General features: G+C 49.9%; 51 protein-coding genes. 36 read left to right on the top strand and 15 right to left on the bottom strand.

Annotation, left to right across the window (positions count from 1 at the left end; genetic code table 11):
• From IQ256_RS10750 to IQ256_RS10720, 7 genes are all read left to right on the top strand, one after another.
• Window positions 1-688: AAA family ATPase (locus IQ256_RS10750; RefSeq protein ID WP_193855547.1), on the top strand; the 688-nt coding region annotated here is incomplete at its 5' end.
• An 83-nt stretch (window positions 689-771) separates the two neighbouring features.
• Window positions 772-1236, top strand: coding sequence for an SH3 domain-containing protein (locus tag IQ256_RS10745; protein ID WP_193855546.1), 465 nt, complete (start codon window positions 772-774; stop codon window positions 1234-1236).
• Between the two features lie 438 nt (window positions 1237-1674).
• Entirely contained in the window at window positions 1675-2715 is a 1041-nt protein-coding gene (locus tag IQ256_RS10740) for a YhcG family protein (protein ID WP_193855545.1), read from the top strand.
• A 164-nt stretch (window positions 2716-2879) separates the two neighbouring features.
• Window positions 2880-3044 (top strand): hypothetical protein, encoded by a 165-nt coding sequence (locus tag IQ256_RS10735; protein WP_193855544.1) that lies wholly within the window; start codon window positions 2880-2882, stop codon window positions 3042-3044.
• Between the two features lie 28 nt (window positions 3045-3072).
• Window positions 3073-4101: an alpha/beta hydrolase gene (locus tag IQ256_RS10730; protein WP_193855543.1), complete on the top strand. Its 1029-nt coding sequence runs from the start codon at window positions 3073-3075 to the stop codon at window positions 4099-4101.
• A gap of 143 nt (window positions 4102-4244) precedes the next feature.
• Window positions 4245-5375 (top strand): hypothetical protein, encoded by a 1131-nt coding sequence (locus IQ256_RS10725; protein WP_193855542.1) that lies wholly within the window; start codon window positions 4245-4247, stop codon window positions 5373-5375.
• A gap of 163 nt (window positions 5376-5538) precedes the next feature.
• Complete coding sequence (locus IQ256_RS10720) at window positions 5539-6960, top strand: M48 family metallopeptidase (RefSeq protein ID WP_193855541.1); 1422 nt, start codon at window positions 5539-5541, stop codon at window positions 6958-6960.
• 51 nt (window positions 6961-7011) lie between these two features.
• Here the strand turns inward: IQ256_RS10720 and sigC are convergent, their stop codons facing one another.
• Window positions 7012-8343: an RNA polymerase sigma factor SigC gene (gene sigC, locus IQ256_RS10715; RefSeq protein ID WP_228024761.1), complete on the bottom strand. Its 1332-nt coding sequence runs from the start codon at window positions 8341-8343 to the stop codon at window positions 7012-7014.
• A gap of 504 nt (window positions 8344-8847) precedes the next feature.
• Here sigC and IQ256_RS10710 point away from each other — a divergent pair.
• From IQ256_RS10710 to IQ256_RS10680, 7 genes are all read left to right on the top strand, one after another.
• Complete coding sequence (locus IQ256_RS10710) at window positions 8848-11031, top strand: DICT sensory domain-containing protein (RefSeq protein WP_193855540.1); 2184 nt, start codon at window positions 8848-8850, stop codon at window positions 11029-11031.
• A gap of 142 nt (window positions 11032-11173) precedes the next feature.
• Window positions 11174-11641, top strand: a complete 468-nt coding sequence (locus IQ256_RS10705) for a photosystem I reaction center subunit II PsaD (protein WP_193855539.1) — start codon at window positions 11174-11176, stop codon at window positions 11639-11641.
• Window positions 11642-11906: 265 nt separating this feature from the next.
• A complete protein-coding gene (locus tag IQ256_RS10700) occupies window positions 11907-13439 on the top strand; it encodes an anthranilate synthase component I family protein (protein WP_193855538.1) in 1533 nt (510 codons plus the stop codon).
• 52 nt (window positions 13440-13491) lie between these two features.
• The gene (locus tag IQ256_RS10695) at window positions 13492-13860 is read left to right on the top strand and encodes a hypothetical protein (protein ID WP_370623412.1); all 369 of its coding nucleotides are present in this window, start codon (window positions 13492-13494) and stop codon (window positions 13858-13860) included.
• 215 nt (window positions 13861-14075) lie between these two features.
• On the top strand, window positions 14076-15155 hold the full coding sequence (locus IQ256_RS10690; RefSeq protein ID WP_370623411.1) for a cytochrome-c peroxidase: 1080 nt from the start codon (window positions 14076-14078) through the stop codon (window positions 15153-15155).
• An 11-nt stretch (window positions 15156-15166) separates the two neighbouring features.
• Window positions 15167-16909 (top strand): DAHL domain-containing protein, encoded by a 1743-nt coding sequence (locus tag IQ256_RS10685; RefSeq protein ID WP_193855537.1) that lies wholly within the window; start codon window positions 15167-15169, stop codon window positions 16907-16909.
• 189 nt (window positions 16910-17098) lie between these two features.
• Entirely contained in the window at window positions 17099-17941 is an 843-nt protein-coding gene (locus tag IQ256_RS10680) for a DUF1206 domain-containing protein (RefSeq protein ID WP_193855536.1), read from the top strand.
• A gap of 88 nt (window positions 17942-18029) precedes the next feature.
• Here the strand turns inward: IQ256_RS10680 and IQ256_RS10675 are convergent, their stop codons facing one another.
• From IQ256_RS10675 to IQ256_RS10660, 4 genes are all read right to left on the bottom strand, one after another.
• Window positions 18030-18785: a TIGR04282 family arsenosugar biosynthesis glycosyltransferase gene (locus IQ256_RS10675; RefSeq protein ID WP_193855535.1), complete on the bottom strand. Its 756-nt coding sequence runs from the start codon at window positions 18783-18785 to the stop codon at window positions 18030-18032.
• 111 nt (window positions 18786-18896) lie between these two features.
• A complete protein-coding gene (locus IQ256_RS10670) occupies window positions 18897-20309 on the bottom strand; it encodes a DUF3370 domain-containing protein (RefSeq protein ID WP_193855534.1) in 1413 nt (470 codons plus the stop codon).
• A gap of 269 nt (window positions 20310-20578) precedes the next feature.
• Window positions 20579-22645, bottom strand: a complete 2067-nt coding sequence (locus IQ256_RS10665) for a GTPase (RefSeq protein WP_228024760.1) — start codon at window positions 22643-22645, stop codon at window positions 20579-20581.
• Between the two features lie 149 nt (window positions 22646-22794).
• The gene (locus tag IQ256_RS10660; RefSeq protein ID WP_228024759.1) at window positions 22795-22947 is read right to left on the bottom strand and encodes a hypothetical protein; all 153 of its coding nucleotides are present in this window, start codon (window positions 22945-22947) and stop codon (window positions 22795-22797) included.
• A gap of 621 nt (window positions 22948-23568) precedes the next feature.
• On the opposite strand from IQ256_RS10660, the gene IQ256_RS10655 reads away from it, so the two are divergent.
• Both IQ256_RS10655 and IQ256_RS10650 read left to right on the top strand, forming a co-directional pair.
• Complete coding sequence (locus IQ256_RS10655) at window positions 23569-23997, top strand: peptidylprolyl isomerase (protein WP_193855532.1); 429 nt, start codon at window positions 23569-23571, stop codon at window positions 23995-23997.
• 85 nt (window positions 23998-24082) lie between these two features.
• Entirely contained in the window at window positions 24083-24766 is a 684-nt protein-coding gene (locus IQ256_RS10650; RefSeq protein WP_193855531.1) for an SDR family oxidoreductase, read from the top strand.
• 37 nt (window positions 24767-24803) lie between these two features.
• On the opposite strand, the gene IQ256_RS10645 is transcribed toward IQ256_RS10650, so the two are convergent.
• Window positions 24804-25736 carry an isoaspartyl peptidase/L-asparaginase family protein gene (locus IQ256_RS10645; RefSeq protein ID WP_193855530.1) on the bottom strand — a complete coding sequence of 311 codons (933 nt, stop codon included), beginning with the start codon at window positions 25734-25736 and terminating at the stop codon, window positions 24804-24806.
• A 189-nt stretch (window positions 25737-25925) separates the two neighbouring features.
• Window positions 25926-27557, bottom strand: coding sequence for a transglutaminase domain-containing protein (locus IQ256_RS10640; protein ID WP_370623409.1), 1632 nt, complete (start codon window positions 27555-27557; stop codon window positions 25926-25928).
• A gap of 127 nt (window positions 27558-27684) precedes the next feature.
• On the opposite strand from IQ256_RS10640, the gene IQ256_RS10635 reads away from it, so the two are divergent.
• Window positions 27685-27918 carry a DUF2283 domain-containing protein gene (locus tag IQ256_RS10635; protein ID WP_193855528.1) on the top strand — a complete coding sequence of 78 codons (234 nt, stop codon included), beginning with the start codon at window positions 27685-27687 and terminating at the stop codon, window positions 27916-27918.
• Between the two features lie 204 nt (window positions 27919-28122).
• Here IQ256_RS10635 and IQ256_RS10630 read toward each other — a convergent pair whose 3' ends face one another.
• Complete coding sequence (locus tag IQ256_RS10630; protein ID WP_193855527.1) at window positions 28123-28347, bottom strand: DUF4327 family protein; 225 nt, start codon at window positions 28345-28347, stop codon at window positions 28123-28125.
• 869 nt (window positions 28348-29216) lie between these two features.
• Here IQ256_RS10630 and IQ256_RS10625 point away from each other — a divergent pair.
• The 4 genes from IQ256_RS10625 (at window position 29217) to IQ256_RS10610 (ending at window position 32619) form a co-directional block, all read left to right on the top strand.
• Window positions 29217-31361: a TIGR00300 family protein gene (locus IQ256_RS10625; protein ID WP_193855526.1), complete on the top strand. Its 2145-nt coding sequence runs from the start codon at window positions 29217-29219 to the stop codon at window positions 31359-31361.
• Window positions 31362-31567: 206 nt separating this feature from the next.
• Window positions 31568-31870, top strand: coding sequence for a hypothetical protein (locus IQ256_RS30370; protein ID WP_193855525.1), 303 nt, complete (start codon window positions 31568-31570; stop codon window positions 31868-31870).
• 67 nt (window positions 31871-31937) lie between these two features.
• Window positions 31938-32411, top strand: coding sequence for a type II toxin-antitoxin system VapC family toxin (locus tag IQ256_RS10615; protein ID WP_193855524.1), 474 nt, complete (start codon window positions 31938-31940; stop codon window positions 32409-32411).
• Window positions 32412-32415: 4 nt separating this feature from the next.
• Window positions 32416-32619 carry a hypothetical protein gene (locus IQ256_RS10610; protein ID WP_193855523.1) on the top strand — a complete coding sequence of 68 codons (204 nt, stop codon included), beginning with the start codon at window positions 32416-32418 and terminating at the stop codon, window positions 32617-32619.
• Window positions 32620-32759: 140 nt separating this feature from the next.
• Here IQ256_RS10610 and IQ256_RS10605 read toward each other — a convergent pair whose 3' ends face one another.
• Both IQ256_RS10605 and ppk2 read right to left on the bottom strand, forming a co-directional pair.
• Window positions 32760-32900 carry a hypothetical protein gene (locus tag IQ256_RS10605; protein ID WP_193855522.1) on the bottom strand — a complete coding sequence of 47 codons (141 nt, stop codon included), beginning with the start codon at window positions 32898-32900 and terminating at the stop codon, window positions 32760-32762.
• Between the two features lie 160 nt (window positions 32901-33060).
• Window positions 33061-34035 carry a polyphosphate kinase 2 gene (gene ppk2, locus IQ256_RS10600; protein ID WP_193855521.1) on the bottom strand — a complete coding sequence of 325 codons (975 nt, stop codon included), beginning with the start codon at window positions 34033-34035 and terminating at the stop codon, window positions 33061-33063.
• Window positions 34036-34219: 184 nt separating this feature from the next.
• Here ppk2 and IQ256_RS10595 point away from each other — a divergent pair, with 184 nt between their 5' ends.
• From IQ256_RS10595 to IQ256_RS10575, 5 genes are all read left to right on the top strand, one after another.
• Window positions 34220-35077 (top strand): NAD(P)-dependent oxidoreductase, encoded by an 858-nt coding sequence (locus IQ256_RS10595; protein WP_193855520.1) that lies wholly within the window; start codon window positions 34220-34222, stop codon window positions 35075-35077.
• 69 nt (window positions 35078-35146) lie between these two features.
• Complete coding sequence (locus IQ256_RS10590; RefSeq protein WP_193855519.1) at window positions 35147-35653, top strand: DUF302 domain-containing protein; 507 nt, start codon at window positions 35147-35149, stop codon at window positions 35651-35653.
• Window positions 35654-36035: 382 nt separating this feature from the next.
• The gene (locus tag IQ256_RS10585) at window positions 36036-37007 is read left to right on the top strand and encodes a glycosyltransferase family A protein (RefSeq protein ID WP_228024758.1); all 972 of its coding nucleotides are present in this window, start codon (window positions 36036-36038) and stop codon (window positions 37005-37007) included.
• Between the two features lie 14 nt (window positions 37008-37021).
• The gene (locus IQ256_RS10580) at window positions 37022-38401 is read left to right on the top strand and encodes a glycosyltransferase (RefSeq protein WP_193855518.1); all 1380 of its coding nucleotides are present in this window, start codon (window positions 37022-37024) and stop codon (window positions 38399-38401) included.
• Between the two features lie 4 nt (window positions 38402-38405).
• On the top strand, window positions 38406-39767 hold the full coding sequence (locus IQ256_RS10575; RefSeq protein ID WP_193855517.1) for a glycosyltransferase: 1362 nt from the start codon (window positions 38406-38408) through the stop codon (window positions 39765-39767).
• Window positions 39768-39927: 160 nt separating this feature from the next.
• Here IQ256_RS10575 and IQ256_RS30365 read toward each other — a convergent pair whose 3' ends face one another.
• Window positions 39928-39981, bottom strand: a complete 54-nt coding sequence (locus IQ256_RS30365) for a hypothetical protein (RefSeq protein ID WP_370623414.1) — start codon at window positions 39979-39981, stop codon at window positions 39928-39930.
• Between IQ256_RS30365 and IQ256_RS10570 the strand changes: the two genes are divergently transcribed.
• From IQ256_RS10570 to hepA, 3 genes are read left to right on the top strand one after another with little or no spacing between them, the layout of a single operon-like run.
• Window positions 39970-40995 carry a glycosyltransferase family 2 protein gene (locus tag IQ256_RS10570; protein ID WP_370623413.1) on the top strand — a complete coding sequence of 342 codons (1026 nt, stop codon included), beginning with the start codon at window positions 39970-39972 and terminating at the stop codon, window positions 40993-40995. The genes IQ256_RS30365 and IQ256_RS10570 overlap by 12 nt on opposite strands.
• 18 nt (window positions 40996-41013) lie before the next feature.
• Complete coding sequence (locus tag IQ256_RS10565) at window positions 41014-41910, top strand: glycosyltransferase family 2 protein (protein ID WP_193855515.1); 897 nt, start codon at window positions 41014-41016, stop codon at window positions 41908-41910.
• Between the two features lie 51 nt (window positions 41911-41961).
• The gene (gene hepA / locus IQ256_RS10560; protein WP_193855514.1) at window positions 41962-43818 is read left to right on the top strand and encodes a heterocyst formation ABC transporter subunit HepA; all 1857 of its coding nucleotides are present in this window, start codon (window positions 41962-41964) and stop codon (window positions 43816-43818) included.
• Between the two features lie 60 nt (window positions 43819-43878).
• On the opposite strand, the gene IQ256_RS10555 is transcribed toward hepA, so the two are convergent.
• Window positions 43879-44442 carry a YchJ family protein gene (locus tag IQ256_RS10555; RefSeq protein WP_193855513.1) on the bottom strand — a complete coding sequence of 188 codons (564 nt, stop codon included), beginning with the start codon at window positions 44440-44442 and terminating at the stop codon, window positions 43879-43881.
• A gap of 173 nt (window positions 44443-44615) precedes the next feature.
• On the opposite strand from IQ256_RS10555, the gene IQ256_RS10550 reads away from it, so the two are divergent.
• Window positions 44616-45956: an ATP-dependent RecD-like DNA helicase gene (locus IQ256_RS10550; RefSeq protein WP_193855512.1), complete on the top strand. Its 1341-nt coding sequence runs from the start codon at window positions 44616-44618 to the stop codon at window positions 45954-45956.
• A 63-nt stretch (window positions 45957-46019) separates the two neighbouring features.
• On the opposite strand, the gene IQ256_RS29565 is transcribed toward IQ256_RS10550, so the two are convergent.
• Together IQ256_RS29565 and IQ256_RS10540 are read right to left on the bottom strand one after the other, a co-directional pair.
• Window positions 46020-46415, bottom strand: a complete 396-nt coding sequence (locus IQ256_RS29565; protein WP_228024762.1) for a CHRD domain-containing protein — start codon at window positions 46413-46415, stop codon at window positions 46020-46022.
• A gap of 739 nt (window positions 46416-47154) precedes the next feature.
• Complete coding sequence (locus tag IQ256_RS10540) at window positions 47155-48174, bottom strand: low specificity L-threonine aldolase (protein WP_193855510.1); 1020 nt, start codon at window positions 48172-48174, stop codon at window positions 47155-47157.
• A 348-nt stretch (window positions 48175-48522) separates the two neighbouring features.
• Between IQ256_RS10540 and IQ256_RS10535 the strand changes: the two genes are divergently transcribed.
• The 6 genes from IQ256_RS10535 to IQ256_RS10510 all read left to right on the top strand — a co-directional run bounded on the left by IQ256_RS10535 (window position 48523) and on the right by IQ256_RS10510 (window position 54435).
• Entirely contained in the window at window positions 48523-48894 is a 372-nt protein-coding gene (locus tag IQ256_RS10535; protein WP_193855509.1) for a hypothetical protein, read from the top strand.
• A gap of 113 nt (window positions 48895-49007) precedes the next feature.
• The gene (locus IQ256_RS10530) at window positions 49008-50399 is read left to right on the top strand and encodes an adenylate/guanylate cyclase domain-containing protein (RefSeq protein WP_193855508.1); all 1392 of its coding nucleotides are present in this window, start codon (window positions 49008-49010) and stop codon (window positions 50397-50399) included.
• A 266-nt stretch (window positions 50400-50665) separates the two neighbouring features.
• Window positions 50666-51640: an N-acetyl-gamma-glutamyl-phosphate reductase gene (gene argC / locus IQ256_RS10525; protein WP_193855507.1), complete on the top strand. Its 975-nt coding sequence runs from the start codon at window positions 50666-50668 to the stop codon at window positions 51638-51640.
• Window positions 51641-51773: 133 nt separating this feature from the next.
• Window positions 51774-52163, top strand: a complete 390-nt coding sequence (locus IQ256_RS10520) for a tautomerase family protein (RefSeq protein WP_193855506.1) — start codon at window positions 51774-51776, stop codon at window positions 52161-52163.
• A gap of 81 nt (window positions 52164-52244) precedes the next feature.
• Window positions 52245-54089: an SGNH/GDSL hydrolase family protein gene (locus tag IQ256_RS10515; protein WP_193855505.1), complete on the top strand. Its 1845-nt coding sequence runs from the start codon at window positions 52245-52247 to the stop codon at window positions 54087-54089.
• 100 nt (window positions 54090-54189) lie between these two features.
• Entirely contained in the window at window positions 54190-54435 is a 246-nt protein-coding gene (locus IQ256_RS10510) for a hypothetical protein (protein ID WP_193855504.1), read from the top strand.
• A gap of 6 nt (window positions 54436-54441) precedes the next feature.
• Here the strand turns inward: IQ256_RS10510 and IQ256_RS10505 are convergent.
• The coding region (locus tag IQ256_RS10505) for an NUDIX domain-containing protein (RefSeq protein WP_193855503.1) at window positions 54442-54690 on the bottom strand (249 nt) is incomplete at its 5' end.

The following is a 54690-nucleotide window of genomic DNA, read 5'->3' as shown; positions in this document are numbered from 1 at the left end:
CGCCCACCATTGGCACCTGCCGCTTTTGCGACTCGATGTCGGCAGACTCTTCGGTGGACTAGTCGGCGAATCAGAATCGCGCACCCGACAAATGATTCAGCTAGCCGAAGCCCTGGCCCCCTGCATTTTATGGATTGACGAAATTGATAAAGCCTTTGCCGGATTCGATGGACGCGGTGACTCTGGCACCACCAGCCGCGTCTTTGGCACGTTCATCACCTGGCTAGCCGAAAAATCTTCCCCCGTTTTTGTGGTTGCGACCGCCAACAATATTCAATCGCTTCCCCCCGAAATGCTTCGCCGTGGCCGCTTCGATGAAATTTTCTTCGTCGGCCTGCCCAGTCAAGAAGAACGCGAAGCCATCTTTGCGGTGCATCTGGCTCGCCTGCGTCCGCACAACCTTGCTAGCTACGATATCAATCGCCTAGCCTATGAAACGCCCGATTTCTCTGGTGCAGAAATTGAGCAGTCTATTATTGAAGCCATGCACATTGGCTTCAGCCAGAATCGAGACTTCACCAGCGACGACGTGCTAGAAGCCGTCAGCCAGATCATTCCGCTCGCTCGTACTGCCAAACATCAGATAGAAGCCCTCCAGCAATGGGCCGCTGATGGCCGCGCTCGCCTAGCCTCTAGGCAATCCCCCCTAACGGAGCGGATTGAGCAGCAGCGAAATAAAGCAGACTGATCGCCCCCCTTCACGCTGCGCCCCCCTTCACGCTATAACCATAGAAATCTTTCGGCTTGGCACCGCGCCAAAGCTTGCTAACCATGGTAATGAGAAACTTTCTGCTGGGTCTAAGCAAATTTATTCTGGGCCTGATCCTAGCCATGCTGATCATGACCTTAGCAGGCGCTTCCATGCTGAGGTATTTCATGGCTCGCAACGCCGAACCCCCTGAAAGACCTACCTACACCAACGACCTGCCAGAACCGCCGCCCGAAGCAAGTGCCCCTGAAGCCGAACAGCCATCAGCAGATGCTGCCGCAGCACCCGCATCAGAACCCACCGCACCAGAACCCGAACCACTTGCAGAAGGCACCTACACTGCGATCGTCACCCCATCAGTCGGCCTGATTCTGCGATCGGGTCCAGGGACAGACTATGACAATATCGGTGGCGTTGGCTATCAAGAGAGTGTCACTGTCCTCGGGGAAGACAGCGGCTGGCTAAATATTCAGCTCAGCAACGGCGAAGAAGGCTGGGTCAAAGACGGCAACCTTAGGCAGCAGTAATGCTTGTCAATGGGCTATTGCTGTCTAAGTGAGCGCTCAAGTATATGTATCGAGTTTCTAAAAATTCGTTTAGGAAAAGATATGAGGTTTCCTGACAAAAGATCAACAATCTCCTTTGCCAGAAGTTGTCTAGCGAGTTTTCTCCTTAGACAACTGAGTTTCTTGAGTGTAGGAGTTGTATAGACAATTTCTCCGAGTGTAACGCTGTTTCTTTCACGAAATCAGAAGGAAATCAAGCGGAAGATTGCTTACGTTGTAACTCTGCCTCAGTTTTCCTACGAAGCAGGCACTATAAGACTTAGATGCGCTCAGAGTCTGTTGAGGGAGATTGAGGATCAGAAGACAACAAATTTTAGAGAGTATGGTCCGGTTAGAAAAGCATCAAATGTCTGGCAGCTAATTCGAGTAGAAGAATATTGAATTTAGGTGAGCGAGAAAATGAATCTGGACAATCTAGTTCAAACGCTTACTCAAACACATCAATCTCTTCAGCGGCAGGCTAGCCGAGCTGTCAACTATTCGCTTGTTGTCCGAAATTGGCTATTCGGCTACTACATCGTTGAGTTTGAACAGCAGGGAGAAGATCGAGCAGAGTATGGTAGTCGCTTGATGAAAGATTTAGCTCAACGGCTGAAGTTGCTAGGTGTTCCAAGCTGCTCGGTGTCCAATCTTAGAAACTTTCGTCAGTTCTATCAGACCTATCCTCAGATTCACCAGACAGTGTCTGGTGAATTAATCCCGGATATTCCTCTGAAGCAATTAAGCGAACAATTTCAGCTTAGCTGGTCACACTATCAAACATTAATGGGCATTCGGAATACAAAAGAACGTGCCTTCTACGAAGTTGAATCCGTCTCTAATCAATGGTCTGTTCGCGAACTCAAACGCCAAATCAATTCTGCACTTTTTGAACGCTTATCCTTGAGTCGAGATACTGATGAAATCAAGAGGCTATCGAGCAAAGGACAAATTATAGAGGCACCGCGCGATGTCCTTAAAGATCCGTACGTTCTAGAATTCTTAGAGCTGAAACAGCATCCCAACTACTCAGAAAACGAGCTCGAAACCGCTATTATCGACAAGCTAGAGGACTTTTTACTAGAGCTTGGCAAAGGATTCTTTTTTGGTGGCAGACAAAAGCGCTTCAGTTTTGCAGAAGACCACTTTTATGTCGATTTGGTTTTTTACAATCGCTTACTACGCTGCTACGTACTCATAGACCTGAAAATAGGCAAGCTGACACATCAAGACCTTGGTCAGATGCAGATGTATGTGAACTACTTCGACCGCTACGTCAAAACGGAAGACGAGAATCCGGCTATCGGCATTGTACTGTGCAAACACAAAGAAGATGCGCTAGTTGAGCTGACGCTACCGCAGGATGCCAATATCTTCGCCTCTCAGTATCAGCTCTACTTGCCTAGCAAAGAAGAATTACGCCAGCAAATTCAGGCCGCTGCTCAGGAAGTGGGGCAATAGGCTAGCGGGCAAGACGGATCTAATTTTTCTGAGAGCTGTGTTAAGAAAGATCTCTCAATTCAACGGTTGATTACAGAACCTCTCTAGAGAACTAGGTAAAGTTACGCCGAATGATAGGTTGAGATCGCTATAACAAAGCCGTTCTCTATCAGGTTGACCAACCTATGCAACGATCAGGTAAAGACTGGGTAGGCTCATTGGTGATCGCAGCTCTCGGCGCTGGCGTGATCACTAGTTTCGCCGTTAGTCTGGGGCAAAGTCCGATTGATGGGATTGGGATTACTGCGATCGCGGCTATGCTGGCTGTGACTATTGACAGCTTGCTTTAGCGCCTAGCTTTGCTGTATAAACGTCCCCATGCTATTTGTCACCAATCGAGTCCTAGAGCAAGGACTCACCCCGCTGCCCGCTCCAGGGGTAGATATTCGTCTAGAGCGATCTGTTAACTTCGTCCTTGAAAATAACCAAGCAGAGCAATCATTCTATTGCTGTCGTCGAACGGGCCTATTCGACTACACCGAAATCGGCAGCAGTAACTTTTTTGACGAACTGAGAATAATTGACGCCGACCAGATTTTATTCTTTATCCACGGCTTCTCTACCCAGCCCGAAGAAGCCTTCGCTCAAGCCGAACAGCTTCAAAACCTGCTCGATGCGCTTTATCAAACTGACCGATCCAGTTTCATTCAAAGCCCAAAGATCAAGGTCATTCCGCTAATCTGGCCCTGTGACAACGACTTTGGCAAAGTCCGCGACTACTTCGACGATCAAAAGTCTGCCGACGCCAGCGCCTTTTCCTACATGCGCCTGCTGCAAAAGTTCTTGAGCTGGCGAGAAGAGAACAGCACGCTAGACAATCCCTGCTTGAAGCGGGTCAACATGCTCTCTTTTTCTATGGGCAACCGGGTTCTGCGCGGGGCGCTTCATCTAGCCGCCAAATACTATCCTCAAAACAGCTTAGGACTGCTCTTTAGAAATGTCTTTATGTGCGCGGCTGATGTCGTCAACGAAACCCTAGAACCTGGTAAGGCAGGTGGCGTCATACCCCTTGTGAGCCGCAATGTGGTGACCTACTACGCCGCTGACGATTTGGCTCTGCGCGCTAGCAAAGTCGCTAACATTAGCAATGCCTCTCGCCGACTTGGACACACTGGCCCAGAAGATCTAGCTAAAGTAGCTAACAATGTATACGCTATCGACTGCGACGATTTTAACAACCAGTATGACCGGGTGGGCCATATCTATTTTCTAGACAATCCAGAAACGGGTGATGCTGGACTGCTCTTGCGGCACGCCTGGGAATGTATGCGTACAGGCCGCGTCCCTGTTGATCCGGCTAGGGCCAGGCCGATCAACCGCATAGAGATTTTGGGCAGTTCAAGGTAGTCTTGGCCTACGATGCTAATCTCCAGCCTACGATGCTAATCTTAGCCTACGACGCTAATCTCAGCCTGTGGCACTAATCTTAGCCTGTGGCACTAAGCGGTCTGAACATCTTCTATAGACAGCCCACATTATAGATAGCTCATATGTCTTTCTTGCATTCTGTTGCTTTTGCAGGTTTAACTGGCTTAGCTGCGATCGCAACAAATACTATCCCAGCAGAATCCCGCTCTGCGATGCCTGTTGCAGCTATTCCGCTCATTCGCGAGGCCCCTACCGATCTACAAGGCGCATTAGCGAATGACTTTGTGGTGTCTCAACAAACGCCTTACAGTACCGGTCGTAATGAAATTCTAAGCATCTCGCCTTCTACAGGCACTCGGCAGCTACATGAAGTCAGCTTGCCAGATACAGGCAGGTTCCAACTGTATGAAACTCGCTTTAGCAATGTTTCTGTGCCAGAGCCCGATCAGGTCATAGATGAAGATCGTTCGTTGAGCAATCAGCAGATTGCAGCCAGCCTCAGCCAATTTAGTATCCGCTACAACAACAATCAGCCTGCGATCGCGCAGCTAGCGGACGGGGCTTCAGCTACATTTGAGTCAGGACAAATCGTCGTGCGATCGCCCAGTGGCCAAGTTGTAGAAACGCTCAGCGGCGAGTCTACCAATCACTCTATTGACTATCAGATCGTCACTGACCAGACCATTACCGACCAGACCATTACCGACTGGGCAAACAAATCCTTTCAGCTTGCACAGACTGACACCGATAGCTGTCAGCAAACTATTCGCACTCGCTTCTACAATATGTCGGTAGCCGTAGGCAGTGGTGCCAAAACCCTTGAGCAAGCCCAGTCAGACTACGGCAAACTGTTCAACTGGATACTGACTTTTAGCGCCAAAGCACTAGAAAATTCAACCGTCCCTAACTCTCGCAATATCACCTTTCAGTCTGTTGCCTGTCAGCCGCCTGTTCTTTGCAACGAACCGCAAACCTACGAAGGCGCTAACGAAATTAGAACCGATCTATTCCGCCTACCCAAAGGCCGCAACCCGTTAGTGACTTTGCAATACGAATTTTATGAGATTCCCGATCGAATAGAGCTGTACTACGACGGCGAAATGATCTTTGCGGTCGGCCCCGCATCAGGTTACGACATCACTCAAATTGCCTCTTTGCCAGATAACACGAACTATGTCGGCGTCAAAGTAATTGGCAATACTGATTCTGGCACGCTATGGAACTACACGATTCTCTGCGACAGTGAGCTTTGACCTGCCCTTAAGAGCATTTTGAAGCTAGCGTCAGGTGTAGAGCAAAGTGATGAGCACTGGCTATAGCTCATTGGTATCAAGGTGTAACAGCTTGATACTGATCGCGTGGTTCTGACTTAAATTGTCTGTAGATTAAATTAATTTGTATACAGGGAAATTGAATATGCTCAAGCGCCGCTTGCTCTCTTTTGGACTGGCTGTCATTACCCTACTTGCTATTATTACGCCTGGCAGCCACGCCGAAGAATATACTGCTAGCTGTGTCGATACGATCAGCCAAGCCGATCAGCTCTATCTAGAAGGCAATACCACCGCTGCTGAACAGCTCTATCGCCAGTGCAAGTCAGCCGGATCGAGTACTGTTGCCACCTATTTTCCAGAGCCAGTCACCGATATCACTCAGCTCGGGGCCAACGAACAAAGTAACTGGCAGCAGGCTCAAACTAGCCTCAGCAGAAATCGGCCAGAGCGGGCGCTGGTGTTTCTTAACAATCTGCTAGCGCGATCGCCAGAATTTGTTCCTGCCTATAGCCCGCTAGCCGAAACTCTCCAAGACACTGAAGCTTCAGATGAAGCACTAGCTGTTCTAGAGCAAGCCTCCACGCTGTTCCCCCGCGACGCCGACATTGCCAGCGCTCGAACTGACGCCCTGCGTAGCGCTGGCCAGCCATTAGAGGCTTCGATTGCAGCGCGGCTGTTTGCGATGGTGAATCCCGATCACCCAGAGGTCAACAGTTTTGAAAAGAGTGCAGAGCGGGATCTAAAGCGATTTAAGTCTTCTGTGCGATCGCAATATCTAGCGCAAACCGGCCTTGGCATCATCGGCAACATCTTTCTAGGGGGCGGCAGCGCCCTCGAAAACGCGCTCAATCCACAGACGCTACAGGCCGTTCAGATGATCGTAGAAGGCGAATCAAACATAGGGAGTCGCTTTGCTGCTCAATACGTATCTGATGCTCAAGCTAGCAACAAACTGTTTGAAGATCCTGTCGTCATCGACTACGTTACCCGCATTGGCGAAGACGTTGCCGAACTCATGGGCCGTGACGAATTTGAATACGAGTTCTGGGTGATAGAAGATCCTTCAATCAATGCCTTTGCGCTACCGGGCGGCAAGGTGTTCGTCCATACGGGCGCAATCCTAGCGGCTAATTCTGAGTCTGAGCTGGCTGGTCTGATGGGCCATGAGGTTGCTCACGCCGTCCTTTCACATGGCTACCAGAGCATGTCACAGGCCAGTCTATTAGCCGCTGCCAACAACGTCATTCCGGCAGGTGGCAATCTGCTGGGCTTAGTTTCTCTCAATAACAGTCGTCAAAACGAGCGCCAGTCAGATATTTTGGGCACTCGCGCCGTTGCTGGGGCAGGCTACGCCGCCGACGGACTCCACAACTTCTTTCAGACGCTCAGTGAGCAAGGTGGCCAAAGACCGCCTGAATATCTGTCCACTCACCCGGCAACGACAACGCGGCTGTCTTACTTAGACGCGCTGATTGACGAGAATGGCTACAATCGCTTTGCCTACGAGGGGATTGCCCGTCACCGCGAAATTCAGCAGCGGATTCGTGAAACGCTAGGCAGCTAGGGATGGCGATAGAGAACGGGGTCCTAATTCAGCACTTCTAGTTCAGTACTTCTAGTTCAGCACTTCTAGATAGTCGCGGACGCGGTTGCGGCGCTTAGGCTGGCGCAACTTTTGCAGAGCCTTGGACTCAATCTGTCGAACGCGCTCACGAGACAGCTCTAGCGTGCGACCAATTTCAGCAAGGGAATAGGGGACGCCGTCACCTAGCCCAAAGCGTAGGGTGATGACTTCTTGCTCGCGGGTCGTCAGGTCGGTGAGTAGCTGATTGAGGTCGCGTTTGAGAGATTCTCGCATGAGCTTATCTTCAGGAGACATATCTTCCGTCTCTAGCAGATCGCCTAGCTCTGTATCCCGATCTTTGCCGACTTTGGTGTCTAGCGAAACCGAGCGAGGCACTTTTAGCAGGACTTCTCTCACTTGAGCGACGGTCATGTCTAGCTCTTTGGCAATGTCTTCGACTTTGGCGGTGCGGCCCTGGGTCTGAGAGATCTTGCGCTGGGCTTTTTTGATTTTGTTGAGCTTTTCAGTGATGTGGACGGGCAGGCGGATGGTGCGGCTTTGGGTGGCGATCGCACGGGTGATTCCCTGGCGAATCCACCAATAAGCATAGGTGCTAAATCGATAGCCCTTAGTCGGATCAAACTTTTCGACCGCGCGTTCTAGCCCCAGCGTCCCTTCCTGGATCAAATCCAGCAGCTCTAGACCTCGGTTCTGATATTTCTTCGCGACAGAGACGACTAGGCGCAAATTAGCCTTGATCATGTGCTCTTTGGCTCGCGTTCCCTCGTTCTGAATCTCGACGATTTCTTCTACGCTGAGCTCTGCTAGCTCTGCCCAGAGTCGCTTACCTTGCGCTAGCGTTGGCTTTAGATCTTTGATATCGACCTCAGCCGTCTTTGCCCATCGCTCTAGGGAAGGCCGATGACCTAGCTGGGCGCTCAGTTGCGCTTTGGTGTTTAGCAAATGCACATAGGTAGCAAGTAGACCGCCGGTCTCTTCAGCCGTTTTGTCTCGCAGTGCTAGCAGCTCCATATGCTGCTGTACTTGCTGAGCCTCGGCCACCTCTTCGTCGCGCTCTAGTAAGCTGACCCGACCAATTTCTTGCAGATATAGCCGCACCAGGTCTGTTGAACGAGTCGCTCTAGGATTAGTATGATTTTCTGAATCTAATCCCTCGATATGAACATCGTTAGATCCATCCTCCTCACCTGCTTCGTCCTCGTCGTCTTCTGGCATTACTAGCTCCGTACCAGAGGGTTCATCATCAGAAGATCCGCCTGTTGCGTGAGGACTACCGTCTGATGTATAGCCGTTCCTATCTGGTGGCACACTAGCCGCAGAGCCAGTAGTTGGTTTTGCGACAGAGTCGAATGTAGCTTTCATGATGGTGCGAGATAGCGAGTACAGAGTTGAGAATCGGCGAAGCTCACCCCTTGTGTAAGAAGTATGCCCAACCGATTGGGGCTTGGAGCAGAACGAGGTTTTGCTCAAGATTCGCTTCACTACAGAACTCTTCAGTTAAAACCACAGATATTTTGCTGTTTTCTGATAAGAGAGCGTTAAAGTTAACGATTGCCTCGGCTCTACTGAAGAGATACCAGCTTGCTCTTGCTTAAGTAGAATCCGCTATTCCACGTTTGTCATTGGCACAGAGCAAAAGAGTACAGAGCAAAGGGGTACAAGGCCGCTAGCTCGGATCGTAGAAGCAGGCTAGCGATCGCCCCAAAACGGCTTTAGCATCTGTAGAGCGCAGACTTTATCGGCACGGTTCTTGCTTTTAATCTCTTTGCTTTTAATAAACTTATCGCCGCTTGATCTGTAGGCACCTGGTATTCTGGCTCTAGACTGAGTTGTCTGCCGCTTTCCCTGTGATGAGCGAATGAACGCATGGGTAATCCAACTTCCATTGTGGAAGAAATGTTTGAGCTGCTGCCAAATTTACGCACTCAAATGTATTTCAAAACATCGCTGACAGCGCTCTCTCATGCCATGGAGGATCAGGTCCTAGCAGGCTCAGAGCAGCAGCCGTTGATTATCGCCAGCTTTCAGCAAGAAAGGTTCTACCGCCAAGAAGCCCAGCGCTACGTGCGGATCGGAGAGACGAGCGATCAGGTCTATGTGCTCTCAGCTAGCGACACCCAGTTTAATAAAACGGCTAAAGAACAAAGCACTAACTACGAAAAGATAGATTTTGATGAAGAAGATGCGCTCACTGAAGAGTGGCATCTGGTCGTGATCGATAAGCACTATAGCGCTGCGCTGATCTGCCGGGAGCGTCAGCCCATGTTAGTCAGTCCTAAACGCCTAGAAACTGAAACGAACCCAGACCAAGCGGCCTCTCACCTCGATCAGACGCGGCGGTTTGAGGGCATCTGGACTTTGGATAGGCAAGTTAGCTTGCGGGCGGCAAAGCTGCTGCTAGATCGCATTCAAGAATATCGACCAGACTTGGCTGCCAAGGTGGAGCGGGCGCGCGATCGCTTTATTCCCGAAATCGTAAATGAGGCTCCCGATCTAGAAAAAGTCGAAAAAGATCCCTTCGCCCAGCGGCTGATCACCTATCTGCAAGCAGGCCAGTACAAACAGCTAAAAGCCTATCGAGCGATCGCCCTTCAAGAGCAAAGAGCGCGGCTGATTAATTCCATCACAGCCGCTATTCGCAAATCGCTTAATCCGTCTGAGATCTTTGCGATCGCCGCTGCAGAGCTCGGTCGGGTTCTAGACGTTAGCCGCTGTATCATCTACCGCTGTACCGCTGACGATCCAGATGCCACCATCCAGCATGAATATCGCCAGCCCCATATCACTTCGTTAAAAGGCGCTACCTGGCCGCTGAAGCACAACCCCCTTTACCAGTGGGTAAAAGCTCAGCACCAAACCCTAGCCGTCGACGATATCAGCAATCCGAGCAGTAACCCGAGCAGCAACCAAGGCAGCAGTACAAATAGCGATCAGAGCCCACTGGCACCAGATATCGATCTGAATACAGCTCAAACTAGGCTACGACGCTGGCAAATTTTTGGCTGCTTGCTGGTGCCGTTAATTCATAAAAATCGGCTGCTCGGTATGGTCGAACTCCATCTAGATGACAAACGCAAGCATCGCTGGAGTGACGACGAAATTGGATTGAGCGAGGCGATCGCCAATCAGCTTAGCGTTGCTTTGATTCAGGCCGAAGCCTACGCCCATCTCGAAGACTTCAATCAGCAGCTCGCCGATCTAGAGCGCACCCGCAGCAACCTAATTGCTATCACTGGCCACGAGCTCCGCACCCCGCTATCCACCATTCGCGTCTGTTTGGAGAGCCTGCTGACAGAGCCCGATATGTCCGCCGACCTACGACAGGTGATGCTAGATACGGCTTTGACCGACGCCGAGCGAATGCGTAAGCTAGTTCAAGATTTTCTGACCCTCTCGCGACTAGAAAGCCAGCGCGTAGAGTGGAACCTAGAATCGCTCTCTCTGCAAGAATGTGTTGATCTGGCCCTGAGCAGTTTGCGTTGGCAGAACTCTTCTAACTCAGCCCCTGCTATCCGAATTGAAACGGACATACCAGACGAGTTGCCCTTTGTGCGGGCCGATGGCGAATGGATTGTAGAAGTTCTCTCCAAACTGCTCGATAACGCCTGCAAATTCACGGAAGGGACCAGCACAGAAGGGACTAGTGACGCAGCCAGCACCGCTGGTACTAGCACAGGCTATGGAAAGGTCACCATCAGCGCCCAGATGAGAAACGCACACACCGTTGAAGTCATTGTGGCTGATACCGGTCGAGGCATCGAAGCCGAGCGACTAGAAACGGTGTTTGAACGGTTCTATCAAGAAGAAGGTGCCCTGCGTCGATCTGTCGGCGGAACAGGACTCGGTCTAGCGATTTGTCAGCAAATCATTGAAGGGTTAAAAGGTGAGATTTGGGCGACATCGGCTGGCAAAAATCAGGGCACTCAAATTCATTTCACCCTACCTGCTGTCAGTCAAACCAGCCGCTATTCACCGACCCGCCGGGCCAAAGAACGCCCGGCCAAAAGCAGCGCTAAGATAGCTTCTAAATCAGCGACCAAGCGGCGTTAGATCGGCAATCAGTGCTAGAACAAGCCGTGAGAAGAATACACTCTATGAGTACAGTTGAAGAACTGTTACGCTTCTTTTCGGGTCTGTTAAAGTGTTCACGGCACGATGTTACGATTTGGGGCATCGTTGAGAGAGATTATTCATGGCACTAACTGGCTCAATGCCCAAATTTGGCGGCAGCACTGGCGGTCTCCTGACAGCAGCTTTTGTAGAAGAGCGGTATGCAATCACCTGGACTTCTGAGAAGGAACAGGTCTTTGAGATGCCGACAGGCGGGGCAGCCACAATGAATGAAGGTGAGAACCTATTGGAGCTAGCTCGCAAAGAACAGTGTTTAGCGTTAGGTGCTCAGCTAAGAACTAAGTTCAAGCCCAAAATCACCGACTACAAAATCTATCGCATTCTTCCTAACGGCGAAACTACCTTCCTTCACCCAGCCGACGGTGTGTTTCCTGAGAAAGTTAACGAAGGTCGTGGCTACAGCGGTAAGAAAGATCGTCGTATCGGCGAGAATCCAGATCCTGCAACTATTAAGTTCAGCGGTCAAAATACCTTTGAAACCGATCGGAAGAAAACTGATGTCAAGACAACTGGGTTGCCTCGCCCATAGTCACTGACTTCGCGAGTACTCAGTCCGTCACCGTTTAGTCCACAGTGTTTAGTCCGCAGTTGTCTAACCTACGTTGCCTATCTAATAGCTTGTTCATTTGTGAAAGCTAAGGGCAGGCAATTAGGCTATCTACCTAGCGAAAGGGCCGCTATCTTTAGCTGTCCTTTCGCTTTTTTAATAGCGAGCGTTTAAATGTATCTGTTACGTCAGTTTGTATGTTAGCTAGTTGCTTCGCTTTGTAAGAATATCTGTAGTACCTCCTACCATGATCTTTCCAGATTTTGAAGCCTTCTCGGACTTGGCCTCACAGGGAAACTTTGTACCGGTATATCAAGAATGGGTAGCCGATCTCGATACGCCTGTTTCGGCTTGGTACAAAGTTTGTGCGGGTCAGCCATATAGTTTTTTACTCGAATCGGTTGAAGGTGGAGAGACATTAGGGCGCTACAGTTTTCTAGGCTGTGACCCGCTGTGGGTGTTAGAGTCGCAGGGAGATCAGACCACACAAACCTTCCGCGATGCTAGACAGAAGGTACTAGAGGGCAATCCGTTCGATATTTTGCAGGACTGCATCGAGCCTTTACGGCCCGTTCGCTTGCCTCAACTACCACCTGGGATTGGTGGACTGTTTGGGTTTTGGGGCTACGAACTGATCAAGTGGATCGAGCCGACGGTGACCACTCACGCGCGCAGTGAGGATAGTTTGCCGGATGGGCTGTGGATGCAGGTAGACAATCTGCTGATCTTTGATCAGGTGAAGCGTAAGGTGTGGGCGATCGCCTATGCCGATCTTAGAGACCCTGATGGGGATCTAAAGGCCGCTTACGAGGCAGCGTGCGATCACGTTAGCAAACTAGTGACTAAGCTGCGATCGCCGCTCAACGAAAAAGACACGCTGCTCACCTGGACCTCACCAGAAGCTAGCACCGCACCACCCCTGGAATACAGCAGCAATCGCACACCCGAAGAATTTTGCGCTAGTGTCGAGAAAGCCAAAGCCCATATCCGAGCGGGAGATATCTTTCAGGTTGTTATTTCTCAGCGCCTCCAAGCTAGCTACGATGGCGATCCCTTTGATCTCTATCGCTCTTTGCGGCTGGTGAATCCCTCTCCATACATGTGCTATTTCAACTTCAACGGCTGGCAGCTCATCGGATCTAGCCCTGAAGTCATGGTAAAAGCCACTGTCACTGGTCCGAACAGTGCGATGCGCGCAACCCTGCGGCCCATTGCAGGCACTCGCCCTAGAGGCAAAAACGCGGCTGAAGATGCCGACTACGCCGCCGATCTTCTAGCCGATCCAAAAGAAATTGCCGAGCACGTCATGCTAGTTGATCTAGGGCGCAACGATCTAGGCCGTGTCTGCACTAGCGGTACGGTCAAAGTCGATGAGCTGATGGTGATAGAAAACTACTCCCACGTTATGCACATCGTCAGCAACGTCGTCGGCGATCTAGCGCCTGATAAGACCGCTTGGGATCTGCTAAAGGCTAGCTTTCCGGCGGGCACTGTCAGCGGCGCACCCAAAATTCGCGCCATGCAGATCATCAAAGACTTAGAGCCCGACTACCGAGGCCCTTACTCTGGCGTCTATGGCTACTACGACTTCGAAGGCCAGCTCAACAGCGCCATCACGATTCGCACCATGGTAGTTCAGTCGGCGGCGGACGGCGCTCAAACGATCAGCGTGCAGGCGGGCGCTGGGCTAGTTGCAGATTCGATCCCTGAAAACGAGTATCAAGAGACGCTAAATAAAGCCAAGGGAATGTTGGAAGCGGTGCGATGCCTAAAAGGCTAAGCGTGCTGCCTACTAGCGTCTTATATCCGGCTATTCAAAGGACAGTAGAGTCGTGAACTTATTTAAGCATCTGCGCGGTGGGGCGCTGATGGGCCTTGGCTACATGCTATCGCCTTTATCGTGGTGGAATGACCTATTTTTCAACTTACCGATTGCCTTGATAATTGGTTACGGCGTGGGATGGATCAATCCTCAGTGGTTTATGCCTGGAACGGTGGTCGGTTACTGGCTCTCTAATGTGCTGGGAATGGTGATGATGCAGTTCGGAGCAGTCGATATATTTCTACCAGAAGCCAAGCAAAACATGACAAGAGATATGCTGCTTGGCTTTGGCGGAGCAACGCTTTACACCGTTATTGTTGCTGTTTTGATCTTTTATCACGTGGTGGATATTCCCGACTTTTTAACAGATTTGCAGTGATAGAAGTGATCTCATCTGCCTGCTTTATCTACCTGCTTTAAAGCTACGATCTCAACTCTCTAGATGTTCGATCTTTAGCGAAGAGTAGGTGTTATGGATAGGTGTCATGGATCAATAGACCTTGAGCAGCAATGTCGTGGAATAGATAGGGCATTTTAGTAGGGCGTTTTGGCAGTGCATTCCGCGCAAACTAGCGATCAGGGCTAAGCTTAAAGGTGAAGTGGCAGCGAAAGGATATCTCTATTTTGGCGGTCATCAGCGTGCTGCTATTCTGCGCTGCGTTAGCGAGTTCTGGGCTGTTTAGCAGTCGGCTCGATCAGACTACAGCAAACTACCGTACAAGTAGTGTGGAGCTGTATCAGTCTTCGTCAGTGCAGACCTATGGACGAGATGGGACTACGCCTGAGCCTATTGAACCGATTCCAAAAATAAAAAAGTTGAATACTCAAAAGGTAGCGCTAGGCGATCGCCTATTTCATGATGTGCGGCTGTCGAGCGATCGCTCATTATCGTGCGCGAGCTGTCATATCAACGCGCTAGGTGGCACGGACGGCCTGCCTATTGCGATCGCCAGAGGAAAACGCATGGGCCTTAATACGCCGACGGTTTGGAATAGTGCCTTCAACTTTCGACAGCACTGGGATGGCAGGGTCGAGTCTTTGGAAGCTCAGATAGATGAACCGCTGCTCAACCCCAACGAGATGAACAGCACCTGGCCTGAGGTGATATCCAGGCTCAGCCAGGATAAAGGCTATCAAGCAGCGTTTCGCTCGCTTTATGCCGATGGCATACGGCCCGATGCGGTTCGAGAAGCTATAGCCACCTATGAACGGGCTTTAGTCACGCCCGATTCTAAGTTCGATCGGTATTTAAAAGGTGATCACTCTGCCATCACCGTCCAGGAAAAGCAAGGCTACGATGCGTTTAAGCGATATGGCTGCGTTGCCTGTCACCAAGGAGTAAATGTAGGTGGCAATATGTTCCAGCGCTTAGGTGTTATGGAAGATTACTTTTTGGCTCGCGGCAATGTCCAGAAGGTTGACCTAGGCCGGATGAATATTACGGGACGAGCGCGCGATCGCTATGTGTTCAAGGTGCCTTCTCTGCGAAATATTGAGCTGACTGCACCCTATCTGCATGACGGTAGTGTAGAAACGCTTGAAGAAAGCGTTCGCATTATGGGCCAATATCAGCTTGGCCGAAAAATTCCTCAAGATGATACGGCGGCGATTGTAAGCTTTCTACGCACGCTGACCGGGCCACCACCCGATGCAGCATCTCAGCAGGCATCTTAGACAGAAGCAGCATGAAGAAGATCCGTCAGCTACTGTCACGATTAGAGGCTCCGCGTCTGCGCGCTGCGCTGCTGCTGAGCTCTCTTTTGCTGCTGCTTACAGGTCTGTTTTGGCAAACTCAAGTTCACAGCGTTGGCCAGCACTATCAAATCATTGAACAGCTACAAGCCATAGAGCGATCGCACCTTGCTATCAAGGCAGATATCTTAAAGTCTTACTCTTCTGTCTTTCATAACTACGACAAGCTGACAGCCGACACTTCAGCGTTCCTTAGTCAGCTAGAAGCGTTGGAAACCTCGCTGTCGCAGTTGCCACCTCACTTTACCATTCAAGAAAAGCTCGCTGAAATAGAAGAGCAGTCAGCCTTGAGGGATCTTCAGATAGAAGACTTTAAATCAGAAAATGCCATTCTCAAAAATTCTACTACCTACTTTCCAACAGCAATGGCCACAATCATTGATCAGCTAGAAACTGAAAACAGATTCGCCCCCTCCATCGCCCTTCTTCAGCAAGTCTCTCAGCTCGTCCTCATGTACTCATTAGACAATGCGCTAGCAGCGCCGTCGGACATAAGAAAACTGATGGCTCAAGCAGAATTACCCCCTATCACAGATAATGCTTTCCGTCATGCTGCAGCTATTTTGAGGCTTCAAGGAGAGACCCATCAGCTAGTAAGCTTACTCTCTGACGAAACCCTTGGCGCTGCTATTAACGAGCTCACACTCAATTACAAAGATTACTACCGAGAAGTGACGCAAACAAAGAACAACTATCTCATCTGCCTCTTTGTTGTTGCTGTGGCGCTAGTCATCTACTTAGGCTATTTAGTCCGGGTCGAACAAAACACACGCATGTTAAAAGCGGTCAATCTGCGGCTAAGCGATGCGGTAAACGAGCAGACTCAAGCCTTGACAGACGCGATCGCTCAGCTCAAGCGTTCTCAGGCACAGCTCGTTCAAGCAGAGAAGCTATCTGGACTAGGTCAGCTTTCGGCTGGCGTCGCTCACGAAATCAACAACCCGATCAGCTTCATATATGGCAATATCGATATCAATACAGACTACACTCAAGACTGCCTAGCACTTATCTCGCTCTACGAAAAACACTACCCCAAACCTGCCGAGGAAATCCAAAGATTCAGCCAAAATATCGCGCTCGATTTCTTGAAACAAGATTGGCAAAAGCTGTTGGATTCAATGAAAGCCGGAACCAGTAGAGTTCAGAAAATCGTTGAGTCTCTAAGTAATTTTTCTCGATTAGATGAATCTCGCTATAAGTCTGTCAATCTTCACGAAGGCCTAGATAGCAGCCTGCTTCTACTCAACTATCAGCTTGCTGGCTCGTCCGAGGGATCTTCGATCAGCGTAGGCAAGCGCTACGGCCAGCTCCCTTCGGTCTTCTGTGACGCTAGAGCTATCAATCAAGTCTTTATCAGTTTGCTCGGTAACGCCATAGATGCCCTACGAGAGAAATCGTCGGAAGACTCTTTCTCGCCCACCCTGACGATTGCGACTTATGTCGAAGCGGCTCATGCGGTTGTCAAGATCACTGATAACGGTGTGGGCATTTCCAAAGCCGATCAGGAAAAAATATTTGACCCGTTTTTCACGACTAAGCCGGTTGGAAAAGGAACAGGTTTAGGACTGACTGTTAGCTATCAAACTATTGTTGAAGCGCATCACGGCAGACTGAGTGTTGCCTCAACCCTTGGAGAAGGGACAACCTTTCAAATTGAACTTCCTATCAGTAGTTGATGGCAGCTACAGTAGCTACAGTAGAAGAGACTAAACCGATGGGTGTTAACCGATCGCTCTGCTCTTTCAGGCGATAAGGATTTTACCGCTAGAGAATGTGTGGAGCAAAGTGGCGAGCGCTGTAGCGAGCTGTTCGGCACAGACCATTCAAGCTTTATATTTACGAGATTTACTCGTCGATAAGTAATTATGAGCAATCAATCGTTTGGATCATCTAGCAGTAGCGATACCGCTAAGTGGATCGAAGTCATAGCCCGCTTTGGCTATGCAGCTAAAGGAGTCATCTACGCGCTAGTAGGCATACTTGCTATTCAAGCAGCCTTCAACTGGGGCGGCAAAGTTACTGGCTCTACCGGTGCGTTCGAGACTATCGCTAGTCAGCCCTTTGGCAAGGTCATGCTATTCCTAGTCGCCGTCGGCTTAATAGGATACGTCATTTGGCGCTTTGTGGCCGCTATCTTTGACCCTGAGCACGACGATGATGGGGCCAAAAACATCCTGCGTCGTCTGTCCTACGCCGTTAGCGGCATTATTTATGGAAGTCTATCCTTTGTAGCCTTTCGCATCGTATTTAGCGGTGGATCTTCATCTGGCGGCAGCAGTGGCGGTGGCTCTAACCAACAGACAGCAACCCTGCTTTCTCAGCCCTTTGGCCGCTGGCTAGTCGGACTCGTCGCAGCTGGCGCTGTAGCCTACGGATTCTACTGTATCTATCGCGGTGTCAAAATCAAGTTTAGAAAGAAGCTAAAGCTAGCTGAAATGAACGAGGCCGCACAGAGCTGGGTAGTGCGGATTGGACGATTTGGACTGATTTGCAAAGGCATTGTCTCAGTGATTGTAGGATATTTCTTTGCTCAGGCGGCGCGATCTTCTGACGCTAGTGAGGCTAGAACGACAGCTGGCGCTCTACAGGTCATTGAGCAACAGCCCTTCGGCGCTATCTTGATGGGCGTTATCGCATTTGGCATGTTGGCATACGGCGTTCATCTGCTGGTTCAAGCCCGCTACCGACGCATCTCGCCTGAACAGTAGACGGAGAGGCTTTCGCTGTTGCGACAGTCTGTTGCGAGTGAGATAACTCGACTTCATCGTTGCCGCCTCGCTATAAACAAGAGATGTATCAACTAAAATACACCCTGTCTGTAGATAGCGAGTTTGATGAATGCTTCGGATTAGCTTGGTAGGCATCGGTTTGAAGTCTGTGCCAGATTGCTAGATCCGATGGACGATCGATGTCGGCTAGCGTCTCTAGCTGCGCGGTTGAAAGGTCTAGAGCTTTAGCGCTTTCTAGGGTCTGTCGCAATACGGCAGAAGTGCTCCAGCTGATATCTGTGAATAGCGACTTTTGAGAAAGAGAATCGGGAGGGAGAGCGCTAGAAGTAGGCGAACTCGAAAAAGATTTGGAGGGCAAACAAGATTGTCGTAACCCAATTAGATAGTAACCGCCGTCTAGGGCCGGTCCGAGCACCACATCGTCATAGTCTAGGTGCTCAAACGCCTGGCGAATATGCCGAACGCTTAAGTCTGGGCAGTCTGCGCCGACTGCAACTACCCGATTTTGCGATGAGAGGGCAGGGTTTTCTTCTGCAAAAGTCGACTGAAACCCAGACCACAGTTTCTCACCCAGATTGCCCTCTATTTGGGGTTTGTAAGCATAGCCTGAGCCTAGCCAGGACTGCATATCTCGTAGGCTAGCCCCGGTAAAGTGAATCTGGAGCTGCCAGGCAGGATGGTCGAGTTTGGCCAGCAGATATTCAGCCATCTGACGCTGTAGCTGAGCCGCGCCCACAGCGCCTAAGGCAGGAATCAATCGAGTTTTGGTCTGCCCTGGCTGAGGGTAGCGTAGAAATAACAACAGACGATGAGAAGGGGGCATATTGTCTTGTGATGGCCAGGTTTCCAACGACCAGCCATAGTCGTTGTAGCTGATATTGTAACCACCTGCTCTGAAATAATCACAAAGGCAGATACTTCTACAAGACACCTCTTACTCTAGCGTGCTAACGGTCAATACCTGGGGCGGCGTTGCATCTGGCGGGTACAAAAATTGAACGTTGACATCTCTTTGCTCGCCCGGTGCTAAGGTCATGGTCACTAATGGCTGACCCTGCTGGCCTTGATTCTGTTCTAGATACGTGAAAGCGGCGCGAGATCTGCCATCGTCTTCTCGGTAGATAAATAACACCGTCCCCCGAAAGAAGACCCGATTCTTAGGGCTTTGATAGAACTGAAGGGCGTCTTTTAGACTGTCGTTTTGAATAGGCGTTTGGACAGATAGCGCTATGGTTTGAGGGCGCTGGGTGGCGTTGTGCAAAGGTAATGTCAGATTGTACTCAACGCCATAGTTGCCGTTGGCGCGGTAGGCAGTGTCTCGGTAGCGAGCTAGAATCGGCGCGCTCTGGATTTGGCCAGTGCCCAAGGTATTGCGCTCTAAGGTGCTGATGCCATAGGAAAACTGCTCGCCTGGACGAGGAATGGTTAGCTGGTCTCGGTTGCGATCGCTTAAAGTTGCTCGCCATTGAGAGCCCCGAGAAATCCCAGAAACGCGGCCATAGCGAAATGGATTAGCCCGGCTGCCGGGCCTACTAGGCGGCTGATCGCGGGGCTCAGATAGCTGGCCTCGAAAAAGCAGATGCTTCCACTCATCTAGGGTAGGCACCTGCTCATTGCCATCAACTTGAGGCGCATGCATCGCCAGACTGGCCACATAGACCGGGCCGCTGCTGTGTACCCGAATCAGCGTAGAGCGACCGTTGAGCCTAGGTCCTTCACCAGAGCTGACGTTTCTAGGCGGCGGGGTGATTAGACTGCCTGCCGGATGCGTACCATCTGTAGGAACGTTGAGGCGACGCAGAGGAATCGGCGCGTTGAGTAGCAGGTGGGTGGTGCGGGGCGCAATGGTCACCCGGTCGGGCAGGGCAGGATGGCGGCGATCGCGCAAAATATCATTGACGATCCGGCTACCTGGCCCTGAGAAACTGTCGCTATACAGGTTAGAAGTGCCAGAGGCAATCTCGTTCCAGGGCGATTCTTGACTAATGTAGGAAGCGCCTTCTCGAACAGAAAGTGTAATGGCCTGGCTGCCCGGATTGTGAACGATAATCCCTTCATACACCGTGCGATCGTCCTGGTCATCTTGCCCTCTGGCCACGTGGTGCGAAAAGATATCAAAGCGACCGCTTAGCGGATAATTAAGATGAGCCGATGGCGTGCCTTTGCCTCTAGGTGGAAAAGTAGACAGGAGAATACCGTCAGATTCAATAATTTCGGGACTGTTGCTATTGAAAACTGGCACCGTATCCAATTGACCAGGCAGCGATCGCACCTCTTGCGGCACTGTGATGATCTCATTTTCTGCTTGTGCGATCTGCTCTGGCGCAGTCACCTCTGGCCCAGTCATCTCTGGCGCGGTCTGAAGAGGTTGCGTAAGAGACTGCGTAGTGGGAGAGAGAAAATCTGCTGGGGAAAGAGTTTGAAAGGAACTGGCTGCTATAGAACTAGCTGCTATAGAACTAGCGATAGAGAGGAGAGAAAGAAGAGAGAGCAAATCTATGTTACCTATTCTGACTAGCTATACCTGACTGACACAAGCACTGACGGACGCTGACGCACAAGCTTTAGACTACAGAAGATATCATTCGTTTGGGCCTCAGTCTAGTTGGCTTGGGTCTAGGCTTGGTTTAGATAGAACTCTATACGCTCTTCTAGCTTCGCGATCGGAATGTTTTGCGTCCAGTATTCCGTCAGCGCATGGCCAAAAGCCCAAGCCCGGCGACTGGCAGCGTGCTGATCGCTACTTTTGATCAAAAGCGGCCACAGCGCCAGCAAATCGAAATTTCTAGCCCCTGCATTGCCGGCTGCGAGCAAAGAGAATAGCTCATAGGCCATCTGCAATTTGCCTAGCACAACCGGACCTTCTTCTACTGGAATTTTTTCAATCAGTAGTGCGCCGAGTGCAGGCGTGCCGGTTGTCATCGTGGCAATAAATTGCAGAACCGGGCTTTTTAACAGCCGAGCGAGCCCTTCGGTGGTAGACATCTGAAAGGTAATGCGGTCAATAATTTTGGCGGCTGCTTGAGAGCGGGCGTCCTGACTACGTAGGAAGCGGGCTAAGCGGAGCTGCTTGGCGGGCGCGATCGCCTCTATCAAAGCCAGAGATAGAGCCTCATCGCCCCAGGCTTCGCGACCTTTGGCTGAATCCATGGTCACTAGTGGCAATACCTGCTGACAGTACTCTGCTAGCTTTTCAGCCCGGTAGCTCACGGCTTCGCGGATTGATTTTTCTTTGGGCCACGATCCGCTCTGCCAGTGATACGGTGGGCTCCACTCACGCACGGGCCGTAGCCTGTCTACTTGGGTAACGATAGCGATCGCAGGCAAATCCGCTACTTCTGCTTGCACTTCAGCCAAAAAATCAGCATCCATCTGCAAAGCAGGATCGAGCGCTGGCGTCACCAACAGCAGCACATCCGCCTCATTTGCATAGTCGATTACCTGCTGGCGCAAATCATCTCTAGCGACCTGCTCATACCCAGGCGTATCCCACAGCGTTAGCGATTCCTCCACCGAGCTAGGAACGGCTGACTTAGGAACAGCCGAGCTAGGTATAGCTATGTTCTTCGCGCTCCAGCGATAGCTCTGAATTCTGTCGGTACTAGGCAACACATCAACGGCTGCTCGCTCAGACTGAAACAGCGTATTGATCGCGCTACTTTTTCCCGCCCCGGTTCGGCCTACTAGCAAAATATTGACTGGCTTTTGCTCAACAGCTTCAGCCGGCTCTGCTTTTTCTAGAATCTCCCGCAAAGTCTCTGTTTTGGCCTGCGGTAAAACGGCTGGCGCTTGGGCTAGAACCGTCTCTAGCTTGTCACTGGCCTCGCCGCCATAAAGCGCGATCGCCTGCTGGGCCAGATTCCGCAGCAGGGTTTCTCTGAGCATAGTACTGAGATTAAAGACGATTTGTTGATTCGCCTGACTCATGTTCTTGGCACTGACCTGACGGGCGATCGCCGCCGCTGGATTTAGCGCCCACTGCGCCCAGTTGAACGCCTTCACCAGCTTGCGAGCAGAGGGTTCTAGCCGACGATAGAGCTCTACCCCTTCTACCATCTGACCGATTGAAACTTGACCGAGTACGGGCGAGAGCTTCTGCATCATTCGGTCGGTATCGTCCACCGTGCCCCGAATCAGGCCATAGGCTTCGGGTACGTAGATAGAGAGCAAAGGCCGCTTCACTTCTGGATAGTATGTTCTTGCAATCACTGTTACTAGCGCCAAGCAGTGCTGCCAAAATAGCTGCCAGTCTTCCCAAACGGGCGGATCGTCTTTGGCCGTTTGCAAGATATCGGCCAGGGCTGCTTCGATTTTGGCAATGGGGCGATCGCCTGCTGGCGTCTCGCTCACCTGATCGGCGCTACGGGCTAGACTAGCGGCGGCTTCTGCATTGGCCTCTTCTAGCTCAGCATTCATTTCAGAGACAATGGCCTCCGCCTGGGCGATCGCAGGCCGGGTCCACCGCACCACTAGCCAGCGCCAGCCCAACAGCATAAAGATAAACACCGCCCAGATCCAGTTCAGATGCCAGGATCTAATTTGCTGTCCTGCTGCTATGAGCAAAAACGTCACAATCACAGCAATCGGTGCTACTAGAACAGCCACCTGCCAGGGTTTGAGTCGCATCAGCATCAGCTTTACCTCTTGAGCACATACGCCCGCGCCCAAGCCAGATTGAACCAATATCAAATTCAGCTATCAAACTCAGCGCTTGTCTTAGAGTCTAATACCTAGCGTAGGGTTACAGCCAAAATCGACAGGTCCGACATAGGGCCTGTCTACTAATGCCTGCTTGTGGTGTGGTGATAAGTCTGACCTACCAGAACCCAGAATCAATCAGAAATAGCTTCGCTCACATTAAAAAGAAACTGAGGAAGATTCGCTTCACCAAAGCCAACTAAGTCAACTTCGCTCAAGTCGACTTCTGCATTAGCCAGAGAAGATTGATCTATCTCCTGAAGACCGTAAAGTAGCGCTGCTAGCATCACTATAAAAGCAGTGCGAATCCAGGTTTTTTGTGATTTTTTTGAAGAAGAACGATAAGACACCAAGTCAAAAGATAGTTAATTTAGACAGAGAGAAGCACTGAGACACCCGTATCTGATTCTGCTAAAACGAGAACAAATAGTTAGAAGATCAGCTTTAGCGTTGAAATTTCAGCCGTTAAAGTTTTGGTAATAGACACGTACTAAAGTAGTGCCCAAAGTATAGTACCCAAAGTAAAGCTAGGGACAGGCAGTAATACCCACAAACAAGACAGTTAGAAAGTAGATATACAGCCAATTACAACCGAGACTAGTGCATTTATTTAGGGTGTTTTCTGCCGTAGTTTCTTTGCTGTAACTTTTCAAATTTGGAACGAAGAGTACAATGCTCTCTGTACACCAGATTGTATCAGAAAGTACGGCCATTAGTAAACTTTCTAAGCTTATTTCATCTGGCTTTCATGAAATAATTACTTAATACTTAAGTGATTAAAATGCATGAGTCTTGCTGACAAAAGAGTACTGAGAGAACATTTTAAGAGAACTAAATAACGCGATCAAAGCGATATAGTTGCTGATAGCATTCTCTTTGAGACTCGCACAGGAAAATAAGCAGCTTCTATGACTCAATCAAAATCAGGGGATACTGTCAGAGTTCACTACACTGGCACTCTCAACAATGGCCAGGTATTCGACTCTTCTAAAGACCGAGCACCGTTAGAGTTTACGCTGGGCACGGGCATGGTGATTGCTGGCTTTGACACGGCGGTGACTGGGCTGTCTCCAGGCGAGTCTATTACCACCACTATTCCAGTCGATAAAGCTTACGGACCCTATCAAGAAGAGATGGTGGCAGAGATTGAACGGGCAAATATTCCGGCAGATTTTGAGCTGGAAGTGGGCCAGCGGCTAGAAATGCAGGTGCCCGGCGGCGAGGCGATGGCCGTTACGATTACAGATATACAGGGTGATACGGTAACGCTCGATGGCAACCATCCCTTGGCTGGACAGGATCTGACCTTCGAGCTAGAGCTCGTTGAAATTATGTAGTTGAGATTGTGCGGTTGAGATTGTGTAAAGAATCAAGTAGTTGAGGCAAAGTGCAGTCAGAGAAAGTGCAGTTAGGGGAAATGCGATGACAACTTATTTGGTTACAGGAACAAATCGTGGGATCGGCTACGAATATTGCCGGCAGCTAGCGGCACGGGGAGATGAGGTGATTGCGGTGTGCCGACAGCCTTCGTCAGCGCTGACGGATTTGAAGGTTGAGGTGATTAGAGACATTGATGTTGCCGATCAGCAGGCGATCGCGACGCTGCAAAAAACATTGGGCAACAGACCCATTGACGTGCTGATTAATAATGCAGGCATCTATCGCCAGTCAAATTTAGACTCGCTGAATATTGACGGGATCAAAGAACAGTTTGAAGTGAACGCGATCGCGCCGCTAGCACTCACTCAGGCGCTGCTGCCCAACCTCACAGCCAGTGCCGATAGCAACGGCATGGCCAAAGTCGCCATCATGACCAGTCGCATGGGCTCTATCGAAGACAACACCTCCGGCGGCACCTATGGCTATCGCATGTCCAAAACGGCGGTCTCGATGGCGGGCAAATCGCTCTCCCACGATCTCAACTCTAGGGCGATCGCAGTGGCTATTTTGCATCCGGGCCTAGTCAGTACCGATATGACCAACTTCAACAGCAGCGGCATCTCTCCAGCAGAGTCTGTCAAAGGACTGCTGAAGATTATTGATGCGCTGACGCTAGAAAATACAGGCACCTTTTGGCATACCAATGGCGAAGTCCTACCTTGGTAAGGCCACTGGTTCTAGCTTGCGTTGGGCCAACGGCTGCTTATCCCAGTTTACAAATTGCCTCACTGCCTAGCTCAATCCAACCATGGATCAAACCAGAAGTAGACTGGGCCGCCGCGCACTTGCCATGACGATCGACGACAATCACGCCCCCTGCCCCGTTCACTTTTCTAACCAGATAGTCAACCCCGGCGATCGCTGCTCCGGGCGCGTCTAAGCCCTTGAACTGCACGTAGTCAGACACCGTCTTGGCAAACACTGTCCGCAAAAACTGTTCGCCATACCCGGTTGCTGATACCGCGCAGGTTTCGTTATCGGCAAACACGCCAGCGCCGACGACAGGCGTGTCACCTACCCGGCCCCAGCGCTTGTTTACCAGTCCGCCCGTCGAGGTTGCTGCTGCCAAGTTGCCGCTGCTGTCCATACAGGCGGCCCCTACCGTTCCTAATTTTTGCGAGGGTTTGACCTTCTCGTGATCGAGCATCATTCGTCCGGCAGCCTTAGCTTCTTTAAGCTGCTTGATACGAGCGTTGGTAATAAAATACTCGTCGTTACGTAGTTCCGCCTGGCAGAACTTAGCGAATTCCAAAGCCCCTTCTGCCGCTAGCATCACATGGTCGCCTTGCTCTAGCACCTGCCTAGCCAGTGAAATTGGATTCTTGATTCGTTTCACACAGGTCACCGCGCCCGCTTTCAAATCTTCTCCGTTCATCAGCGCTGCGTCCATTTCCACCTCTCCATTCTCATTGAGAACAGAGCCCCTTCCGGCGTTGTAAAGTGGATTGTCTTCCAGCAAATTCACGCAGTATTCAACAACATCTAACGCTGCAACGCCCGACTCTAACCGCTCGCGTCCAGCCGCCAAAATCTCTAGAACACTCTCTCTAAATTCGGATTCACTGGCCTCATACTTTAGATCTTCTAGCGCGCCCGCGCCACCGTGAATAATTAGAGAATAAGATTGTGTGGCCATAGTAAATAGTTGTGGATAGCTGGTTGGAAATCAATAGGTGAACAAACGGAACGATAGAGAAGTAAGTCTGCTCTATCTTCTATCCATGGAGCAGCACAGACAAGACAGGGACAAGACAGGCACTCTCTATGACAAGGAAGGTAGAGAAGCTGTCTAGAACAGGTCTTTCTAAAACCCTTGACCTCGCTGTCAGCCTGGCTTCAGCTCTTCTAGAATGGTGAAACGAACGTGGTTAATGGCCAGATCTCCAATAGAAAGCTCTTCTGGTTTGTTGGCTGCTTTCATCTTTTCAAAGGAGATGCCTTTACCAATCTCAGTGTGAAACCAGGAGAGCCCCATAAAAAATCGAGTTGGATAAGGCCCCCGATCAATCACGTCGTCTACATTGGATTCCATCGGTAGCCAGCCAACACCAGGGACATAGAACTCTAGCCACACATGGTTAAAGTCTGGCTCTAACGGTAGGTGCTTTTGCTCGGGTTTGGCCGGGCACTTGTATCGGCCAATCGTCCGACAGGCAATTCCATTTAACCGGGCTAGCGCTAACAGCACGCCAACATACTCACCACAAGAGCCAACGCCTCTAGCTAAGGCTACATCAGGCGTGTCGATCTTCGGTTGAATACCATAGGATAGCTGGTCATAAACGTAGTTGCGAATCTTCAGCATCTTTCGCAAAACATTGGTCTCACTGCCAGCAGCTTCCGCCGCCGCCGCTTGAATAATGTCAGACTCCATCGCTAGATCGTCGTCATCGACCAAATATTCTTGCTGAAGCTCTGCCGCCAAAGGTGCGGCTTCGTCAATGTCGTCAGGTGATAGGAAATACTTCAGGCCATACATTTCAACGGTCGCTTTCCAACCGATGAGTCCGGCCTGATCGGGTTCTAGCGTATCGAGGTTGAAGACAGCAACGCGCTGGCCGTCCTGAATTTCTTCTGTAAACGGATGGCCGATGGCTTCTACTTTTCGTACTTTTTGGCGCAGCGTATCTGAAGGCAGCGCGATCCGCCACTCGACGGCGTCTAGCCTGATCGACTCTAGGGGCAAAAACTCTTCGGCGTAAGAGATTTCGACCAGATACCCGGTTGATAGGCTGTAAGGCTGGCCTTCGGGCCGGTGGATATGAAGCGGATGGATGAAGGTGCGATCGCGGAACGTCAGCTGAAAGGGAGAGTCAGCGTTGGGATCGTCGCGGATATAGGGCTCTTCGTCAGCGTAGGCAATGTAGCAAATGGGATCTGATCCCGCTTCTAGATCTAAAAACGTGATGCCCGTCGGTGAGGCAAAAGGAGTGAGCGCGCTGAGCTGAATAGCACCTGTCTCTTTGTGCAGGCAGTAGACGGTTTGTTCGATGCGATCGCACACCCACAAGCCCGATTCAGTCGCCGAGATATTTTCAGCCCCAATTCCTGGCTGTCGCAGCTTGGTCACTGGTCGCCCAGTTGCTCTATCAAACACGTGAATGTATCCAGACTTTTGACAGGTGGCGTACACTCTATCTTGCCAAACTGCCACGCCGCCCACCTCATAAGGGAGCCGCGCAAATGCTTTAGGGATCAGCGTCTCCTTCGCACAGCTAAAGACTGTTTGATCCTTGGCATACCACAGAGTATCTTGCCAAATCGCTAGCCCAGTCACACCCAACCAGTCTGCGACCTGGTGGGGGTTTAGAACAACTGTATTGTCTGTAAGCGGATCGATTTCAACCAAATATCCCCGCACCGTATCGATGGCTAGCAAACGCTGCTGGCTCGCTGCTATACCTGACAAAAAATATACGCCGATGGGTCGAACCGTTGAATGCTGTATGGGCCGCACTAATGACACCTAGTTTGAAGATGAGACACGCTCTCGAATTTAGACCAACCGAATCGGCCTTGGCGCACCAAAAGGTACTACTTTAGAGTACATAAACCCCGCCGCTGAAGAAAAGTTGCCAAGCCCTATGAAAATAGTTTATGACTCAGACAAGGACATCCTACAACTTTCTTTTAACCAGGCAATGGTTGAAGAGACTACGCAGATCGCCCCTGGTCTAGTCGCAGACTACGACGAAGATGGAAAGATTATTGGCTTGGAGCTAAGGAAAGCCTCTATCCGTGTAGACAATCCCTATGAAATCACCTATTCAGTAGGTGAATCAAACGCCAGCAAGCCCCCTGCTAAAGTCAGCGAATAGAAAACGGTTTTAGCAGAGCCTCATTGAAGGAATTGTGCAATCCGCTACCTGCAATAAAATGCCTCAAACAAAAGAAAACTAATTCTCTCGTTTGAGGCAATAGGCTTTTATGGTTGACTTTCTCTTGATTTCTCAATCGGTAAGGACTTGCTTTGTCAGGAAACAAAAAGAGAAGTCAGCCTCAGAGGGTCGTATGGCTAGGCACTAATCGTTTTGCCAAGACTCATGACCAATCAGATCACATACGTGATCACGTAACAGATACTCATTATCCTCTAAAAGTTCTTCGACAGAGTGCCAGTCTCGGTCTCCAAAAAACCTAGCGAGGGAGTAGATCTGAGCAGCCCTACCAATTGATCCTCTGTCCACTAGGGCTCTAACTTCATCTTTGATTGAATGTATAGAATGCGGGCGACACGTTTGAAGCATGGTGGATGTCCTTTAAGAAATAGTTCGCGACGAATGAAAATACGCTACAGTTTGCTCTCAAGTCAGTCCGCGTTTGAGTGAATCACTCGTCGCAGTCGTTGGTCTAGTGCTTGTCAAATGGGTGAACGCTTGTCAGGAAGGTGATAACAAGCTCAGAACTTCAGTGCTACTAGACTTCAACGCTAAGATTCAGATGCTTCTCAGGCACCTAAGCTTTCTAACTTTATTGTGGATCGCTCAACCTTAGCGGACTGCTTGAGATCTATTTCGATACGGTTAATTCGATGTGGTTAAACTAGTTTAAGCTTTGATTAACAACGGCATTTATCTCGGGCTGATAATAGAAATCTCTCTAGATCAAACAATCTCCTAACGCGAGCATGAATCGTACTTCTCTTACGTTAATTTTGCATTAAGTTGATGGAGACATTCTCTTGTAACCAAGGTTCCTGTATTGTACAGCACACTTTTGTGCCAGAAAAAGGCAATAGTTAGGGTTTCATAACATCTCGCCCTACGCTAGCAACTGGCGATCACAGCGCTAGTAGCACTGATATGATCTAGCTATGTTAAGTTCACTTTCTCAACAATAGACGTTTTGCGTTAACGCTCAGCTAAGGATGCCATCGATAGAAAGTGAGGAGACTGCTCTGTATCTACAGTAGACAGTAGCTAGTAGACGCCGCTTACCGAACTCGGCTACTAGCCTTTTTTTTGGCTTTTTTTGGCTTTTTTGCCATTTTCTCAGTATCCCATCGGTAGCGCAGCCTGCAACGGTCGTTTCTTTACCAAGATTGCAGTAGCCGCTGCGGCTGAGTACTCAAGAGCAAGTTAGCAAAGATCAAATACTTCAAGGGAGATTTTTTTGTATGACTGAGACCACAGCTAATAAAGCAACATTAGTTGATACCACCCAAATCTTAATGTGTGCCCCTCATCACTATGATGTGGACTATGTAATCAATCCCTGGATGGAGGGAAATATTCACCGCTCGTCTAGAGAACGGGCAGAAACCCAGTGGCAAAAGCTACATGAGGTTTTGAAAGAACATGCTGCGGTTGAGCTGGTTGAGCCTCAGCCGGGCTGGCCCGATATGGTTTTTACGGCTAATGCGGGGTTGGTGTTGGGCGATCGCGTTGTGCTCAGTCGGTTTTTTCACGAAGAGCGCCAGGGTGAAGAACCCCACTTTCAAAAATGGTTTGAGGACAACGGCTATACGGTCTATGTGCTACCGGAAGGCTTGCCGTTTGAAGGCGCGGGCGATGCGCTATTTGACCGAGGCGGTGGCTGGCTTTGGGCGGGCTACGGCTTTCGCTCAGAGCTAGACTCGCATCCATACCTGGCCAAGTGGCTAGATGTAGAAGTGCTCTCTTTACACCTAGTTGATAGTCGGTTTTACCATCTAGATACGTGCTTTTGTCCGCTAGAAGGCGGCTATCTGCTCTACTATCCAGGCGCATTTGATGCCTATTCGAATCGCCTAATCGAGATGCGAGTGCCTGCTGATAAACGCATTGCTATTGATGAAGTCGATGCCGTTAACTTTGCCTGCAATACGGTCAATATCGATCGAACTGTGGTGATGAACAAGGCTACCGACGCCCTGAAGCAGCGGCTAGACACTCTAGGATTTACCGTCATTGAAACGCCGCTGACCGAATTTCTCAAGGCGGGCGGTGCAGCTAAATGTCTGACGCTAAAGATGAGCGAGCCACGCTCGGTAGAAACGCAAACCTCCACGGTTCAAAGCCGAGTCATTCACTTAGAAGGACATCTGCTGGACTCAGGGCTAGTTAACCGCGCTCTAGATACGATTGTGAGTGGCGGCGGCAGCTTTCAGGTGCTGAACTTTGACCTGGGCAAGCAGCGACAAGATAGCTCGGTGGCTGAGGTGAAAGTGGTTGCACCCGATGTCACCGTAATGGATGACATTATGGGGCAGCTAATTGATCTAGGCGCTGTGAGTCTGCCGCGCGAGACACAGCAGGCTGAACTAGAGCCCGTCGTGCAAGATGGAGTAGCGCCGGATGATTTTTATGTGACCACGATCTATCCAACCGAAGTGCTGATTGGCGATCATTGGTTTAGGGTGAAGGGTCAGCGGATGGACGGGGCGATCGCCATATCCCAAACCAGCAATGGCCCGGTTGCTCGCTGCAAACTGTTGCGTGACCTTCAAGTCGGTGAATCGGTAGTCGTCGGCAGCCGAGGTATCCATACCATCAGAGAGCAATCTTCACTTAAAAATAAGAAGACAGATGAGTTTAGCTTTATGGGTGCTGGCGTTTCTAGCGAGCGCCGGGTGGAGCTAGTCGTAGAACAAATTGCTTGGGATCTGCGGCGGATACGTGATCGCGGTGGCAAAGTGGTCGTCACAGCGGGTCCGGTAGTGATTCACACAGGGGGCAGTGAGCACCTAAAGCAGCTCATTCGCGGCGGCTATATTCATGCGCTGCTCGGGGGCAATGCGATCGCCGTTCACGATATTGAACAGGCGATGCTGGGCACGTCGCTAGGGATGGACATGAAGCGAGGGATTTCAGTTCACGGCGGGCATCGGCATCACCTCAAGGCGATCAATACCGTTCGCCGTCACGGCAGCATTGCCAAAACCGTCGAAGCAGGCGCACTTACTAGCGGCGTCATGTACGAATGCGTGAAGAACAACGTACCTTTTTCTCTAGCAGGGTCTATCCGCGACGATGGCCCTTTGCCGGATACCAAGATGGATCTGATCGAGGCCCAGGCAGACTATGCCAAATTAATCGAGGGAGCGGATCTGATTTTGATGCTTTCGACCATGCTGCATTCTATTGGCGTCGGCAATATGACCCCATCGGGTGTGAAGATGGTCTGCGTGGATATCAACCCGGCGGTGGTGACTAAATTGAGCGATCGTGGTTCGGTCGAATCCACAGGTGTCGTTACTGACGTTGGCTTGTTCCTCAGCCTGCTAGTTCAGCAGCTTGGCAAGCTAACCGGACAGTACACGCCAGTCGATCTGATAAGCTGACGCTTTCGAGAACTCAGCTCAATCAATTTACTTAGCTTTGTGTAGTCGTCTGCCCTCGGCCCGTACCATCGAGAGTCGAATCAAACTACGCAAAGCTGAGCATTTAATGAATTATCTACAACAAGACAATGAGAGAAGGCGGGTAGAAAGTCGCTAATTAAGTTAATAGTACTTACGAACAAGGTTGGTTTGACGGCTGTGCTGTCATGATTCGACGCTTAATAGAAACCCTTATTGTCGAAGCTTTTGAACACTACGGTATCGTAAGTAAAATAAAAGGACCATCAAGCGATTTCTTCTTATTATCTGACCTGATTTCTGCAACTCTCTCTGAAAACTCATGGAACCTAAGTCGGAACACGAAGTCAGTACTTCCAAGACTAAAGGACATAGGCAACAAGTCGGCTCACAGTAGACGGTTCAACGCACATAGGCAAGATATTGACAAGGTCGCAAGTGATATTCGTGTAGTTGTACAAGAGCTTGTCTACCTATCTGCACTTAAATAAGTGAAACTCAATCTGTGTGTCCCAGGCTGCATAGCTATAGAATAGAAGACCTATAGACGTATTGAATATGAGTGAAACCGTCTGTATCGAAACCAGCATTCTAGGCTATCTTACCGCCAGGTCAACTAAGAACCTGATACTGGCTGCAAACATGGAAGTTACTAAGGACTGGTGGGAACTGCGCCGAAATAATTTCGCTCTTTACACATCAGAAGCTGTCTTAGCCGAAGTGATGCGGGGGGATTCTGAAATTGCGTCGCAGCGTCTAGAAATACTGCGTAGTTTTCCCCTGCTAGCATTAAACCAGGCTGTACAAGGCTTGGCAGTACAGTTTTTAGCCCGAAGCAATCTACCGCCAAAAGCAAAGATAGACGCCATCCATATCGCTGCTGCAACTGTCCATAGCATGGACTATTTGCTAACGTGGAATTGCAAGCATATTGCAAACGCTCAGATCCAGAGAAAATTGGCGGAGATTAGTCTTGATTGTGGCTTTGTACTACCTGTTCTATGTACGCCAACCGAGCTGATGGGAGATTAAGGCCATGTGGGTAGATGAAATCGTTGAAGAAATCCATCGACTTCGCGAAGAGTATGCCAAGTCTTTCAACTATGATTTGGATGCTATCTTTGCGGATCTACGCAGAAAGCAGGAAGAAAGCGGTAGAGAGGTTGTAAGCTTATCGCGCAAGCCGGGTACAACAGCACGTTGGAGCGGACGACCAAACGAGATTGGTGATGATGCATAAGGATATCAGCCGGACAACGACTAAATTGTCCGGCTGATATTGTATGACTGCGCTCTCTTGGTTGGCTTAAGATATCTGCGCTCTATTCGGGTACTGTCAGCTGTCGCCTATCGGCATTGCTGTAGGCAGGCCGTCAATACTCACCTGATTTTTTCCGCGCTGGTAGGCTTCAATGCCTGCTGGCCCTTTTTTTGCGCCCAGTTGTTCAAGCTATCGCGATCGCCCTGATAGTCATACAGCGGCACCACCATACCGCAAGAGGTCTGAACCAAATCCACCATCATTCGCCCACCCTCGGAACCTTTCTCTGCTCCGCTTTCGGCTAAGTTGTCGGCTAAATGGGCTGCGGTTTTGTTCTCGCTCCCGGTAAGGCTCAGCTAGACCACCCGATTGGGCCCAAATACCCGCAAAGAGTCCATTCCTTTCGGCGCTAAAGCTCATTTAGGAAAACTGGTCAGGGACAAAGTTCTGGGTATCCATCGGCGGTCGCTCGTAGTCCATATTCTTCTGTCGTTTTGGTAGCTCTAGCGGTGGCGGTGTCAGATCTTCATAGGCGATCTGGTTGAGCAAGTGGCTGATGCAGTTGAGCCGGGCGCGTTTCTTGTCATCTGCTTCTACTACATTCCAAGGCGATCGCGTGGTATCGGTCGCCCCAAACATATCGTCTTTGGCCTTAGAGTATTCCACCCATCTCGCCCGCGCCTCTAAATCCATTGGCGAGAGCTTCCACCGCTTGATCGGATTGTTCAGCCGAGCTTGAAAGCGCTTTTCCTGCTCTGCATCGCTGACTGAAAACCAATATTTCACTAGCACGATGCCTGCTCGCTGCAGCATATGCTCAAACTCTGGGCAAGAGCGTAAAAACTCCACATATTCTTGATGGGTACAAAAACCCATCACTCGTTCGACCCCGGCTCGGTTATACCAGCTTCGATCAAACAGCACAATCTCTCCGGCAGACGGGAGCTGAGCTACATACCGCTGGAAGTACCACTGAGTCTTCTCTTTTTCTGTCGGCGTTCCTAGCGCCACGACCCGGCATATGCGAGGATTCATACATTCAGAGATGCGCTTAATCGCTCCGCCTTTGCCAGCAGCATCTCTCCCTTCAAATAAAACAACAACTTTCAGACCCTTTTCTTTTACCCAGTATTGGAGTTTTACTAGCTCTGTTTGTAGCCGTTCTAGCTCTTTCTTGTAGACTTTCTTGTTGAGCTTTTTAAGCTTTTTGCTATCTGTCGCTTTCTTTTTCTTAGACGCTTTGTCCTTTTTGCCTTTTGCTTTTCTGCTCACCTCTTCGTCCGCTACGACTAGCTGTGTCTTGGCAGTTTTTGCAATAGCTTTCTTTTCAGCCGTCGTTTTAGAGCTGTTAGTATCAGCAATTTCTGGAACTGAAGTAGACTTCTTCTTTGCCATAGTTTGCGTTTGGTTTGCGCTTAGTTTGGATAAGAGGGTACAAAAAAGGTTTCGCGGCCTATGCCTTCAGGTTAAGAGATAGTTTAGAAAACAGATGTCTTCTTTAACTGCTCTTAATGATTATGATTTGGATCACAATGGACTTTATGATGTTGCCGTTGGGCATCGCTAGGTTAAGCCACGCATGAAGATAGGACTATTAGGGACAGGACTGATGGGCGCGCCGATGGCCCTACGGCTTCAGCATTCAGGCTTTGAAGTTTCGGCCTGGAATCGCACCCAGCAGAAACTACTGCCGCTAGCAAAAGCAGGTATTCGGACAGTAGATAGCGCGGCTGAGGCGATCGCCTCTACAGAACTTACCATTACCATGCTTAGCGATGCTGCCGCCCTCGAAGCCGCGCTCTTTCGCGATCCCGCTGCGCTCTCGGGTCGTACCCTCCTACAGATGGGAACCATCGCCCCGAGCGAAAGCCGCGAACTCTGTGCCAAAGTTCAGGCCGCAGACGGTGACTATCTAGAATCGCCGGTGCTGGGCAGTATCCCTCAAGTCAAATCCGGTTCACTCATTCTTATGGTCGGTGCGAGGCCCGAACAGTTTGATCGCCAGCTACCAGTACTTAGATGCTTTGGCCCTAGCCCCGAGCTGATGGGACCAGTAGGCACCGCTGCCGCTGCGAAGCTGGCAATGAATCAGCTGATCGGTAGCTTGACAGCAGCTTTTTCAATGAGTCTAGGATTTGTTCAGAAAGAAGGGCTAGACGTTGAGAAATTCATGTCTATTGTGCGAGAAAGCGCGCTGTACGCCCCAACTTTTGATAAGAAGCTAGCGCGAATGTGCGATCGCAATTTTTCCAATCCCAATTTTCCTACCAAACACCTACTTAAGGACATGAACTTGTTTGTACAGGCAGCGCAAGCGCAGGGAATTGATGCAACAGTGGCAGCCGGGGTCAGCCAGGTAGCCAGAAACGCGATCACTCAGGGCTTAGCGGATGGAGATTATTCCGCAATCTACAGTGCAATTAGCCAGCGTAGCTAACTAGTACGATTAGCCAATATTGATGCACAAAGAAGCTGCATAGAGTAGAAGCTACATAGAAGTAGAACTATGAAACTATCAAGATCGTTTGTAAAACAACTGCTAGGGCTAAGTATCGCATTCCTATTGTTTGGGCTTGCATTTGTTCATAGCCCCAGCGAAGCGCTACCTATTCCTGCCGACAACGGCCTAGTAATTAAACAAAGTCGTTATAGCGTAGAAGAAACAGAAAGAAGATTTATCAACGCGCTTAATTCAAAAGAATTAAACACATTTGCCACAATCGATCACGCGCGCAATGCCGAAGGCGCAGGGCTAACCATGCGTCCGACGCGGGTTGTTCTCTTTGGCAATCCGAATCTAGGTACGGCTCTGATGCAGTGTAATCAGAGTTTGGCAATTGACCTACCGCAGAAGCTGTTGATTTGGCAAGACGAAACTGACCGGGTCAAGATTGCTTATAACGATCCTCGCTATCTAGGTGGCCGTCACGGACTAGAGGGCTGTAGTAGTGGCACTATCAGACAGATGGCTGGCGCTTTAGACAAGCTGTCCGCTAGTGCGATCGCTCCATAACTAGACAATCCAACTAGACAACCCAGTACCACGTCAAACCTCAAAATGGGGTTCCTTTGCCTAGCGGATCGCGTTCGGTACTGAGCGAAATATCGTGTTCATTTCCAGTGCTGCCTGGTGTCTGTCTCTATCCTAGCTATTGCTCGGTTTGACTTTACGCTACTTTTATATTTTACCTTCCTCTTTATCCACTTCTTGCTCTGGTTCTCGCTCTGGACGCATACCTTTTCCCATCCATTAAGACGTTTCAATCGGATTGCGTACAAATCTACAAAGAAATGATGAAGCTTGGCATCTCGGTCTGCAGCCTACGAGATTTCCCCTATACCATCGAGATCGACATCATGCTCGCTAATCTAGATGTGATGGGGTGCTCATAGGGATGCTAGAAGGGATGCCGCAGGCAGCACTAGAACGTTCAAAAGATCGATTTGTATCCGTGATCGTGCCCGTATTTAACGATGCGGCAGGGCTACGGCTATGCTTGCAGGCGCTAGCAGACCAAACCTATGAGCAAAAGGGCGATCGAGAAGATCAAAAGGCTAACTACGAAGTGATCGTGGTAGATAATGCCTCAGCGGAAAGTGAAAACATTCCAGCGCTGGTTGCCGAGTTTCCAGTCGCTGTGTACGCCCATGAGCCGTTGCCTGGTTCTTATGCAGCGCGTAATTGTGGACTGACTCTAGCTAAGGGCGAGATTCTAGCCTTTACTGATGCTGACTGCGTTCCGGCAGAAGATTGGATAGAAAAGGGCGTCGCCCGTTTGACTGAGATTTCTCACTGTGGATTAGTCGCTGGTCGGATTAATCTATTTTTCAGGGGGGATCAGGCAAATCCGATTGAGCTATACGAAAGCGTGACTGCTTTTCCACAGCAGCGACTGCTAGATCAGCAGAAAGGGGCAGCGACAGCTAATGTTTTCACCTTTAGATCGGTGATGGATGCCGTTGGCCCGTTTAATGCCAAGCTTCGCTCTCAGGGCGATTTGGAGTGGGGGCATCGGGTGTTTGCGGCAGGCTACCGGCAGGTTTATGCAGCGGATGTCTGTGTAGCTCATCCTGCTAGGTATACGCTCCGGCAGTTGCGTCGCCGAACCCTGCGCTTAGCAGGCGGTACCTTCAGCCGGGTGATTCAGTCTGAACAAAGCGTTTTGCAGCGCAATTGGGTGTTCACTAAGCTGCTTTTGGCAGATTTAATACCGCCTGTCAACTTTGCAATTAGCGCTTTTAAAGATAGTCGCCTGAGCGGCTTTAGGCAAAAAACGGTCGTGCCCCTGGTGCTGGTATGGGTGCGCTACGTCAGCGCAGTTGAGAAAGCACGTCTGAGATTTGGTGGAGTGCCGCATCGCGGTTAGAGGAAGTAAGCTGCATGAAAAAGAAGCCGACAAAGAAGCCCGAAAAAAAGCCCGAAAAGAAGCTGAAAGTTGCCTTTGTCGTTCACGAGTTTCCGGTGCTGTCGGAGACATTCATTGTGAATCAGGCGACAGGTTTGATTGACCGGGGCTGCGAAGTCGATATCTACACGGATCGGCTGGGCGATCCCAGCAAGGTGCATCCAGATGTGCAGGCATATGACTTGCTCAGCCGAACTCGGCTGCTGCCAGCCGTGCCTCAGAACTACGCGGTACGGGCGCTGAAGGCGATCGCACTCATTGCCAGATATAGCTATCAATATCCGAACAGAGTAGCGCGATCGCTCAACATCTTTCGCCGAGGCATTCGCGCTGCCTCCCTATGGTCACTGTTTACCGAGCTGCCGCCGCTGGATTTACCTAGCTATGACATTATTCACGCTCAGTTTGGCAATCTCGGCTTTCACTCACTGCTGCTAAGAGATCTCAGCCCGAACGCCCGGCTAGTCGTAATGTTTCGTGGTTTTGATATTAGTCAGCAGGTGCAGGCAAAAGGCCCTGGCGTTTACAGCTCGCTTTTCAAACAGGCGGACTTTTTCTTAACTAACTGCGATTTCTTTCGGCAAAGGCTGCTAGCCCTAGGCTGTCCGCCCGATCGGGTGAGGGTGCATTATTCTGGCCTAGACTGTAGTAAGTTTACGCCGAAGCTGCACTCTGGGCATTTCTCTGGGCCATCTTCAGAGAAAGTGCGGATTGCGGCCACTGGACGATTGGTTGAAAAAAAAGGATTCGAATACGCCATCAAAGCGATCGCAAAAGTAGCCGAGCACAGTCCTCATGTCACGTTTGATATCATCGGCGACGGCCCGCTACGGCCCGAGCTGTCGGCACTGATCGAAACGCTAAATATGCAAGAGACTATCCATCTCTTGGGCTGGCGAGACGAGCAGGAAATCATTGATACATTGACGCGATCGCATCTGTTCGTAGCCCCTAGCGTCACGGCAGCCAAGGGCAATCAAGACGCGCCGATTAACGTGCTCAAAGAAGCGATGGCGCTAGGATTACCTGTGGTCAGTACAACCCACGGTGGCATTCCTGAGCTGGTCGAAGATGGGGTATCTGGCTTTTTGGTGCCAGAGCGAGATGCCGATGCGATCGCCCAGGCGCTGACTACTTTAATAGCGCATCCAGAACGCTGGTCAGCGATGGGAGCAGCGGGCCGCGCCTATGTAGAAGCTCACTACAACCTAGATTCGTTGAATGACAAGCTACTAGCGCTTTATCAGCAGCTAACAGCTGATCCAAAAGAAGGCCCTTATCAAAGTCCTCCTGATGTAGTTCCCGCTACCCAGTCGTTACTTTCTAGTAGTCACAAACCAGTAGTCATAAGGTAAGCAGATGTCTGAAAAGTTGAGAATTGCTTTCGTGGTTGGTCAGTTTCCAATGCTGTCGGAAACCTTTGTCATGAATCAGGCAACAGGGCTATTGGCGCGCGGCCACGAGGTTGATATCTACACTGAGCAGCTGTGCGATACCAGTAGCGTGCATCCTGATGTCACTCGGTACAACCTTTTAGAGCGTACGTACGTTCTCCCTTCTGTCCCAGAAAATTACCTAGCGCGATTGATCAAAGGGATAGGGCTGGTGGCCAAGGATATGTATCGGTATCCCAGGCAAACTTTGCGATCGCTCAATCTTGTTCGCTACGGCATGCGAGTTGCCTCTTTGCGAATGCTCTTTGCCAACCTGCCTCGTACCAACCCGGTGCCTTATGACATTATTCACGCTCAGTTCGGGACTTTGGGCTTTCGGGGGAGGCTGCTGCGAGATCTAAACGCCGGATCGCGATTGATTGTGATGTTTCGAGGCTCTGATATCAGCCAGTGGGTCAAGTCTCAAGGCGAGCATGTGTACGATTCGCTCTTTCGCCAGGCAGACTACTTTTTAACCAACTGCGATTTCTTTCGGCAGAAGCTACTAGCGCTAGGATGTCCGCCTGACAGACTAAAAGTTCACTATTCTGGCCTAGACTGTAGCAAATTTCAGCTTGTGCTTCGCCGACTAGAAGGCGCTGATAAGATTCGGATCGCGGCGACGGGTCGACTGGTTGAGAAAAAAGGATTTGAGTACTGTATTCGCGCTGTAGCTCAAGTCGCACAGCAATATCCTGGGATTATCTTCGATATTATGGGCGATGGCCCGTTACGTCCGGCGCTAGCCGAACTGATCGACTCTCTCCAAATGACAGAGGTAATTCATCTTCGCGGCTGGCAGAATGAAGATGAAATTATTGATACGCTCGGGCGGGCTCATCTATTTGTAGCCCCTAGCGTGACTGCCTCTAACGGTAACCAAGATGCCCCGATCAATGTTCTCAAAGAGGCCATGGCACTAGGATTGCCGGTAGTCAGCACGTATCATGGCGGCATTCCTGAGCTAGTCGAAGATGGCGTTTCTGGTCTGCTGGTACCTGAACGGGATGCCGATGCGATCGCCCAGGCACTCACAACGCTAATAGAACATCCAGAACGCTGGCCAGAGATGGGCCAAGCGGGCCGAGCCTATGTAGAAGCTCACTACAGCCTAGATGCGTTGAACGATCGGCTAGTCACCCTCTATCAGCGGCTAAGGGCTGAGCCGATAAAGGGCCATCATCTGCTTGGTACCCCACCGATCGAACCCAGTTCTACCGAGGTTGGCACTGGCGCTGATGCCAGCACTGATACCGGCGTTGGTACTGATGTCAGCCTGGTCTCATAGGTGTTTTCTCATAGGCATTGATTCAGGGGCGCACAAGCGGGCGGTTTTGAATGCTTTAGCGGCATCTTCTAACCCGTATTTTCAATTCTCACAAACTTTCACTTTTATTTTCACAAACATGTCTCAACCTCCTTTATTATCGTCAAACGCAGCACCCGCTTCAATCCCCACAGCATCCGCCCAAGTCACTTCCACTCAAGTCATTTCCGCCCAAGTCACTGCCGCCCAAGTCACTTCCACTCAAGTCATTTCCGCCCAAGTCACTATAGTCGTCGTTCCGCGCGAGCGATTTAGCTGTACTGAAACCTCTCTACAAAGTATCTACGAGCACACTAAAATTCCCTTTGAGCTAGTCTACGTAGACGGCAACTCCCCACCGCACATCCAGAAATATCTTGAAGAACAAGCCAAAGAGCGCCAGTTTAATCTCATCCGCACCGAGTACTATCTTTTTCCTAACCAGTCTAGAAACATCGGTTTAGCCAGCGTTAAAACGCCCTATCTCGTCTTTTTAGACAATGATGTTGTTGTTTCTTCTGGTTGGCTTGAAGCGCTTCTAAATTGCGCTGAAGAGACTGGTGCAGCGGTTGTTGGTCCGCTGATGTGTCAAAAAGAGCCGATTCACGAAGAGATTCACTTTGCTGGGGGAGAGTCTCATATCTGGGTCGATCAGCTAGGTCGCCGTCGCATCAGAGAGAAAATGCTCAGCCAGGGCCAGCGCGTCAATGCTGTTTTACCCACGCTAAAACGCAGTGAGACCGAGCTAGCTGAGTTTCACTGCGTGCTGATTCGGCAGTCGGTTTTTGATCAGCTTGGCTCACTAGACGAAGGCATGCTAAATACCAAAGAACATCTAGACTTTTGCATGAGCGTTGCTCAACTAGGAGAAAAGGTGTACTTTGAGCCAGCTGCTATCGTTACCTACGTGGCAGGGCCTCCCCTAGAGCGCAGCGACCTGACCTACTATATGCTGCGCTGGAGCGATGAATGGACCCTAAAAAGTCTGCACCACTTCCGTGATAAGTGGAATGTCGTGGAAGATGGCTACTTTACTTCAAAGTACAAGAAACTAGGCTGGCGACGCCATCATACCATTATGGGACCTTTCGTTCGCGCTATCACCCTGGGTAGGGGGAGCCGCCTAATGATGAGAGGACTTGCTGGCGTAGATCGTCTGTTCAATCGCTATCTTACTCGGCGTCATGCGCGGCTGCAAAAGCAGATGTAGCTAAGGGGGCTAATAAAAATGCAAACGCTGCTGACTATTATCATCCCTACCTACAATCGTCCTCAGATGGTGGAACTAGCGGTGGAAAGCGCCCTGGCCCAGACTATAGAGACTTCGGGAAAGGGGATAGAGGTCTTGGTTGTAGACGATCACTCACCTGATCCTCTATCTCTGCCAAAACATCCTCGCTTACGCGCTATTCGGCTACCCAAAAATTGCGGCGGTGCGGCGGCTCGCAACGAAGGAGCTAGAGCTGCTTTGGGGAAATACATTACCTATCTAGATGATGATGACCAGCTTTTGCCAGGGATGGCAGAAGCTGCTATTAGGGCGCTGCGAGACTCTCCCCTGCCTCCGCCAGTAGCAGTACTCACTGGCATAGAAGTAGTCAACCAGTCGGGTGAGGTGCTAAAGACTCGATGGCCCCCCGTTCTACCGAAGGGATCGCATTTCTCGCTAGAGAAGATCAGTCCAGACAAATCGTTCTTGACCAAGCAGACTCTGGTGGTTGAAAGAGAAGTTCTATTAGGTATTGGTGGATTCGATGAGACATTTCAGTCGCGGGTACATTCAGAGCTATTCTTGCGACTCAATCAGGTTTGCTCGCTGATGGGGCTGCCGATCATCACCTATCGGCTGATGGCTCATGAAGGCTATAGAGTCTCTAGCAACCCGGACTTACGCCAGACCAGCTTTAAGCAGCTAATTGCTAAGCACCGTTCTCTATTTGAAGCCCATCCAGCACAGTTTGCTAAATTTCTATACGAGCATGCCCGAAAGTCTTCTAAGTCAGGGCAAAAACAGGCCGCTCTAAAGGCATTGGCCTGGGCCTTCAAAGTACATCCTTTTCATAGCTCTTTGCTGATCGGTAGACAGATCAAAGCTCAGCTGACAAAAAATATGACAGTTTGGTAGATAGAACAGCTTGCAAATGCCCTCTTTGTGTGAAATCTTTGTGTGAAATCTATGAGAATAAAGCTACCCACGATTGTCAGAAGAGTGCTTGAAGCTAATAGCTTTTGGAGAGAGAATCGACTGATTCTACGAGAGTTTAAGCACTTTCGCTCCGTTGCTTATGCCGCGATCGCATTCGCCTTTGCCGCTGCTTTTTTAGAAGGGATCACAGTGGGCTTGATCGCCTCGTTCTTGCAAGGATTGACCAACCCTGACGAACCGCCTATTCAAACGGGGCTAGCTTGGTTTGATACGCTGTTTCTAGCAACAGAATCCTCGCCCGAAGAGCGAATCTACCGACTTTCAGGGCTGCTGATGGTGGGTGTGTGGTTAAGATCATGCTGCGATTACCTAGGTCAGGTGTACTCTAAAAAGGCCTCCCTCAGCTTAGTGGATCAGCTACGACGCAGAATATTTGAGCAGCTCAAAAGCTTTGAGCTGAGCTTCTATACAACCGCCAACCCAGGCGCTTTGATTAGTACCCTTAGAGGAGAGGTCAAACAGGTACAGCAGGCATTTGATCTGCTGGCGAGATCTTTCCTATTCACCTCCAAGCTCTTAGCCTATCTGGTAGCGATGCTGCTGTTGTCATGGCAGCTTTTCACTACTTCTGTGCTCGTATTTGGGCTATTGGGCGTTGGGTTGACTTCGTTGACCTCTAGGGTCAGAGAAGCAAGTTTTGAAGTGCCTAAAGCGAATAAAACATTCACCTCCAATACTTTGTCTTTTGTCAGTGGTATTCGTACGGTTCATGCCTGCGGCACCCAAGATTTTGAAACTCGGCGTTACACCAAATCAACTCGCGAAATCTATAACGCTCAGATGGGTGTGATTAAGCTTGCGGAGCTCGTGCAGCCTCTTATTGAGGGCGCAGGCGCAACGTTGCTAGTGGGCATGGTGGTTGTTTCTTACGGACTGCTGATCTCGACTGGTCGATTGACCGCAGCTGAGCTGTTAACCTTTTTGTTTGTACTCGTTCGAACAACGCCGATTTTCTCTGCGTTGAACGGCACTTTGGTTAAATTTGTGTCTGTTCAAGGATCTCTAAGTGCGGTCAACGACTTGCTACGACGTGACGATAAGCCATATTTTCAAGATGGCCATAGGATCTTCACAGGGTTACAACGCTCAATTGACTTCGAATCGGTAGATTTCTCCTATCAGCTAGAAGAACCTGTGCTCCACGACATCACGCTATCAATCAAACGGGGTGAAACAACCGCTTTGGTCGGTACGTCAGGCGCGGGTAAAACAACGCTAGCAGATTTGATTCCTCGGTTCTACGACCCTACCCAAGGGCGAATCCTAGTAGATGGGATTGATATTCGATCGCTTAAGATTGCGTCTTTTAGACAGTGCATGGCCATCGTTAGCCAAGATACCTTTATCTTCAATACCACTGTGCGAGAAAATATTGCCTATGGCGTATCTGACAGCGGCGAGGCTGATGAACAAGATCTGTACGAAGTCGCTAGAATGGCTAATGCATTAGATTTTATTCTCAATCTGCCCCAGGGCTTTGATACGGTATTGGGCGATCGCGGTGTTCGGCTTTCGGGGGGACAGCGACAGCGAATTGCGATCGCCCGCGCACTGCTACAAAATCCTGAAATTCTGATTCTAGACGAGGCGACTAGCGCCCTAGATTCTTTAACCGAGAAGCTGATTCAAGATTCGCTAGAGCGTTTGTCTAAGGGGCGTACAGTTATTGCGATCGCCCATCGTCTTTCTACCATCGCCGATGCCGATAAAGTTGTTGTCTTAGAAAAGGGCCGCATCGCTGAGCAGGGGCGCTATCAAGATCTGCTAGAAACTCGTGGCAAGCTCTGGGAATATCACAAAATGCAGTTTGAAATGAGCCGCACATAATACGAGTTGTTGACGTTTTGACTGCCTGAATCCGGCTGCTTGAACAGATAGAACTCTAGCTTACTTCCCGTGGCACTGCTTAAACTTTAGACGGCTGCCGCACCAGCAAGGTTGTGTTCGTTTCGGCTGATAGGGCGGCAACAGGTCGCCCTGGGTATAGAACCATTGAGGGCCTTCACGCACAAACTGAGATTTCTCGTGAAGCTGACCAATATCGTTCAAAGGGCTGTTTTCTGAGTCTGTTGCTGAAGCTTTCTGATTGCCTAACGTGATAGACAGCTTGGCAGGTGCTTTGGAGCGATAGGCCGCGACGAATTCTACAGTACCGGTCTTGTCTTTTCGCTGACCTTTCTGGGTGTCAATTACGAGCAGATTGAGCCACTGAGTCGTTTGAATCGTTTGCTGTAGGCTGGTGTGAGCGTCTGAGCGATAGTCAATGTGGTGGGTGGCCAGCAGGTAGTCGATGTCACCTAGGGCGAAGGCCGTGTAGCGTGATCGCATCAAAGCCTCAGCCGTCGGCGCATATTTGATGCCTGCATTTGTTCCTTTACTTATCCCTTTCAGGTACGGCTCACAGCAGTTGGCAAAAGGTCGCCTGCTGCCGCACGGGCACTGTTTGCTCATGGCTCTAGCTCATTTCTTGACTCGTTGTTTTAACCTGTTGTCTTGACTTGCTGTTTTTAACTCACTGCTCCTGATTCGCTGCTCTTGATTTGCTGTTCTGAGAAAACTTATGCACCTTGGCCTAATCCTAAAATCATCGATGCTAAGCTTGCTGTAGAACATTTGTTTTCTCTATGTCGCAGTCCGCCGCTACCCAACTAAATCAAGCTGAGACTCCAGAAGCGATTCCAGAAGTGCTTCCTGGTATAGAGCTTAGTCAGCAGCAGTGGCAGGCGCTGCTGGCGTTAGAAGCGTTTGTTCACAGCAGCGAAAAGATCTATCTACTCACTGGCTATGCCGGCACGGGCAAAACGACTTTACTGCAGGCTCTGATTACCCGATTGCAGCAGCAGCGTGACAGCAGACCGATTGCACTAACCGCGCTTAGCAACAAGGCTACCAAAGTATTGCAGTCGATGGCCTACCGCTGGGGATGCGAAGTAGACTGCATGACCTGCTGTAAGTTGCTAGGGCTAAAGCCAGTGATTGATAAGGAGACGGGCGGTCAGAAGTTCGAGCCCGATCGCGATCGCAAAAACCTCACGACTGAATACGATCTGGTCGTCGTAGACGAGTGTTCGATGATCAACGTAGACATGTGGGATCTGCTTATTAGCTCTGTGTCTAGATTCACCGATCGTACTCAGCTTCTATTCGTTGGCGACTCCGCCCAGCTACCGCCCGTGGGTGAAATCGAATCCCCCTGTTTTGCCAACGTCCTGCACCGCAGCGACTTGACAGAAGTCATCCGCTACGGCGGCGCAATTGGACTGCTCGCAGAAGACGTGCGAACTAACCTAGAGAGAACAACGATGCCTCAGGCGGTGAGCGATCGCAATGCCACCAATACCGAAGGGATCTTTACCATCCCTCGGGCGCAGTGGGAAAAACTCATGCTCAGAGCCTTCAAAAGCGAAGCCTACGAGCAAAATCCTGACCAGGTCCGCGTACTCGCCTACACCAACAATCGCGTCAACTACCTCAACAACAAAATTCGCGCTGCCATCTACGGTGAAAAAGCGGCGCGCTTTATGGCTGGAGAACGCCTTGTTGCTAGAAATGCCTGCATGGGACGAGACGGCATTTTGCTACAGACCTCAGAAGAGTGCCAAGTCTTAGCAGCCTACCTTACCCGCTTTGAGGGCTGGCTAGTCTGGGAGCTAGAAGTTGAAACCGACGACTATCAAGAGCGCAAACTGCGAGTCTTACACGAAGATGAACAGCAGCGGTTTAAGGAGCTTCTTTCTGACTACTCAGAAAAAAAACAGTGGATGGCTTTTTGGGACTACAAAGAGCTTTTTCACGATCTTAGCTATGCCTACAGCCTCACAGTCCACAAAAGTCAAGGCTCCACCTTTCAAGATGTCTTTGTCGATGTGCCCAATCTTATGCTCAATCGTAAAGTGATAGAGCGCAACCAGCTTTACTATGTCGCCTTTACCCGCGCAGCTAAAAGGCTGTTCCTATCAACATAGAAACAGCCTTTCGAAGAATCTAGGATTGAAGAACTAGGGAAGATCTTGGAACCCAAAAACCACCTAATAAGGCATTAAAGTTCCACGTAATTCGCCACCACGATTCTTGGTGGTATGGATGTCTACATAGAGACGATTGTCAGCCAGTGCCTGCATCTGCTCTGGTGTTAGGGTAAATTCTCCCATTGCTGAACCGCCATGGCCAGTATCGTCTAGCATGACGTTTAAGGCGTACTGGAATGGGCCATTCTCCATTGAGCTGCCTTGGTGGATATGGAAAGCAGAGGTGATGTTTGAGTTAGGTGGGTTGACCGGATCGCTTGCGTAGTCTCGCATATCACTAGAGAGCATCTTAAAGCTGCCCCGTACAATCAGTCGATTGCCAGAAAGTACAGCACCGACAGCCCCGCGAGCTGGTGTATTCATCGGAGAACTTCCCACTACGTTGCTCTCCCGCATTGGCGCTACGTAAGAGGTGAAAGAACTCATCCCCTGAGCAACCAAAGTTGCCTTAGCCCTTCGTATGTTAGCTCGATTCTCGGCGGCAACAGAGAACTCCGAATCTAGGTGTTGAAGCTGGCTAGCGTTAGTCGAGCTGGTTGGTAGAGAATAGCTAAAGCTAGGCGCACAGAATACAACTACAGCTAGAAAGGTAGTCAAACCAAGCAGCAGATGACGAAATTTTTTGAAATAGAAGCGCATATGTTTGTTCTTACTTTTCGTTTTTAACTTTAAAGAGTTCATGAAGGATATGAAAGACAGCCCGAGCATACCCAAAAGGACTACGCTACTAACAGCTCATGTGAAAGATTTGACGTTTGGAGCGAAGAAAGTAGTCGGCCTTAGCTGAATGCTTCTCGACTTTGATCTGTCCTCAGCTTTGTTCGATCTATCTTTACTCACTGCCCTTATTGGACGTCTTGCTAAGAGTACGTAGCAAATCTGCTAGCGGATGCAAGAAAGTAGTTTGCATCGAACACACCTACGAATCAACAGGTTACGCTGTGTCGATAAAGTTTCGTGTCGTACAAAGTCTTGTGTCTTGTAAAGTCTCGCAGTTATACCATTGACTGCTGTAGTAATAACATCCGTGCCCTATGTGTTCATACTTAAACAATCACTTTGCTCGACGTCGACTGATAAGCAACAATCGACAGTCGAACGGCCTATTTATTCGCGATAGACTTCTAGTAACTTACTACCGAACCGAACGGGCGATCGCATCCGCCGCCCGATCAATTTGCTCATTACTCACCATCAAATTGGTCACGGCTCGAATCTTATGAGGCCCAGTTGCTAAGACGGCGACACCCTCTTTTGCTAGCGTCTTCACCACTTCACTCGCGCTGAACTCGGTCACCTCGAAGTTAACAATATTGGTTTCAACCAGGTCAGGATCAATCAATACGCCCTTCATTCCCTGCAATTTTTTAGCCAGTCGCTGGGCGTTGCTGTGATCTTCTGCCAGCCGCTCGAACTGGTGCTGCACGGCATAAAGTGCGCCTGCTGCAACGATTCCAGCCTGTCGCATGCCACCGCCGAACATCTTACGAAATCGCCGGGCGATCGCAATTTTTTCAGCAGAACCGACTAGCGCTGAGCCGACGGGCGCACCTAATCCTTTTGAGAAGCATACGCTCACGGTATCGAACGGAGCCGCATACTCTTTGGGCGAGAGCCCCGTCGCCACACAGGCGTTCCAGAACCTAGCACCGTCCATATGTAGCTGTAGATCGTTTTGCCGACAAACAGCCGCGATTTCTCGAATGGTTTCCAAAGGAAAAATTCGGCCACCGCTACGGTTGTGCGTATTTTCGATGCAGACCAGCCGAGTAAGAGGAAAGTGGGGATCGACTGGACGCAATGAGCTTTCAACTGCTGCTGCCGAGAAAACGCCGCCTTCGCCAGGTAATAGCCGACAGCTAACGCCGGAAAGGGCCGCCGGGCCGCCGCCTTCGTAATAATAGATATGAGCTTCAGCTTCTAGAACGATCTCATCGCCAGGTTGAGTATGCGATCGCAGCGCCACCTGGTTAGTCATTGTCCCCGAAGGCATATAGATCGCGGCTTCTTTGCCTAGTAGCGCCGCGACATAGGTCTCTAACTCATTGACGGATGGATCGTCGCCTAACACATCGTCTCCGACTGGCGCGGCCAGCATCGCCTGCCTCATCTCCGGTGTTGGCTGAGTCACTGTATCGCTACGCAAATCGATCATAATTTCGCCAGGCTGTAGAAATTAAAAGGCTGTAGAAATCAAGCATATCGTCGACAGAGATAGCACTGCTAAGAAATTGCCATGCCCATCACAACTGCCATGAAAGCTATCGTAGTGAATTTGGCAGAGACGCAAACCTAGTTAAAAAATCATCAGATGCAGCCAAGATTGTACAGTCATAGCTCTTCGCAAATGAAAGTCGTGTCTTTTTTGATACTTTATCTGTACTTAGCAGAACTACCTTTGGGTATGTTGGATGTGTGTGCCGCTACCAGCAGTAGGCTTAGTTCTACTCATATGCATAATAGACAAACCCTTTTCTTACTTACTTTCTAGCGGGCAAGTTTGATGATTAATTTACGGCTATTTTTACTTGCCTTGGGCCAGGGCTTCTATCTAAAAAGTCCGGCTCTAAAAGATCCAGCTCCAAAAATTTCAGCAGGATTCGGTCGTCGCAGTCGCGATCGCCGCTCTACAAAAGGCAATCCTCTTGTCGTTCCCACTGTACTTGCCAGCATTTTCGTCGGATCTATCTCTATCTTTGGCCTTGTTCATCTAAGAAGCAGTAGATTACTTGCTGGCCCAAGTAAATTTACAGACGAGGCAGGGCCCTATCCCACCATTGTTCCCTTCAAAGAGACAAGGGGAGAATGCGAAAGAAGCGGGCGTCAGTGGAAACGCAATCAGTGCGTAGATGCCATTCACGATTCTACTTTTTGATCAAAAAAGCGTTGAGTAAGACGCCTGATAGATTAGCTGATGCCCTCACTGGCCATGCACACTCTTATTGGCAATCCGGGCAAATTAGATCACATCAGACGGCGTCCGACACCATGAACACTCTTGTGCATCCTCAAATTCAGAGAACCTTGGCCGCGATCGTCATCACTGATGCGGTTAGCTTTAGCCAACGCATGTCGCAGGATGAAGAAAGAGCGCTCGCCATCATCAACCAAGATCTAAAACTGATCACCAGTCTTTGCAACAATTTTGAAGGCAAGATTCTGAAGACTGTGGGTGATGGCGTGCTGATGTACTTTGTCAGCGCCGTCCAAGCAGCCAGCTGCGCGGTAGAAATACAGAAAACATTTCTAGGATACGCCAAAAGCGAAGATGCGAATAATCACTTTACCCACCGGGTTGGTGTCCACTTAGGAGACATTTTCTTCAACCAAAAAGACATGATGGGCACGGGCGTCAACATTGCTGCTAGGTTAGAAGCTGCCGCCACACCAGGCTCTGTGTGCATGTCTCAGGTGGTATATGACGTGGTCAAGTCTCAGCTAGAGCTAGATGCTGACTATATTGGAGAGCTATCGCTCAAAAATATTTCAGAAGCAGTTGCTGCTTACTGTGTTTGGCCTCTAGGCATGCGCCCAGAAGAAAAGAGAATAGAGAGCACCGCTGCGGTAGCCTCCCTCTCGTTGTCACCGATTAATGCAGCTTTAAAGAATCTTTCAGAGCATCCTAACAGCCGCCGCATCAAAAAGCTGTTGTATGGAACGCACCAGTCTTTCTGGGAAAATAACAAGGCAGTTCTAGAAAGTTTTTCACTCAAGCGACTGTTAGAATCGCTGACCGAACGCAATTCGTCGTTAGAAGAGTGTCGCGATAGTCTCTACGCCATTGTAGGAACGCTTAACCGTCAAGTAGAGTATGCTCAGGTGGCTGAGATTATCTTGGATAGCTTGAGTGATTTCTATGTAGAGCCCATCGGGGGAACGATAGAAACAGCCAGGGTTCCCATAGAATGTTCAGCAGAAGAGTGTTCAACAGATCAAGCAGGCGATCGCACAGACGCTTTTGAAGCTGATATCCTAGACGATCCCACGGTGGCACTCTACAGCGATACCGCTGTCAGGCTCTCTCAAGGGCTAGAGCCGATCAGAACCAAAAAGCTGCTGTACTGTCTGTGCTACAACAAGTGGGAAGGTGATGTTTCAGTACTGGCGCAGGTAGATATAGCCGTATTGATACAAACGCTTCATCAGCAGATCTCAACCGTTAGAGGACTGCGAAACCGAATTAGAACCGTGCTCATGCGTCTAAATCGGCGCTCGATTTATGGGCCGATAGCTAACCGTATCTTTAAAGAATTTCAGGCACTGTATCCAGAGATTGACAGTCAAATTTCTTTGCCTGCAAGCGCCTTTGATGCAGACGATTCGACCTCGGAAAACACTCAGATCAGTTCAAAAAAAAAAGCGCAGCAAATTCTGGGCTGATGAAAAAGCAGCTAGTGACTCCTCAGTTCAGCTTGTGCTAGCCCACTGTTGTCTCTAGCAATTTGTCTCTAGCAATCTCTCTGGCAATCTCCAAAGCTATACGGCGCTACCACAAGTCGCTAGCCGTCTGCGAGCTTCATTTCTAGCCCTATGACAATTAGCCTTTACCACCGCTTGTAGAATAAGATTCCTAGAGTTACGGCTGCCTAGAAAGGTAGGTAAGTAGACTTTAGAAAGATTAGCTGCTGAGCAGCAGAGGCGATCGCATGGCAATTCCAAAAGTTTTTATCGACGGCGAGGCAGGCACAACTGGGCTGCAAATTTATCAGCGCCTAGCCGATCGCCGCGACCTGGAAGTGATCAGTATTGAACCGGCCAAGCGAAAAGAGGCCAGTGAACGTGCCAAGCTGATCAACGCCGCCGATGTCGCTATTCTGTGCCTACCCGATGACGCTGCTCGCGAAGCCGTTAGCTGGGTGACTAACCCTCAGACCAAAGTGCTAGACGCCAGCACGGCCCATAGAACCGCTGAGGAATGGGTCTATGGCTTTCCAGAAATAAGCGTGGATCAGCGATCGCGCATCGCCGCTGCCAGCAGAGTCAGCAATCCGGGCTGCTATCCAACTGGATTTCTAACGCTGATGTCTCCGCTGGTCAGAAGCGGACTGCTACCAGCCACGTTCTCAGCTACAGTCAATGCGATTTCAGGCTACTCAGGCGGTGGCAAAAAGCTAATAGCTCAGTACGAAGGCTTTCGAGCAGAAGCCCCATCTGCAGAATCAAAATCGCCCTATAGTCCTTACGGCCTAGGCTTTGGACATAAGCACGTCAAAGAAATGCAAAAGTACGCCGGGCTGCATCACGCCCCGCTCTTTGTCCCTGCAGTTGGTGACTTTGCTCAAGGTATGGTTGTACAGGTGCCGCTGCCGCTGTGGAGCCTAGAAGATCCCCCCACCGGAGAGCAGCTACATGAAAAACTCAGCGCTCACTATGCAGATGAGCCATTTGTGCCTGTGGCACCGCTCAATAGTAAAGCATCACTTCGAGACAGCAACTTTTTTGAAGCCAAAAGTGCTAACCAGACAAACGAAGTGCAGGTCTTCGTCTTTGCTAACGACGATACCCAAGAAGCTCTGCTAGTCGCCCGCCTAGACAATTTAGGCAAAGGAGCCTCAGGTGCAGCGGTTCAAAATCTCAACATTATGTTGGACTTACCCGAAAACTCAGGTCTCACTATTTAGTTGGCGATTATTTTATTTTCACTGCCAGGCAGTTGCTCTGAAAGGATCGTCCAATCTTTTTGGAAGGAAACAACAAAAAGAGAAGACAACAAAGTAGTCTTAACTCATATTTGAATGTAGGTGATATTTTTTTATGGTTCAGGTCAAAATTACAGGCAGCACTGAGTCTCTTAACCCAATCAAAGCTCAGCTCTCAGACATTATTCACACTTGTTTGAGAGAAGCTATCGGCACGCCAGAAGAGAAACGATTTCAGAGATTCTATCCGCTCGATGCAGAAAACTTTTACTATCCCAAAAGTTGTTCATCTCGGTATACCATTATCGAAATTATTATGTTTGAGGGGCGCTCGGTTGGCGCAAAAAAACGACTAACTAGTTTGTTGTTTGAGCGAATTAACCAGCAGTTAGGAATAGCAGTAGAAGATATTGAGATTGCGATCCTCGATCTACCCAAACACAACTGGGGCATTCGCGGTCTTCCAGGTGACGAGCTGGTCCTCAACTATCCGATAAACATATAAATACACACCGCTAAATACATATTGCATAAATACACAGCCGAACTTTCGAGTCCCATAACAGAAACCCCAAGGACTTTTGTCATGCCCCCAAGCACACAGCCCAAGATCCCATTCGATCAGATCTTCTTCTTCGGCGATTCTCTATCTGACGATGGCAATCTCTACGATCTGTCCTCTAGGCTACTGCGGATAGGAACACCTCCAGATGACTTTGGCTATAACCAAAAATTTACTAACGTCGAGGCTGATGGCAATGGTGCTATGTGGACTGAAGAAGCCCCTTCTCTGTTAGGGCTAGCGTCAGAGGATGTGCATAACTTTGCTTTTGGTGCGGCCCGCGCCATCGGCAGTGCCACTATTGGCAGTATCTTTCGCCTAGGTGAAGTAGCCGATCAGCTGATCAGCCCTGAAGTCGATCTAGACGTCTTCGATAGTGAAACCTTGACAGAAGAGGCAAAAGCGCTGCTAGCTGAAGCTGGCGTGCTTGATAAATTATCTGCTGTCAATAGCCTCAATCTCACTGGGCAAGTGACTAACGCTTTAGCATCAGCACAAGGTCAGTTCAGCAGCGGTACGGCAGCTTCTTTCCTCATAGGCGGCAACGACTACACAAACTTGACCCCCGATCTAGACCCTCAAGCATTCGTCGCGGATCTAATTACAACCATCCTCAACAGCGCTGCTCAGGTCGCGGCGGCGGGTGCGGATACCTTGATCTACGTCACGCAACCGCTGCTTTCAACAGCGCCTGTTAGTGAACAGATTGTATCGACTCTAATTCAACAAGGCTTATCAGAAGCCGCAGCCGCAGCTACATTGGAGCAGCTTGACCAGCTTGTCAGCGTTCAAAATCAACAGGTAGCAGCAGGTTTTCAAGCTTTGGGCCAGCAGTTTGGCGCTGAGACCAGGACCGTCGATCTGGCTCAACTTTCTGAAGAGATACAGGCTGACTTGTCTGGGTTTGGGTTTGAGTTTGGGGGCAGTCGCATTCTTTCTGTCGGTGCGGATACCCTAAGCTTTCAAGATGTCAATAACAATGGCATCCCAGATGTTGGCATAGATCCTGACACGAATGAGATCCTTGACTTACCGTTGCCCTTCATTTCTACGGATATCGATGGAGATGCAAAAGACGACATCTATGTAGTGACCAACGCTGAGTCACTAGAATTCGATCTTGATGAAATCACCTTTTTTGATACGGTTCATCCCTCTGCGGCCACCCAAGATTTGATTGCTAGTTTCTACGTGGCCGCTCTAACTCAAGATGTCAACTTTTTAACATCAACAGGCGACGATTTTTCTGGCAGCCAGCACGAGGATCTCATTTTTGCTAAAGCTGGAGATGACTCAGTAGAAGGCAAACATGCCAACGACGTCATTTTCGGAGGTTTGGGAGACGACACCCTCTGGGGTAGTAAGGGCCACGATATCGTGGTTGGCGGTGCTGGCGATGATTTAGTCATCGGCAACCTAGGGGCCGATGTTGTCGCGGGTTCAGATGGTGATGATCGGCTACGGGGACGCAGGGGCAGCGATATCTTGATTGGCGGCGACGGTAGCGACGATGTTAGGGGCGGCTCTGGCAACGATCTTTTTATTCAGGCGATTGATGGAGAGGCGAATACCAGCGATGACATTCGCGGCGGCCTTGGTTACGACGTCCTATTTCTTGAAGTCGATGGCACTGACTTTGAAGCTGCTCAGTCTGGCATTGCTGACTTTCAAGCGGGCCGACCGTTTCAGTTTTCTATAGGGAATAGCGAAATTAAGCTTCGCAGCATTGAGCAAGTCATACTTGGTAACAGCGACAATCGCACCCAGTCTGCTCAGGCGTATTCGCAAGCATTTGGCGAACTAGATGCCGAGGCGATCGCACTAGTAGACGCAGCCGTACGCTGGAACCAGATAGACCCAGTTGTATAGACACTCAAATTAAGGTCAAAATAGGCTCCAGATCCATCGATAAACCAGAAGCTAGATGACTGTAAGTAGTAAGACCGCCAAAAGACTCCTCTATGATTTTATGTTCGAGAGCGAGGGTGCGAAGGAATGGGTAGAAGATGTCTGGGGCTTAAGTCCATTTCTAGGCCAGGGCGCAGCCAATGCATCTGAAGTGCTCGGCGCGTTCATGGAAGTCTGCTCAGAACAGCAGCTCAATGAAATTGTTTCTAGTTTGTACGCGGCTCATCAAGAGTCAATTCGTGAGCTAGCGACTGCGAGCGAGTGGCGAGTGCCTATCGATCCTAAGCAGTCAGTCGATGCCCCGTAGAGAATTTTAACGATTGCCTGCTTGTGGGTGGTTTGCCTGCTGCCGCAATGCCTCAATAATTTGACTATTCGCTTTAGGAAAGGGATATTGATCGATTTCGTCGAGGGTGACCCATTTGATTTCATCGCATTCGAGCGGTTTAGGTTCACCGCTTAGAAAAGCACAGTTAAAGACATTGAGCGTGACTTTGAAGTGGGTGTAGGCATGCTCAATTGTGATCAGCTTGGTGCCAACTTCAATCTCGATATCTAGCTC

This window comes from cf. Phormidesmis sp. LEGE 11477 (genome assembly GCF_015207105.1).
Taxonomy (GTDB): domain Bacteria; phylum Cyanobacteriota; class Cyanobacteriia; order Phormidesmidales; family Phormidesmidaceae; genus Phormidesmis.
Note: the sequence above shows the minus strand (reverse complement) of the source record. Positions and strands in the feature narration are given on the sequence as shown.

Coding starts and splice junctions, on each gene's coding strand:
- IQ256_RS10745 (WP_193855546.1), top strand. CDS start 772: ATGGTAATGAGAAACTTTCTGCTGGGTCTAAGCAAATTTATTCTGGGC.
- IQ256_RS10740 (WP_193855545.1), top strand. CDS start 1,675: ATGAATCTGGACAATCTAGTTCAAACGCTTACTCAAACACATCAATCT.
- IQ256_RS10735 (WP_193855544.1), top strand. CDS start 2,880: ATGCAACGATCAGGTAAAGACTGGGTAGGCTCATTGGTGATCGCAGCT.
- IQ256_RS10730 (WP_193855543.1), top strand. CDS start 3,073: ATGCTATTTGTCACCAATCGAGTCCTAGAGCAAGGACTCACCCCGCTG.
- IQ256_RS10725 (WP_193855542.1), top strand. CDS start 4,245: ATGTCTTTCTTGCATTCTGTTGCTTTTGCAGGTTTAACTGGCTTAGCT.
- IQ256_RS10720 (WP_193855541.1), top strand. CDS start 5,539: ATGCTCAAGCGCCGCTTGCTCTCTTTTGGACTGGCTGTCATTACCCTA.
- sigC (WP_228024761.1), bottom strand. CDS start 8,343: ATGAAAGCTACATTCGACTCTGTCGCAAAACCAACTACTGGCTCTGCG.
- IQ256_RS10710 (WP_193855540.1), top strand. CDS start 8,848: ATGGGTAATCCAACTTCCATTGTGGAAGAAATGTTTGAGCTGCTGCCA.
- IQ256_RS10705 (WP_193855539.1), top strand. CDS start 11,174: ATGGCACTAACTGGCTCAATGCCCAAATTTGGCGGCAGCACTGGCGGT.
- IQ256_RS10700 (WP_193855538.1), top strand. CDS start 11,907: ATGATCTTTCCAGATTTTGAAGCCTTCTCGGACTTGGCCTCACAGGGA.
- IQ256_RS10685 (WP_193855537.1), top strand. CDS start 15,167: ATGAAGAAGATCCGTCAGCTACTGTCACGATTAGAGGCTCCGCGTCTG.
- IQ256_RS10680 (WP_193855536.1), top strand. CDS start 17,099: ATGAGCAATCAATCGTTTGGATCATCTAGCAGTAGCGATACCGCTAAG.
- IQ256_RS10675 (WP_193855535.1), bottom strand. CDS start 18,785: ATGCCCCCTTCTCATCGTCTGTTGTTATTTCTACGCTACCCTCAGCCA.
- IQ256_RS10670 (WP_193855534.1), bottom strand. CDS start 20,309: ATGACTGGGCCAGAGGTGACTGCGCCAGAGCAGATCGCACAAGCAGAA.
- IQ256_RS10660 (WP_228024759.1), bottom strand. CDS start 22,947: ATGCTAGCAGCGCTACTTTACGGTCTTCAGGAGATAGATCAATCTTCT.
- IQ256_RS10655 (WP_193855532.1), top strand. CDS start 23,569: ATGACTCAATCAAAATCAGGGGATACTGTCAGAGTTCACTACACTGGC.
- IQ256_RS10650 (WP_193855531.1), top strand. CDS start 24,083: ATGACAACTTATTTGGTTACAGGAACAAATCGTGGGATCGGCTACGAA.
- IQ256_RS10645 (WP_193855530.1), bottom strand. CDS start 25,736: ATGGCCACACAATCTTATTCTCTAATTATTCACGGTGGCGCGGGCGCG.
- IQ256_RS10635 (WP_193855528.1), top strand. CDS start 27,685: ATGAAAATAGTTTATGACTCAGACAAGGACATCCTACAACTTTCTTTT.
- IQ256_RS10630 (WP_193855527.1), bottom strand. CDS start 28,347: ATGCTTCAAACGTGTCGCCCGCATTCTATACATTCAATCAAAGATGAA.
- IQ256_RS10625 (WP_193855526.1), top strand. CDS start 29,217: ATGACTGAGACCACAGCTAATAAAGCAACATTAGTTGATACCACCCAA.
- IQ256_RS30370 (WP_193855525.1), top strand. CDS start 31,568: ATGATTCGACGCTTAATAGAAACCCTTATTGTCGAAGCTTTTGAACAC.
- IQ256_RS10615 (WP_193855524.1), top strand. CDS start 31,938: ATGAGTGAAACCGTCTGTATCGAAACCAGCATTCTAGGCTATCTTACC.
- IQ256_RS10610 (WP_193855523.1), top strand. CDS start 32,416: ATGTGGGTAGATGAAATCGTTGAAGAAATCCATCGACTTCGCGAAGAG.
- IQ256_RS10605 (WP_193855522.1), bottom strand. CDS start 32,900: ATGGTGGATTTGGTTCAGACCTCTTGCGGTATGGTGGTGCCGCTGTAT.
- ppk2 (WP_193855521.1), bottom strand. CDS start 34,035: ATGGCAAAGAAGAAGTCTACTTCAGTTCCAGAAATTGCTGATACTAAC.
- IQ256_RS10595 (WP_193855520.1), top strand. CDS start 34,220: ATGAAGATAGGACTATTAGGGACAGGACTGATGGGCGCGCCGATGGCC.
- IQ256_RS10590 (WP_193855519.1), top strand. CDS start 35,147: ATGAAACTATCAAGATCGTTTGTAAAACAACTGCTAGGGCTAAGTATC.
- IQ256_RS10585 (WP_228024758.1), top strand. CDS start 36,036: ATGCTAGAAGGGATGCCGCAGGCAGCACTAGAACGTTCAAAAGATCGA.
- IQ256_RS10580 (WP_193855518.1), top strand. CDS start 37,022: ATGAAAAAGAAGCCGACAAAGAAGCCCGAAAAAAAGCCCGAAAAGAAG.
- IQ256_RS10575 (WP_193855517.1), top strand. CDS start 38,406: ATGTCTGAAAAGTTGAGAATTGCTTTCGTGGTTGGTCAGTTTCCAATG.
- IQ256_RS10565 (WP_193855515.1), top strand. CDS start 41,014: ATGCAAACGCTGCTGACTATTATCATCCCTACCTACAATCGTCCTCAG.
- hepA (WP_193855514.1), top strand. CDS start 41,962: ATGAGAATAAAGCTACCCACGATTGTCAGAAGAGTGCTTGAAGCTAAT.
- IQ256_RS10555 (WP_193855513.1), bottom strand. CDS start 44,442: ATGAGCAAACAGTGCCCGTGCGGCAGCAGGCGACCTTTTGCCAACTGC.
- IQ256_RS10550 (WP_193855512.1), top strand. CDS start 44,616: ATGTCGCAGTCCGCCGCTACCCAACTAAATCAAGCTGAGACTCCAGAA.
- IQ256_RS29565 (WP_228024762.1), bottom strand. CDS start 46,415: ATGCGGGAGAGCAACGTAGTGGGAAGTTCTCCGATGAATACACCAGCT.
- IQ256_RS10540 (WP_193855510.1), bottom strand. CDS start 48,174: ATGATCGATTTGCGTAGCGATACAGTGACTCAGCCAACACCGGAGATG.
- IQ256_RS10535 (WP_193855509.1), top strand. CDS start 48,523: ATGATTAATTTACGGCTATTTTTACTTGCCTTGGGCCAGGGCTTCTAT.
- IQ256_RS10530 (WP_193855508.1), top strand. CDS start 49,008: ATGAACACTCTTGTGCATCCTCAAATTCAGAGAACCTTGGCCGCGATC.
- argC (WP_193855507.1), top strand. CDS start 50,666: ATGGCAATTCCAAAAGTTTTTATCGACGGCGAGGCAGGCACAACTGGG.
- IQ256_RS10520 (WP_193855506.1), top strand. CDS start 51,774: ATGGTTCAGGTCAAAATTACAGGCAGCACTGAGTCTCTTAACCCAATC.
- IQ256_RS10515 (WP_193855505.1), top strand. CDS start 52,245: ATGCCCCCAAGCACACAGCCCAAGATCCCATTCGATCAGATCTTCTTC.
- IQ256_RS10510 (WP_193855504.1), top strand. CDS start 54,190: ATGTTCGAGAGCGAGGGTGCGAAGGAATGGGTAGAAGATGTCTGGGGC.